Below are 57,450 nucleotides of genomic sequence, written 5' to 3' on the forward strand. Positions count from 1 at the left end.
TCACCGGCGTCCTGGTCTACCCGCACCGCGGCGGCGGCGACGGCATCCGCCAGCCCCGGCGACCGCACCCGGTGCGCGGCGGCGGGACGGCGGAGCTGCCGCTGCCCGACCCCGACGCCGGCCGCGTGCTGGCCTGCAGCGCCGAGCCGGCTGCGACACGGGGTGCGGCCGAGCCGGCCTAGCCGACCGGGCGCGCGCTGACGTCGTCCATCCGCAGGACCACCGGTGCATTGGTCGCGCCGCTGGACAGGTACGCGGTCAACCCCACCGAGCCGGCCGCCTGCAGTCCCGCCCCCGAGTCGGTGGTGACCAGCTGCCACGCCGTCGGCTCCGGCGCCGTGGCGGCCCAGACCTTGAGGCGCAGCGTCGTCGGGCCGGTGCCGGTGGCCTGCATCCGGACGTTGAGCACCGTCCCCGGCCCGTACGTCACGCCGGAGGCGCGGATCGCAGGGGCGACGACCCGGGTCGTCGAGCCGTTGAGCGCGTTGATGGCGATGTTCACCTGCCCGGACGACAGCAGGGTCAGCCGCGCCCGGTACTCGTTCGTCGCGTTCACCCGTCGCCCGGCCACGTCGAGGTAGAGGCTGCTGGTCGGGACCTTGTCGACCGACAGGCTCATCCGGAGGTCGGTGTCGGTCCGCGTCGTGGCGTTCAGCCAGGCGCCGATCGTCGTCCCGGCCGTGCGCAGGTTCAGCGCCGCACTGCCGGAGGAGACGGAGAAGTTGGACGACGTCCCCGACGTCGTCCAGGCGCCACCGACCTCCGCCGTCCCCAGGCCGTTGGACACCGTCCGGCCGAAGGTGTCCTGCACGAAGACCGTCGACGGCGGTGGCGCGGTGACGGTGACCTGCCCCGTCTCCTGGTCGGTGAGCCCGCCGCCGTCGGTGACGCTGAGCGTGACGTCGTAGGTGCCCGCGGCCGCGTAGGGGTGCTGCGGCTGGGCGCCGGTGCCGGTGGTGCCGTCCCCGAAGTCCCACGCGTACGAGCTGATCGGGCCGTCCGGGTCGCTCGACCCACGGGCGTCGAAGGTGGCCGTCAGCCCCGACGTCGTCGACGTGAAGGCAGCCGTGGGGGCGGCGTTCGGCGGCGGTGCCCCACGGGTGATCGTGAAGGCGTCGGCGAAGGTGCCGTTGGCGCGGACGAACGACGCCTGCAGCGCGTCGGCGGTGGCCCGCACGTCGAGGAACCCGTGCGACGGCGTCCGGTTGGCCCCCTGGTAGGCGGCGAAGTACCCCACCTCGCTGTCGGCCGCGTTGACGTCGCGCAGCGTCTGGCCGCCGGTCCCGACCGTCGCGAAGACGGTGCCCGCGCCCTGGCTCATCGCGGCGTCCCCGTCGGCCACGCAGTCGGGGTCGAAGGTGTTCGTCGGGACGGCCGTGCACCCCGTCCGGAGGCCGAGCTGGTGGGTGCGCTGGTAGAGGTGCTCGTGCCCGTTGAGGACGAGGTCGACCTTCTTGCTCATCACGAGCTGCATGAGGTCGGCGCCGATCTCGCAGGTGTACTGCCCGAGGGAGAGGCAGGGCTTGTGCATCCCCACGACGACCCAGGGGATGCTGAGCGACCGGGCGCCGTCGATGGCCGCCGCCGTCCACTCGTAGCGGGCGCTGCCGGCCGGGTAGTTCCACTGCCCGTCCGGGAACCCGAGGTTCGGCGAGATCATCACGAACCGGACCAGCGGGTCGACCTGGGGGACGTCGACGTAGTACTGGCGGCCGTAGGTGCCCACCAGCCCGGGCAGCTGGTTGGGCAGGCAGGCGGAGAAGTCGTTGATGTTGCCGTTGAGCCCGTTGCTCTCGTGGTTGCCCGCGAGCAGCTCGAACGGGAAGCCGGCCCCGACCTCGGAGGTCACCAGGTCGCACCACTGCTGCTCCGCGCCGGTGGCGCCGTAGGACAGGTCGCCGACCGTGACGGCCAGGTCGGGGTCCTGGTCGTCCATGGCGGAGAGCACGGCACGGGTGTTCGCCGACGCGCCGAAGTCACCGGCGGAGGTGAAGTGCACGACGCCGGGCTCGGCCGCCCCGTTCGCGCCGGTGCCCCCGGCGACGACGCCCAGGACCAGGCCCAGGACGGCGAGCGGTGCGATGCTGCGGATGCGCATGGCGGCTTCCTCACGGCGTGTGCCCGGGGCGCCGGGTCCGGGCGCCGCACTGCTGGGCCCCCTCAGTGCTGCGCGGACCGTAGTTCGCGGTCCCCGCGTTGGTAAGTCCCTCCCGCGCGGCTCACCCGGACGGACGCATCCCTCCGCCGCCCGCGGGAACTACCGTCGGCTCGTGGTCCTGGGGCTGATCGAGCTGGCGCTCCTCCTGCTCGTGCTCACGGCGATCGGCACGGTCGGCTGGGCGCTGTGGAACGCGCTGCGGAGCGGCACGGCGGGGGCCCTGCCCGCGCGGCAGCGCGCCGAGCTGTCGGCGGCCATCGCCGGGGCGCGGTGGCTGCCGGCGCACGACGAGGTGGACGGCGCCACCCGCGTGCTCGTGCAGAAGGTCTACACCGGCCTCGACGGGCGGCCGGTCGTGCTCGACGAGCGGGTGATCGAGTCCTTCCCCGCCCGGGACCCGGCCTGGGAGGCCCGCTTCACCGAGTCGATGTCCGCCGCGCGCTACCGCTGCGAGTACCTGAACGCCGAGGAGGCGCAGTAGGCCGCCGCCGCGCCGGGTCGGCGCGGAGGAGAGGATCACGGGCATGAGCCAGGTCGTCGCCACCGCCGAACGAGTCGTCCGTGCCCCCGCCGAGCAGGTGCGGGCCGCCCTCGCCGACTACGAGGGCGCCCGCCGCCGGGCGCTCCCGGAGCAGTTCAGCGACTACCGGGTCGAGGCCGGCGGCCAGGGCGCGGGCACCCGGGTGCACTGGCGGTTCGCGGCGACGTCGAAGCGGGTCCGCGACCAGCTGCTGGAGGTCACCGAGCCCACGGCCGACTCGTTGGTGGAATCCGACGCGAACTCCTCGATGGTCACCACGTGGACCGTGCTCCCGGCTGACGCCGGCGTCTCGACGGTCCGCGTGCGGACCACCTGGAACGGTGCGGGTGGCGTCGGGGGCTTCTTCGAGAGCACGTTCGCCCCGAAGGGGCTGCGCCGGGTGCACGAGCAGGTGCTGGAGCGCCTCGAGGCGGAGCTCGCCGGTCGCTGACCCGCGGCACGACGTGCGCCGGGAGGGGACGATGGCCGGGTGACCTCCGCACGTCTCGCCGACCCCCGCCCGGACGCGGGGGTCGACGCGCTCGCCGACCTCCTCGCCGACGGCGACGCCGTCGTGCTCTCCGGCGCGGGCCTGTCCACCGATTCCGGCATCCCCGACTACCGGGGAGCCACCGGCAGCCTCCGCCGGCACACGCCGATGACCTACCAGACCTTCACCCGCGACCCGCGGGGCCGGCACCGCTACTGGGCGCGCAGCTTCGTGGGCTGGCGGCAGATCCGTGCCGCGCTGCCCAACGACGGGCACCGGGCGGTCGGCGACCTGCAGGCGGCCGGGCTGGTCGGGGGCGTCATCACGCAGAACGTCGACGGGCTGCACCAGGCGGGCGGCGCACGTGACGTCGTCGAGCTGCACGGCGGCCTCGACCGGACCGTCTGCCTCGGCTGCGGCGACATCGCCGGTCGGGCCGAGCTGGACGAGCGGCTGCGGGCGGCCAACCCCGGCTTCGGTCCGCGCACCGACGAGATCAACCCCGACGGCGACGCCGAGCTGCCCGACGAGGTGCTCGACGGCTTCGTCATGGTCGGATGCCTGGCGTGCGGCGACGGACCGCTCAAGCCTGACGTCGTCTTCTTCGGCGAGACGGTGCCGCGCGACCGCGTCGAGCACTGCTTCGGCCTGGTCGAGGAGGCGGGCAGCCTCGTCGTCCTCGGCTCGTCGCTGACGGTGATGAGCGGCTACCGCTTCGTGCTGCGCGCCGCGAAGCTCGGCATCCCGGTCGCGATCGTCAACGTCGGGCCGACCCGCGGCGACGCGAAGGCCGACGTCCGGGTGGACGCCCCGCTGGGCGCCGTCCTGCCGGCGCTCGCCGAACGCCTCGGCGCGTGACCGGCGAGGTCGGGCGGACCGACGACGGCCGGTACGTCGTCGTCGACGGGAGGCGGTGGCGCACCGCGGACCCGGCGCTGCCCGACGGCGTGCGCGAGCGGCTGCTGCACCACCTGGGGGTCGCCCGGTCGGCGGTGCGGACGGCGGGACGCGCGGGCGACGAGCAGGCGGTGGCCGCAGCGCGGGAGCGGGTGCAGCTGGCCAAGACCGGGCTGGGGGAGCGTGGGCCGGCCTGGTGGGACCAGGACGACGCCGGGCGGCGGGCCCGCTGGGAGACCGCGCTGCGGGCGCTGGGCGACTGACCGAGACTGGCGACGGTGCAGACCTTCCTCCCCGTCGCCGACTTCACCGAGTCGGCCCGTCTCCTGGACAACCCCCGGCTCGGCAAGCAGCGGGTGGAGTGCCTGCAGGTGCTGCGCGCGCTCGAGCTCCCCGACTACGGCTGGGCCAACCACCCGGTCGTGACCATGTGGCGGGGGCACACGGCCGGGCTGGTCGTCTACTCCCTGGCGATGGTCCGCGTCTGGCGGGAACGCGGGTTCGCCGACACCACCGAGGCGCTGATCGCCGAGTTCGCCCCGGAGGCGGCGAGGATGACCCAGGCCGAGGCGGCGGCGGCCGGCCTGCTGCCGAGCTGGGTGGGCGACGAGGAGCTGCACCTGTCGCACCGGTCCAACCTGCTCGCCAAGGACCCGGGCTTCTACCGCTCGCGGTTCCCGGCCGATCCCGACGACCTCCCCTACACGTGGCCCGGTCCCGACGACGTGCCGCCCGTGCCGGCGCCCGAGGGCGTCGGCGTGTGGGTCGTGCGGCCGCGGGCCCACACCGAGCTCGGCGCCTGCCTGGCCGCCGGCGTGGTCGGGCTGGGCACCCAGTCGGGGATCGACGTCGACGCGACCGGCATGACGCCGACCGAGCTGCGGACGCTGTCCAAGGAGCTGTCGGGACGGCGCCCGGCCAAGGACCTGCGCCAGCTGTCGGCGTTCCTCGACGAGATGGAGCCCGGCGACCGCGTCGGCCTGCCGATCGAGCACGGCGCCGGGCTGCTCCTCGGGGAGGTGGTGGGGGACTACCTCTTCCAGGGCCGGGAGCTGCTCCCGCACCGCCGGCCGGCCCGGTGGGAGCGGGTGGTCCCGCGCTCGGCGGCGCTGCCGCCGGCGACCCTGCAGGACCCCCGCGCCCTGTTCCGCGTGGTGCTCGACCCGGCTGCCGTGGCCTAGCTCCCCGGCAGGGGCACGTTCTGCAGCCGCACCTGCCCGCGCGCGACGAGCTTGCCGTCCTCGGCGCGGGTGAGCTGCACCTGCCACAGCTGCTGGGTGCGGCCCTGCTGCACCGGCTCGGCGACGACCTCGACCCGGCCGGCCGTCATGCTGCGGATGAAGTCGGTGTTGTTGTTGACCCCGACGGCGAACTGCCCGTGCTCCCGCACGGCCGTGCTGGCCCCGATGCTCGCGGCGGACTCGACGACGGAGCAGTACACGCCGCCGTGGACGACGCCCCACGGGGTGTGCTGCTCGGGCCCCAGGTCGACGTGCCCCGTGACGCGCGAGCCCGTCGCCTCCGCGACGGCGAAGTTGATCGCCGCGACGAACGGGCTCGTGGCCGTGAGGTCGACCGAGGGCAGGTCGCTGCTCACGCGTCCCACACCAGGCAGAACGGGTGACCGACCGGGTCGGCGTAGACGCGGAAGTCCCCTCCGCCGCCCGGCAGCCGCCGGGCGCCGAGCGCCAGGACCTCCGGCTCGGCCTCGTCGACGTCGGCCACGCGGATGTCGAGGTGGAACTGCTGCGGGCGGTCCGGATCGGGCCAGTCCGGCGGCTGGAGGTCCGGCGCCTGCTGGAAGGCGATCCTGTAGCCGGCGCCGGTGACGACCACCCAGTCGTCGCCCGGCGAACCCTTCACCTCCATGCCGAGCAGCTGGGCGTAGAAGCCGGCGAGGGCGTGGGCGTCGGGTGCGTCGATCACGACGGAGTGCAGCTGACCGATCATGGCCCCATCCTGGCGGGGCGCCGTTCGGGACGACAGGCGGGATGCGGCCGTGAGCCGCCGGGATCCGGCCATCCGGGCGGTGTGGTCGCTGCCGGGGCCGTACCGGAGGATCGCACCGTGCCCTCTCCCCAGCTCGGCTCCCTGACCTGGCTCCCCGTGGCCGACCGGCCCGACCTCCTGGCCCCGCCGGTCGCCGCGGCGGTCCCGTTGCTCGGCGGAGCCGCCTGGGTCGCGGAGATCGACGACGAGCTGGCCGACACCGCCGCGTTCAGCGACGCGTACGGGGTGCCGCTGGAGGCCTCGGCGAACTGCGTGGTGGTCGCGGCCCGGCGCGCCGGCCAGACCACCCTCGCCGCGTGCGTCGTCCTCGCCACGACGCGCGCCGACGTCAACGGCGTCGTCCGCCGCCACCTGGACGCCCGGAAGGCGTCGTTCGCGCCCCAGGACGTCGCGGTCGCCGAGTCGGGGATGGCGTTCGGCGGGATCACCCCGGTCGGGCTGCCGGAGGGGTGGCCGGTCCTCGTGGACCCGGCGGTCGCCGCCGCGGACGTGGTGGTCATCGGCTCGGGGATCCGGGGCAGCAAGCTCGCCGTCCCGGGCGCGGCGCTTGCCGGGCTGCCGTCGGCCCACGTGCTCGACGGCCTCGGGCGGCCGATGGCCCCGGTCCCGGACGAGCCGGCTCCGGCGCCCGTGCGGCCCCTCCGGGCGCCGGACGACAGCGATGTCGGGTGGGGCGAGCGACCGACCGACCCCTCCGACGACGACCGCCGCTACCTCGAGGACCGGCCCCCGCACTGGGGGAGCGACTGACTACTCAGAGCTGACCGGGCAGGCTCGTCGTCCCGGGCCCGGAGGGGTCGCGCCCCGGCCCCTGTCCCTGCTGCGCCCGCAGCAGGTCGCGGATCTCGACCAGCAGCTCGACCTGCGTCGGTTCGGCCGGGCCTGCCTCCTCACCGCGCTTGCGCCGTTCCACGAGCGTCTTCATGGGCAGGACCACGACGAAGTAGACGACCGCGGCGGTCAGCACGAACGTGATGAGCTGGTTGACGAACGCGCCCCAGTCGAAGGTCTGGCCGTTGATCGTGAAGGTGCCGCCGTCGACGCCACCGCCTCCGACCAGACCGATCAGCGGCTCGAGGAAGGAGCTGGTGAACGATCCGACCAGCAGCGTGAACGCGGTCCCGATGACGACCGCGACGGCCAGGTCGACCACGTTGCCGCGGAGCAGGAAGTCCTTGAATCCCTTGATCATGGGTCCATCCACGCACACCGGCGGCCCGGGACGTACGAGGCGCGTCAGGGCGGCGGGAGGCTGATCGTCAGGGTCGCGGTGGTCGACGCGGCCGCGAGCCGGGCGGCCGTGCCGCCGTCGACGGCCAGCAGCAGCAGCCCGGTCGCGGCGTCGTCCCGGGCGGCCTCGCCCGGGACGGCGAGGACCAGGGCCCTGGCGGCGACGGTCTCCGCCGTACCGGCGTCGGGAGCGCTGGCCAGGACGTCGACGCGGTCGCCGGTGCGGACGAGGGCCGCCACGGCGAGGTCGGCGAGCCGGACCGGTGCGGCGACCTGCCCCTCCGGCAGGAGGGCGGTCAGGCCGGCGCCGACCAGGCGGGCGTCGGTGACCGGTTCCCGGGCGCGTACGGACCCGGCGAGCACACGCCCGACCAGGGTCGACGGCTCGGCGGCCACCCCGCCCGGCACAGCGCCCACCGGCAGCCGGGCGAGCGACAGATCGCTCCGGGTGAGCACCCTGCCCGGCGGCAGGTCGGTGGCGGCCACGGTCACCGGGGCGTCGGCGGGCCGGTCGACCGCGGGAGACGGCGGCTCGGGGCGCAGCGCGAGCACCAGCGCCAGCACGGCGAGCAGCACCGCCGCCGCCCGGCGGGCGGTGTGCAGCGGATGACGGGGACGGCGCAGGCGGATCACCGGCCCAGCCTGGGGCGGCCGACGGGCGTTCCGGACGTGCCCGGAGAGGTTGTGGAGAGAGCCGTCCGCTGTGGACGGCGCCTCAGCGGGTCAGTTCGCGGCCTTCGACGAGGAGCCGGACGAGGTGCTCGCGCTCGACGTGGACGACGAGCCCTCCTTCGACGACGACGACGACGACGACGTGGACGAGGAGGACGACGTCGAGGAGCCGTTCGACGAGGAGGTCTCCGACGACGAGGCCGACTTCCGGCTGTCGGTCCGGTAGAAACCGGAGCCCTTGAACACCACGCCGACGGAGCCGTAGACCTTGCGCACCGGTGCGCCGCACTCCGGGCACTCGCTCACCGGGGCGTCGCTGAAGGACTGCACGACCTCGAACTCGTGCTTCCCCTCGGGGTTGGTGCAGGCGTACTGGTACGTGGGCACGACGGGTCTCCCTGGTGGTGCGGAACGTTCGGGTCGGGGCTGGCACTCGCACCCGGCGACTGCCAATGATGCGCCATCGACGCGGCCGGCGTCCACGCACCGTGCAGAGCCTCACGCCCGGGTGGGAGCCGCCCCGGTCCAGCGCATCGCGAGGATCACCGTGTCGTCCTTCTTGCCGCCGTCCACCAGGCTGCTCATGAGGTCGTCGAGCATGGCCGGCAGCGGTCGGGCCGCGGCGGCCGCGGCGGCGGAGCGGAGCCGGTCCAGCCCGTCGTCGATCACCTCGCCGCTGCGCTCGACGGCGCCGTCGGTGAAGGCCAGGAGCGTGGCCGTCCCGGGCACGTCGACGGTCACCGCGGTCGGCGGGACGGGGCTGGGGACGCCGACCGGCGGGGAGACGGGGCAGTCGACCAGCCGGGCGCCGTCCCCGGTGACCAGCATCGGGCCGAAGTGCCCGGCCGACACCAGCCGGAGCCGCCCGGCGGAGGCGTCGAGCTGGCCGAGCAGGACCGTCGCGAACTGGTGCTCGGTGTCGATGTCGAGGAGGCAGCGCAGCTTGGCCAGCACCGTCTCGATGCAGTGGCCCTCGGCGAGGTAGGCGCGCACCGCGAAGCGCAGCGCCGCCATGGTCGTCGCCGCGGGGAGTCCCCGCCCGGAGACGTCGCCGACGACGAACACCACGCACCCCGGGCGGACCTCGATGACGTCGTACCAGTCGCCGCCGACCGCCAGCTCGTCGACGCCGGCCACGTACCGGGCGGCGGCCTCGAGGCCGGTCAGCTCGGGCAGGACGGGGAGGAGCGCGTGCTGCAGCGTGCCGGCGATGCCGCGCTGCTGGCGGTAGAGCCGGTCGTTCTCGGCGGCGAGGCCCTCGGCGAGCGCCCGGCGGCGGGACACGAACTCGACGACGGTCACGGCGCCGACCGCCAGCGCGCAGCCCACTCCCAGCACGATCCACGGCAGGGCCGCGGCCAGCGGACCGGACAGCGGGGCGTCGGAGGCTCCCACGACGGTCACCGTGGTGTTGCCGAACGGCACCGCGGTGCGCTGCGGATCGCCGTCGATCGGCGTGGGCGCGGTGGCCTGCAGGAGCTGGTCGGGGTCGGCCTGGGTGCCCAGGTACAGCGCCAGGTCGAGGCCGGCGAGGGGCGAGGCGTCGTCGACCGGCGCCGGCTCGCCGTCGGGCAGCGGCGACTCGGCGTAGACGAGGAGGTCGCCCGCGCCCTCGGCCGGCATGAGGCCGTAGGCCAGCCGGCGCGGCTCGCCCGGGAGGATCCCGAGGATCACCAGCTGCCCGTCCGGTTGCAGCGCGGTGAGGGCCTGAGAGCCGTTCCCGGGCAGGACCGGGTCCACGCCCTGCACGGCCAGCTGCTCCGCCCGGCCGTCGGTGACCCGCCACAGCGACAGCGACTGCCCGGTCTGCTCCAGCTGCGTCGCGCCGAAGCGGGCGAAGGAGCCCGGGTTGGCGTTGGTGTTGACGGCGACGGCACCGACGTCGGCCAGCTGCACCTGCAGCACCGCCGCCTGCGTGCTGAGCAGGGACCCGACCTGCGCGAGCTGGCGGTCGAGCAGCCGTTCCTCGCCGTGCGTGGTCACCCGCCAGGTGAGGAAGGCCAGGACGCCGGTGATCGCCAGCAGCAGGACCGCGACGACGATGCTCACCTTGCGTAGCCGGACGGTAACCATGTCGTCACGGAGATTAACCGTCACCAGGACGACACGCCCGGGTTCCGGAAAAGCGGATCCGGCCGGGCAGCCGACCTCCATTACGGTCTGCCCCGTGACCGATCGCTGGCTCGACGAGGAGCAGCAACGGACCTGGCGTGCATGGCTCACGGTGTCCGAGCTGGTGCCCCGGGCGCTGGACGCACAGCTCCAGCGCGACGCCGGGATCAGCCACGCGGCCTACGTCGTCCTCGCGATGCTGTCGGAGTCCCCGACGCGCAGCCGGCGGATGAGCGACCTCGCGCGCCGGGCCAACCAGTCGCAGAGCCGGCTGTCGCACACCGTGGCCCGGCTCGAGGAGCGCGGCTGGGTGCGCCGGGAACGAGCCGCGGACGACGGCCGGGGCAACCTCGCCGTCCTCACCGACACCGGGTGGGACGTCGTCGTCGCGGTCGCGCCGGGGCACGTCGACGCCGTCCGGGAGGCGGTGTTCGGCCCGCTGACCGCCGAGCAGACCCGGGTCCTCGGTGAGGCGCTCGAGGCCATCGCCGCCAAGCTCGACCCCGACCGCAGCCTCCGCGTCCAGGACGGCGCCGACCTCGCCTAGCGCCCCAGGTGCCGGTACCGGTGCAGCCGGCTCCGGTAGCGCTCGGTGTCGTCGCGGCCCAGCAGCCCGGCCAGCTCCTCGCCCAGCACCCGGCCCAGCCGCAGGCAGAACTCGTTCGGCTCGTCGGCGGCGTCCGGACGCTCGGGCACGACGCGGTCGACGATCCCCGCCCGCCAGAGGTCGGTGGCCCGGACCCCCTGGTGGGCGGCCATCTCGTCGGCCCGGTCGACGGTCCGGTGCACGATCGCCGACGCGCCCTCCGGCGGCAGCGGCCCCAGCCAGCCGTTGGCCGCGGCGAGCACCCGGTCGGCGGGGACCAGGGCCAGCGCGCCACCACCGGTGCCCTGGCCGAGCAGCACCGCGAGCGTCGGTGCCCTCAGCACCACCAGGTCGTGCAGGCAGCGGGCGATCTCCCCGGCCAGCCCGCCCTCCTCGGCCTCGCGGGAGAGCGCGGCGCCGGGGGTGTCGATGAGCGTGACCAGCGGCAGGCGCAGCTCCTCCGCCAGGTGCATGCCTCGGCGGGCCTCGCGCAGCGCGGCCGGTCCCAGCGGTGCCGACAGCGACTGACCCCGCCGGTCCTGGCCGAGCACCACGCACGGGGCGCCGCCGAACCGGGCCAGCGCCAGCAGCAGGCCGGGGTCCTTCTCGCCGGCCCCGGTGCCCGACAACCCGACGACGTCGGTGGCGGCGGTGCGCAGCAGCCGTCGCACGCCCGGCCGGTCCTTCCGCCGGGACGCCGTCACGACCTCCCACGCGCTGCGGTGGTCCTCCGGGTCGTCGGCGTCGGTGCCGTCCTCCGGCCCCGGCTTCTCGGCGCCGCTGACGTCGGTGTGCCAGGTCTGCCGGGCGGCCAGCACGCGCAGCGCCCGGTCGGCGAGGTCCGCGACCTCCTCGTGCGGGACGACGGCGTCGATCAGCCCGCGCTCGGCCATGTGCTCCGCGGTCTGGACGCCCTCGGGGAACGGCTCGCCGTACAGCGCCTCGTACACGCGGGCACCGAGGAAGCCGATCGCGGCACCGGGCTCCGCGATCGTGACGTGGCCCAGCGATCCCCAGGAGGCGAGCACCCCACCGAACGTCGGGTTGCGCAGGTAGACCAGGTAGGGGAGCCCCGCCTGCTTGTGCCGGGCGATCGCGGCGGTGATGCCCACCATCTGCAGGAACGCGACCGTGCCCTCCTGCATGCGGGTCCCGCCGGACACGGGGGCGGCGAGCAGGGGGAGGCCCTCGTCGGTGGCCCGCTCGACCGCCGCCATGAGCCGCTCGGCCGCTGCGACGCCGATGGACCCGGCCAGGAAGCCGAACTCCCCGGCGACGACGGCCACGCGACGCCCGCGCAGCCGCCCCTCGCCGGTGATGATCGACTCGTCCTGCCGCGACTTCTCGGCGGCGGTGCGCAGCTCGGCGGCGTAGGACTCGGGCACCTCGCGCTGGCGGACGGGCGCGTCCCACGACGTCCACGACCCGGGGTCGAGGACGAGGTCCCGCAGCGAGCGGGCGTCGAGACGGGCGGGCTTCCCGGTCACGACTGCAGCCAGGCGCGGATCGCGTCGCCGTCGGCACCGAGCACCGGGGGAGCGGTGTGGTCGCGCCGGGTCGTCTCGGTCTCGCCGTCCGGACCGGGGGCGAAGAACCGCAGCGGCGGGCCGGGCAGCTGCACCCGGCCCAGCGTCGCGTGGTCGACGTCGACGAGCAGGCCCTGGGACAGCGTCTGGTCCCACCCGTAGACCTCGTCGACCGTGCGCACCTTCCCGGCCGGGATGCCGGCCGCGGCGAGCCGGGCCAGCAGGTCCTCGGCGGGGATCCCAGCGAACGCCTCCTCGAGCAGCGCGATCACCCGCTGCCGGTTGTCCACGCGTTCGCCGTTGGTGGCCATGCCGGGCGCGTCGGGGTCGAACCCGAACTCCGCGCAGAGCTTGCGCCAGAGCCCCTCGGAGCCGCAGGACAGCTGCACGCTCCCGCCCTGGCAGTGGAACAGGCCGTAGGGCGCGATCGAGGGGTGGTGGTTGCCCTGCGCGTGGCCGACCTTGCCGGCCACCGTCCACGCCGTCCCCTGGAACGCGTGCACGCCGACGATCGCGGCCAGCAGCGAGGTGCGCACGACCTGGCCGCGGCCCGTCCGCTCGCGCTCCATCAGCGCGGCGAGCACGCCGTAGGCGCCGTACATGCCGGCCAGCAGGTCGCCGATCGGGACGCCGACCCGCTGCGGGTCGTCCGGACCGGACCCGGTGAGCGACATCAGGCCGCCCTCGCCCTGGGCGATCTGGTCGTACCCGGCGCGGCCGCCCTCGGGCCCGTCGTGCCCGAAGCCGCTGATCGCCAGGGTGACCAGCCGCGGGTTCAGCTCGGCGAGGACGTCGGTGCCGAAGCCGAGGCGCGCCAGCGTGCCCGGCCGGAAGTTCTCCATGAGCACGTCCGCGCGGCGCAGCAGCTCGGTCAGCACCTTCTTGTCGCCCTCGTCCTTGAGGTCGAGGGTGATCGACTCCTTGTTCTTGTTCGTCGACAGGAAGTAGGTCGACTCGCGGTCGCCGTTCTCGGGCTGGACGAACGGCGGGCCCCACCCGCGGGTGTCGTCCCCGCTGCCGGGGTTCTCCACCTTGATCACGCGGGCGCCGAGGTCACCGAGCATCATCGCGGCGTGCGGCCCGGCGAGGGCACGGGTCAGGTCGACGACGAGGATGCCGTCCAGTGGTCCGGTCATGGCCCGATCCTGTCCTACAGCCATCCGGGGACGGCGAACACCAGCCACGAGAGCAGCGGTCCGACCGCCACGACGATCGCGGCGTAGGCCAGGATCTGCTTGTAGAAGCGGTCCTTGTCGACGTCCTGCGCGTTGGCCAGGACCAGCGCGCCGTTCGTGGAGAACGGGCTCACGTCGACGATCGTGGAGGCCACCGACAGGGCGACCACCACGCCCACGGCGCTGATGTCCCCCGACTCGAGGAACGGCACCGCGAGCAGGATTGCGACGCCGATGATGGCGGTCGACGACGCGAAGGCCGACACCACTCCTCCGATGTAGCAGAGGAGGAGGGCGATGAGCAGCGGCATGCCCAGCCCGATGACCGCCTCGCCGACGTAGTCGATCGTGCCCGCCTCCTGCAGCACGAAGACGAAGGTGAGCACCCCGGCGATCAGCAGGATGGTCGACCAGCTGATCTGGGTGACCGCCCCCTTGTGCTGCTGCGCCGAGAACAGCGCCAGGACGACGGCCACGGAGATCGCGACGAAGCCGATGTCGAGGTCGAAGGCCAGCGCCAGCACCGCGACGACCAGCAGGCCGACGAGCGTGAGCACCTGCTCGAACCGCACCGGCTGGGGGACGTCCGGGTGGATGTGCTCGTCGTCGTCACCGCCGACCGCGGGACCGGGGGCGGCGCCGTGCCCGCGGACCGTCGTCCCGTGGGCGTGCTCGGTGTGCGCGAGCGGGGCCGCCTCGACCCTGCGGCCGAGCAGCTTGCGGCCGCCCAGGACGAAGAAGAGCACCAGGGCGATCGCGAGGTTGAAGAAGAGGCTGCCCAGGAAGACCGCGACCGGGCTGCTCGGCAGGCCCTCGTCCTCGACGATGGTGTTGACCGTGACGCCGTAGACGCTGATCGGGGAGAAGCCGCCGCCCTGGGCGCCGTGGATGACCATCATGCCCATCAGCAGCGGGCTGATCCCGTGCCGCGCGGCGAAGGTCAGCGCGATCGGCGCGATGATCGCGACGGCGGCGGGGGAGAGCGCGCCGATGGCGGTCAGCGCCGCGGTGACGAAGAACATGATCCAGGGGATGGCCGCGACGTGGCCGCCGACGAAGCGCACGGCGCCGCGGACCAGCAGGTCGACGGTGCCGTTGTTCTGCGCGATCGCGAAGAGGTAGGTGACCCCGATCAGGGTGAGCACCAGCTCGGCCGGGAAGCCGCCGAGGATCTCGTCGGTGCTCAGGTCGACCGAGAGGGTCCCGACGAGGAACGCCGCCACGAACGCCAGCGCGCCCATGTTGATGGGCAGGAACGTGGCGATCGCGAAGATGACGACGAGCGCGAGGATGGAGACGATCTCGGGGGACACGGTCCCTCCTCCGGGCGAGCGGGGATGCGGTCGGCCCAGTGCACCAACTACCGGCGGGTAGCGCCTGCCAGCCGTCGGGCGGCGGCGACCTCGGGCCGGAGGGGCGTCGCCGCGGGCTGGCTAGGCTGCCGCCATGTCCAGCCCCACCTCGCGTCCGGCGCGCAAGGCCGTCATCCCCGTCGCCGGGATGGGAACCCGCTTCCTGCCCGCGACCAAGGCGGTCCCCAAGGAGCTGTTGCCGGTGGTCGACCGGCCGGCGCTCCAGTACATCGTCGAGGAGGCGGCCCGCGCCGGGCTGCCCGAGGTGCTGATGGTCACCGGCCGCGGCAAGTCGGCCATCGAGGACTTCTTCGACCGGGTGCCGGAGCTGGAGACGGCGCTGGAGAAGAAGGGCGACGCCGACCGGCTCGCCTCGGTGCACGAGTCCACGGAGGTCGCGCAGGTGCACTTCGTCCGCCAGGGCGAGGCGCGGGGGCTCGGGCACGCGGTGCTGCAGGCCTCGGCGTTCGTCGGCGACGAGCCGTTCGCGGTGCTGCTCGGCGACGACCTCATCGACGCCCGCGACCACCTGCTCGAGCACATGCTCGCCGTCCAGGCGCAGCACGGCGGCTCCGTCATCGCGCTGCTCGACGTCGGCCGGGAGAACATCGACAAGTACGGCGCGGTGGCCGTCGAGCCCGGCACGCAGACCGCGCTCGAGGGCGACGAGGTCGTCACGGTGACCGGCCTGGTGGAGAAGCCGCCGGTCGACGAGGCGCCGAGCAGTCTGGCGATCATCGGCCGCTACGTGCTGTCGCCGGCGGTGTTCGACGTGCTGCGCGAGACCTCGCCGGGGCGGGGCGGGGAGATCCAGCTGACCGACGCGCTGGCCACCCTCGTCGAGCGCGGCGAGCCCGTCCACGGCGTGGTCTTCAGCGGCCGGCGGTACGACACCGGCGACCGGCTGGACTACCTCAAGGCGGTCATCCGGCTGGCCAGCGAGCGCGACGACCTCGGGCCGCCGCTGCGCGCCTGGCTGCACGACTTCGTGGCCGACCTGCCCGCCGAGGGCGCGTCGTCGTCCTGACCGGCCACGTCACGGGGCACCATCGGCGTGCGGAGCGGCCGCCGGTACGGCGGACGGCGCTCGGCACGGCGGAACGACGGTGGTGAGGATGAGCGGTCAGATCGACGGCGGGAACGGCACGGGCGGCGCGTACCGGGGGTACCGGGACACCGCGCAGGTCGACATGCCGATGGCACCGCCGCGGGCGAGCGGCCCGTCGACCCTGCCCGGCGCACGGCTCGTGACCCCCTCGCACGCCGCGGCGTCGGCCGACCGCCCGGTGCCTGGTCAGCGCACGGCCGCCTCCGGTCCGATCCCGCTCCCGCCGGCCGAGTCGGTGCCGCTGGCGCAGATCTGCACCGTGGAGCGGCACCTCGACGAGATCCTCGCCGCCGTGCCGCAGCCGCACCCGATCGAGCTCGCGGTCCTCGACGCCCAGGGCCTGCTCTGCGCCGAGGAGGTCGTCAGCCAGCGGGCGCTGCCCGCGTTCGACCAGGCGGCCCTCGACGGGTACGCGGCCCGGGCCGAGGACGTCGTGGGCGCGCTGCCGCACGCGCCGGTGGAGCTCGCGGTCGTGGGGGAGAGCGTCGCCGGCGCCGGCGCGCCGTCGTCCATCGGGCCGGGGCTCGCGCTCAAGGTGGCTGCCGGGGCGATGCTCCCGGCCGGCGCCGACGTCGTCGTCCCCGCGGTCTGGACCGACGGGGGCGCGGTGACCGTCGCGGTGCAGGCCGGCCCGCCGGCCGGCAGCTACGTCCGGCGCACCGGGGACGACGTCGCACCCGGCGACCCGGCCGTGCAGGTGGGCACGCCCATCGGCCCCGCGCAGATCAGCCTGCTGGCCGCCGTCGGCCGCGAGCGGGTCCTGGTGCGCCCGCGGCCGCGGATCGCCGTGCTCAGCGCCGGCAGCGAGCTCGTCGACATCGGGACCCCGCCCGCGCCCGGCCAGGTCGTCGACGTCAACAGCTACGCCCTGGCCGCCGCCGCCCGCGACGCCGGCGCGGAGGCCTACCGGTCGGGGATCCTCCCCAGCGACCCGCGTCGCCTCTCCGAGGTGCTGGAGAGCCAGCTGCTCCGGAGCGACCTGGTGCTGGTGGCGGGCACGTTCGCCAGCGGCGGGTTCGACATGGTGCAGGAGGCGCTGTCCGCGCTCGGGGACATGCGATTCCGCCAGGTGACGATGCACCCCGGGCCCGCCCAGGGCTTCGGACGCCTGGGGCGGGACGAGATCCCGGTCATCTGCATCCCCGGTGAGCCGGTGGCCGCGCTGGTCGCCTTCGAGGTGTTCGTCCGGCCGGCCATCCGCCTGATGCTCGGCAAGCGCCAGCTGTTCCGCCGCACCGTGCAGGCGATCGCCGGGCAGGCGCTGGTCTCCCCGCTGGGCTACCGCCAGTACCTGCACGGCACGGTCATGCGGCACCCGGACGGCGGCTACGTGGTCGAGCCGGTCGGCGACGGCACCGACGCGCTCCTGGCCCGCATGGCCCGGGCCAACTGCCTGATCGTGGTCGACGAGGACGTCACGGAGGTCGCGGCCGGCGGCCTGGTCACCGTGATGCCGCTGCTGCTCGGGGGCTGAGCTGGATCCCGTCGCGCACCCCGGCTGGCCGGCCCGGCTGACCTGGGGCCCGGTGGAGCTGCACCCGCTCCGCCGCCGGGACGCCGGTGAGTGGAGCCGGCTGCGCCTGGCCAACGAGGACTGGCTGCGCCGCTGGGAGCCGTCGAACGGGCTGCCGTGGCAGGAGCGGCACACGCCCGCCGCCTACCGGGCGATGCGCCGGGTCGTCACCCGCCGGGCCCGCCAGGGCACCTCCCTGCCGTTCGCGCTCCGCGTCGAGGGCCGGCTGGCCGGCCAGGTCACCCTGGACAACGTCGTCCGCGGGGCGCTGCGCTCGGGGAACCTCGGCTACTGGATCGACCGGTCGGTCGCCGGGCGGGGCATGGCCTCGCTGGCCGTCGCGCTGGTGTGCGACCACGCGTTCGGCGCCGTCGGGCTGCACCGGGTCGAGGCCGACATCCGGCCGGAGAACCTGCCCAGCCAGCGGCTGGTCGAGCGGCTGGGCTTCCAGCGGGAGGGGCTCCTGCGGCGCTACCTCGACATCGACGGCGACTGGCGCGACCACGTCTCCTTCGCGCTGCTGGCCGAGGACCTCCCCGGCGGGGTGCTCGCCCGCTGGCGCGACCGCATACCAGGCTGAGCCGACCCGCCGGTGGACGGCGACCGCGACACGCCCCTGTCGTCACACCGGCCACAGAAATCCACGCGCGACACACCGCGCGCCTCCCGGGCGCGGACCTCCGACCTGCATAACCTCGCCCCTGCGAGTGACTCATGTGACAGGTGGTGTTCGGATGGGATCGGGCGTGCTCTTGGCCGCTCTGGTCGTGCTGTGGTTCGTCGTGCTGGTGCCGATGGTGGTCACCCGCGGCGACGCGCAGACCGGCCCGGTGGGCCTGGCTGACTCCGGTCGGACGCTGCAGCGCCGTCGGACCGTGGACCCCGTCGTCCACGCCGACACCGAGCGCGTGTCGATCGACCGGGACCTGCTGCGCACCAGCGGTGAGCTGCAGGTGGACGTGCACGCCCTCCGGCGTCGCACCCTGGCGGGCCTGGTGGCCCTCGCCGTGCTGTCCCTGGTGGGTGCTCTGGTCTACAGCCCCTGGGTCTGGACGGCGCAGGTGCTGCTCGACCTCGCCGTCGTCGGCTACGTGCTGGTCCTGCGCAAGGTGGCCCGCCGCGAGCGGCTCGCCGCCCGCCGCGCCGCCCGTGCCGCCGCCCGTGCCGCGCTGCGTACCGAGGCCCGGCCGGTGCCGGTGCAGCGCGACGTCGAGGTGCACGAGACCGTCGCGCAGGCGGACCTGCCGTCGCTGCCGCACCCGAGCGTGCCGCTGGCGCCCGTGCACGCGTTCCCGATGGGTCGCGTCGTCGCCGCCCGCACGCCGGCCCCGGCCGGTTGGCAGAACAGCGCCGTCGTCGGTCTGGACGACGACGACATCGGGTTCGCCGACATCGACGAGTACCAGCCGCGGCGGGTCGCCAGCGGCTGAACGCCTCCCGGCTCCCCGACGACGGCCCCGGTGCTGGCGTCGGGGAGCCGAGGCGGTAAACTCACTCCTCGAAGGGGCTGTGGCGCAGTCCGGTAGCGCACCTCGTTCGCATCGAGGGGGTCAGGGGTTCAACTCCCCTCAGCTCCACACCTTCACAGCACGACCCAGCCGACGCCGTCGGGGCCTCCGCCCCGGCGGCGTTCGACGTCCGGAGGAGACGACGTGAGCGAGCCCGCCCCGGACGACACGCGCGCGGTGCGGCTGCGCTGGATCGCGCGGGCGGTGGTCGCCGCGATCGGGCTGTACTTCCTCGTCGACGGGCTGCGCGGCGTGTGGGCGGACGCGGACGCCGTCGGGCAGGTGCTGATCGTCGGCGCGGTCCTCGTCGTCCTGGGCGTGGTCGCCCTGGTCCTGCTGCGCCTGGACCGCCGCCGCTGAGCTCAGCGGGCGTTGCGGAAGTCGGGCACCCGCTTCTCGAGGAACGCCCGCACGCCCTCGCGTCCCTCGGGGTCGGCCGCGGACTCGGCGATCAGCTGCGCCTCGTCGTCCAGCTGCTCCTCGAGCGTGCGGGTGGCTGCGCGGCGCACCAGCGCGCGGGTGCGGACCATCGCCCGGACCGGGCCCTCGGCGATCTCCCGCGCCACCATCTCCGTCGTGGCGCGGAGGTCCTCGTCCTCGACCAGGCGGGCGACCAGCCCGGTGAGGTGCGCCTCGGCCGCCGTCAAGGAGCCGTTGGTGAGCATCAGGTCCAGCGCACGGGGCGCACCCAGCGACCGGGCCAGCGCCCACGAGGTGCCGCCGTCGGGGGAGAAACCGATCGCGCTGTAGGCGGGCCGGATCTTGGTGGTGCGCGCGCAGACGACGAGGTCGCAGGCGCCCACCAGCCCGACGCCGGCGCCGGCCACCGCACCCTGCACGCCGGCCACCACCGGGACGGGGCAGTACAGGAGCGCCTTGATGACCTCGTGCCAGTCGTGCGCCAGGCGGCCGACGAAGGTGCCGGGGTCGTCGGAGTCGGCGAAGGAGCGCACGTCCCCGCCCACGCAGAAGCGGGGGCCGTTGGCCAGGAGCAGGACGACGCGGCTGCCCTCGGGACGGGCCGCCAGGGCCGCGGCGAGCTCGGCGGCCATCTGCGGGGTGAGCGCGTTGCCGGTCTCGGGGCGGTCGAGGGTGATCCGCCAGACGTCGCCGTCGACCTCCGTGAGCACGGCGGGCCGGTCCTGGGTCATCGTCGTCCCCTTCGTCCTCGCTGGTCCCGTCACCGTAGGGGCTGGGCGCTCAGAACCAGGAGGGGAACCACATCCGCAGCAGCCACTCCGGGTGGGAGAGCGGCTGCCCCGTGAGCACGGGGTAGAAGAAGACGAAGGTGGCCGCGACCAGGGCCACGTACAGGCACACCGCGCCGAGGCGGATCTGCCGCCGCAGGGAGTCCCTCTCGCCGCGGCCCAGGACGTCCTGCAGCGCCAGCACCACGGCCAGGACGAAGAACGGCAGGGCCGGCGCCATGTAGAAGATGAACATGGTCCGCTCGGGGTTGAGGAACCAGGTCAGCCAGCCGGCGGCGATGGCCACGGCGACGGTGACGGCGGCCGGGTCGCGGCGGGCCACGATGCGCCAGAGCAGCCAGAGCAGGGCGGGCGCGAACGCGAACCACAGCGTCGGCGTCCCGACCATGAGGATGTAGCGGATCACCTGGTCGCCGGCGGAGTCCGTCAGGCCCTGCGGGTTCCAGAGCAGGATCGGCCGGCCGTCGACCAGCCACGACCAGGGGCCGGACTCCCACGGGTGCGGCGAGGACAGCTGGTTGTGGAACCCGAGCCACTGGGCGTGCTCGTGCCACAGGGAGCGGAGCGCGTCCGGGATCCAGGGGAACGCGGTGTCGGGGTTCTGCTGGGCCCACGCCTTGCCCTGCGAGGTCTCGCCGAGGAACCACCCGGTGAACGACGCCAGGTAGGTGAGCACCGGGACGGCGCCCAGCGCCCAGACCGCTCCCGGGAGGCCGCGGCGCAGCGTCGTCCGCGTGGGGCTGGGGACGCCGGCCTCCCGCCAGGCGGCGCGGTCCCAGAACAGGCTCAGGACCGCGAAGAACGCCAGGAACCAGATCCCGCTCCACTTGACGGCGCAGGCCGCGCCGAAGAGGACGCCGGCGGCGATCCGCCACCCGCGCGGACCGATCCGGGCCGGGACGTCCATCGCGCGGACGCGTGCCCGCACCGTGTCGCGGTCGACGACGAGGCAGGCGACCGCGGAGACGGCGAAGACCTGGAGGAAGACGTCGAGCAGGCCGATGCGGCCGAGGGTGAAGGAGAAGCCGTCGAGCGCCAGCAGCAGCCCGGCGATCAGGCCCAGGAACGTCGAGCCGGTGAGCCGCCTGGCCAGCCGGGCGAGGACGACGACGGCGATCGTGCCCGCGACCGCCGACGGGAACCGCCAGCCGAAGGAGTTGTAGCCGAACAGCTGCTCGCCGGACGCGATCAGCCACTTGCCCAGCGGCGGGTGGACGATGAACGAGTAGCCGCGGTTGTACTCGAAGCCCCAGGTCAGCAGTTCGTGCGCCTCGGGCGGGTAGTACGCCTCGTCGAAGAGCAGGTCCTTCGGGTAGGTGATGCCCCACAGGCGGACGGCGAGCGTGACGACGCCCAGGACCGCGGTGAGGATCCACGACAGCCGCGCGTCGTCGGGCAGCGGCGGGGTGGTGTCCCGGCGGCGGCGGGGCGGCGTCCAGCGGCGGGCCACCGGAGGTGGCTCGGGTGCCGTCTCCGCCCGCTCGGGTGCCAGCACCGCCATGGGGGCAGGGTATGTGGCCCGGCCGGGGGGCCGGCCGTGACAGGCTCGTGGACGTGAGCGGACGGCTGGTGCTGGGTGGGGCGCCCCTCGGGCAGCCGGGCGACGTGGGACCGCGGCTGCGCGACGTGATGGCCTCGGCCGACGTCCTCGCCGTCGAGGACACCCGCCGCCTGCACCGGCTCGCCACCGACCTCGGCGTCACCTTCACCGGCCGGGTGGTGACCTTCCACGAGTCGGTGGAGAAGGCGCGGCTGCCCGGGCTGCTGTCGGCGATGCAGGACGGCGCGACGGTGCTGCTGCTCACCGACGCGGGGATGCCGTCGGTGTCCGACCCCGGCTACACGCTGGTGCGGGCGGCCATCGAGGCCGGCGTCCCGGTGACCTCGGTGCCGGGGCCCTCCGCGGTGACCACGGCGCTGGCCGTCTCGGGGCTGCCCGTGGACCGCTTCTGCTTCGAGGGCTTCCTGCCGCGCAAGGGCGGGGAGCGGCGGTCGACGCTGGCGGGCCTGGCCGACGAGCGCCGCACGATGGTCTTCTTCGAGTCCCCGCACCGGCTGGCCGACGCCCTGGCCGACGCGGCCGCGGCGTTCGGCGACGCCCGGCCCGCCGCCGTCTGCCGCGAGCTGACCAAGACCTACGAGGAGATCCGGCGCGGGCCGCTGTCGGAACTCGCCGTGTGGGCCGCCGAGGGCGTGAAGGGCGAGATCACGCTGGTGGTCGCGGGGGCGAGCGCGGCGCCCGTGCCGATGGACGCCGACCAGCTGGCGGCCGCCGTGGCGTCGGAGGAAGCGGCCGGTGCCACCCGCAAGGACGCCATCCGCGCCGTCGTCGTCCGGACCGGGCTGCCCCGCCGGGTGGTCTACGACGCCGTCGTCGCCGCCAAGTCCCCCTCGGCGGCGTCCGGCCCGCCGACCTGATCTCCTCCCTCGCCGCGACGCCCGGCCGGTGACTGTGCGCGGACCCGCCCCACCGCGCGCCCGATGACGTGGATCAGCGCACGGACGGCGCGTCCAGCGAGGGGAGGGGTCAGAGCCAGCCGTTGCGCTTGAAGCCGCGGTACAGGAGCACGCACACGGCCGCGATGACCAGCAGCACCAGGAAGTAGCCGTACCGCCACCGGAGCTCCGGCATGTAGTCGAAGTTCATCCCGTAGATGCCGGCGATGGCGGTCGGCACGGCGATGATGCCGGCGTAGGCGGAGATCTTCCGCATGTCCTGGTTGTCGGCCATCGTCGACCGCGCGAGCGAGGCCTGGAGGATCGACGACAGCAGCTCGTCCAGCGCCGACACCTGGTCGCGGACGCGGATGGCGTGGTCCTGGACGTCGCGGAAGTACGAGCGCATCGCCTCGGGGACGACGTCGATCTGGCGCTCGGCCAGCTTCTGCAACGGCAGCTCCAACGGGGAGACCGCCTTGCGCAGCGACATCAGCTCCCGCTTGAGCTGGTAGAGCCGGCCGATGTCGTCGGTGCGCTGGGGGCTGAACACCGAGGACTCGAGCTCGTCCACGTCGTCGGTGACCGCCTCGGCGACCTCGACGAAGCTGTCGACGACGAGGTCCGCGACGGCGTAGAGGACGGCCGACGGGCCCAGGCACAGCAGGTCGCGCTGCTCCTCCAGGCGAGCGCGCAGGCTGGTCAGCCCGGAGTGGGTCCCGTGCCGCACGGTGATGACGTAGTGCGAGCCGAGGAAGACCATGACCTCGCCGGTGTCCACCACCTCGCTGGTCGCGGTGAGCTGCTCGTGCTCCACGTAGGTCGCCGTCTTGAGCACCATGAACAAGGCGTCGTCGTAGTGCTCCAGCTTGGGCCGTTGATGGGCGTAGACCGCGTCCTCGACCGCCAGGGGGTGGAGCCCGTACCGGTCGCCGATCGCGGTCAGCTCCTCGTCGGTGGGCTCGTAGAGGCCCAGCCACACGAAGCCGCCCTGGGCGACGGCCGCCTCCAGCGCCTCCTCGGGCGTGACGGGTGCCTGCCGCCGGCCGTCGACGTACACCGCGCAGTCGACGACGACGTCCTCGTCCGCCGTGCGGGCGCGGGTCGACTTCGGCGCGCCCGCCGGGCGCGGGCGCGGTGTGGGCGGCTGCAGCGGAGGCGGCCCCGCGGGCAGGTCGCGGGGCGTGTCGGTCGCGGCCATCGCCCACCTCTCCAGTTCGGCCCGGTGCGGTCCGGGAGCGAGTGCAGCGTAGGCAATGCGGGCCGCCGGCCCCCGTGCGACGCTGCCCGGCCGCCGCCTCTCGGGGGGCGGGGCCCGCGAGCGCGCCCCGCGCACGAGCCGACGTCGGCTCACCCGCTGGGGTGAGAGCCGCCCGGCGACCCTTCAGCGGGCCGCCCGGCGGGCCGAGCTGACCGGTATGGCGATCAGCGTCCTCGAGGCACCCCGCACGTTCGGGCCGCTCCCGGCGCGCGCGGCGGACACCGCCGTCGAGGAGATCGCCGCCACCCGGGAGGTCGCCTCCCGCCGCATCCCGCTGGCGGTCCTCGGCGCCGCGTCCGTCGGCGTCCTCCAGGCCGTCGCCCTGCTCGCCCTCGCCCTGGGGAGCCTGGACGGCGTCCTGTCCTCGGCCGGTCCCCCCGCGGGCTGGCTGGTGGCCGTGGCCCTCGTCGTGCTCGCCGGCTGGATCGTGCTGTGCGCGGGCAGCGCCGCCGCGATGGTGGACGGCACCGGGCGCTCGCTGTTCGTCGGAGTTGCCTACGGCGAGCTGGCCGCCCTGGCCGCGCTGCTCGTCGTCGCCACCGCCACCCCGGTCGCCAACCCCACCCCGCTGCCGCTGCCGGCCCTCGCGCTGCTCCTCCTCGCCGTCCCGGTCGGGAAGCTGCTGCTGGCCGGCACCCCGGCGACCCAGCAGTGGATCGCGCAGGGGCCCCGCGCCCGGGTGCGCCGTCCCGACCCGGTGCAGGCCCACCGGTTGCTCGCCACCGTGACGCTGGGCGTCATCGGCGCCTCGCTGTGCGCCGTCGCGGTGCTCGCGCCGGTCCCCGCCGGCGACGTCCAGGACCCGGCGTCCTCGGTGTTCACGCAGGACTGACGCGCAGCCGGGTGGACGGTGCTCCGTACTGTTGACCCGTGAGTGATCGGCACATCCTGACCGCAGTCGCCTGGCCCTACGCGAACGGGCCGCGGCACATCGGCCACGTCTCCGGCTTCGGCGTCCCCTCCGACGTGTTCAGCCGGTACCACCGCATGGCCGGGGACAAGGTCCTCATGGTCAGCGGCACCGACGAGCACGGCACCCCGATCACCGTCGCGGCCGACGCCGAGGGCATCACGCCGCGGCAGATCGCCGACCGGAACAACCGGATCATCGTCGGCGACCTGCAGTCGCTCGGGCTCAGCTACGACCTCTTCACCCGGACCACGACGGCCAACCACGCCGCCGTCAGCCAGGAGATCTTCCTGGGCCTGCTGAAGAACGGCTACGTGTTCCCGAAGACGACGCTGGGCGCGATCAGCCCGTCGACCGGGCGCACGCTGCCCGACCGCTACATCGAGGGCACCTGCCCGATCTGCGGCTACGACGGCGCCCGCGGCGACCAGTGCGACAACTGCGGCAACCAGCTCGACCCGACCGACCTGATCAACCCGGTCAGCCGGATCAACGGCGAGACGCCGAAGTTCGTGGAGAGCGAGCACTACTTCCTCGACCTGCCGGCGTTCACCCGCGCGCTGGGCGACTGGCTGGCCACCCGCAAGAGCTGGCGGCCCAACGTCCTGAACTTCAGCGTCAACCTGCTCGAGGACCTGAAGCCCCGCAGCTACACCCGCGACATCGACTGGGGCGTGCCCGTGCCGCTCGACGGCTGGCGGGACCGCAACGACAAGCGCATCTACGTCTGGTTCGACGCCGTCGTGGGCTACCTCTCGGCGTCCATCGAGTGGGCGCGCCGGTCGGGTGACCCCGAGGCGTGGCGGCAGTGGTGGCAGACACCGGACTCCGACGCCTACTACTTCATGGGCAAGGACAACATCGTCTTCCACTCCGAGATCTGGCCCGCCCAGCTGCTCGGCTACAACGGCGAGGGCGACAAGGGCGGCACGCCGGGTGACCTGGGCCGGCTGAACCTGCCGACCGAGGTGGTCTCCAGCGAGTTCCTGACGATGGAGGGCCGCAAGTTCTCCAGCAGCCGCAACGTCGTCATCTACGTGCGCGACTTCCTCTCCCGTTACGACGCCGACGCGCTGCGGTACTTCATCGCCGTCGCCGGGCCGGAGAACCAGGACACCGACTTCACCTGGTCGGAGTTCCTGCGCCGCAACAACGACGAGCTGGTGGCCGGCTGGGGCAACCTGGTCAACCGCACGGTGTCGATGGCGGCGAAGAACGTCGGCGCCGTCCCGACCGCGGGCGACCTCACCGACGCCGACCGGGCGCTGCTGGCGACGACGTCCGGAGCGTTCGGGCCGATCGGTGACCTGCTGACCCGCAACCGCCAGAAGGCGGCGGCCACCGAGGCGATGCGGGTGGTCGGCGAGGCGAACAAGTACCTGTCCGACCAGGCGCCGTGGAAGCTCAAGGAGGACCTGCCCCGCCGGGACACCGTCCTGCACACCGCGCTCCAGGCGATCAAGGACTGCAACGCCCTGCTGACGCCGTTCCTCCCGCACTCGGCGCAGAAGGTGCACGAGCTGCTGGGCGGCACCGGCGTCTGGTCGCCCGCGCCGCGGATCGAGGAGGTCACCGACCTCGACGACGGCTCGCCCTACCCGATCATCACCGGTCCCTACGACCAGGGGCAGGCGGTGTGGGCGTCCACCCCGCTCGCCGAGGCGGGCACCCCGCTGGCGCCGCCGACGCCCGTGTTCACCAAGCTCGACGACTCGATCGTCGAGGAGGAGCTGCGGCGGCTGGAAGAAGGCGAATGAGCCGCTCGGCGGCGTCGCGCGCGAACAAGCGCGGCGAGCCGCCGCCGTCCCCGGAGCCGCTGCCGGGTCCGGCGCTCGACAGCCACACGCACCTGGACATCGTCCTGGGGGAGCGGCCGGCCGGCGACGAGCACGGCGAGTGGGCGTCGGACGCCGCCGTCGACGCCGAGATCGCCGCCGCGGTCGCGGTGGGCGTGCCGCGGCTGGTCCAGGTCGGGGTCGACGTCGCGTCGTCGCGCTGGTCGGCGGCGTTGGCCGAACGGCACCCGAACGTCCTGGCCGCGGTCGCCCTGCACCCGAACGAGGCCGGCGCCGGGAAGGCGACCGACGACGCACTGGCCGAGATCGACCGGCTGGCCGGGCTGCCCCGGGTGCGGGCGGTGGGGGAGACCGGCCTGGACCGGTTCCGGACCGGCCCCGAGGGGTGGGCCGCGCAGGAGGCGTCGTTCCGGGCGCACATCGGCATCGCGAAGCGCCACGGGATCGCGCTGGTCATCCACGACCGGGACGCCCACGAGGAGATCCTCCGGGTCCTGGACGACGAGGGCGCGCCCGAGCACACCGTCTTCCACTGCTTCTCCGGTGACGCCGACTTCGCGCGCCGCTGCGTCGAGCGGGGCTTCGTCCTCTCCTTCGCCGGCACCGTCACCTTCGGCAACGCCGGCTACCTGCGGGAGGCGGCGGCGCTCACCCCGGTCGACCAGATGCTGGTCGAGACCGACGCGCCGTTCCTCACGCCGATGCCCCACCGCGGCCGCCCGAATGCCTCCCGCCTGGTGCCGCACACCGTGCGCGCGCTGGCCGAGGTGACCGGCGTCGACCCGGGGGAGCTGTGCGCGGGCCTGACCGCGACGGGCGAGCGGGTGTTCGGGTCCTGGTGATCCTGCGGCGGGGAGGCCGCCACGTCGCGGCAAACCGGGGGACACTGGCGTCGTGGGCCGTCTGATCGCCGTTCTGCTGTTCATCGCCGTGCTGGTGCCCGGCGTGCTCCTGGCGCGGGCGTGGTGGCTGGCGGTCGGCCGGCGAGCCGTCGCCGCCGGTGGTGTCGAGCTGGCCGAACCCACGCCCGAGGGCACCAGGGCGCTCCAGCGCCAGGCGCAGCACGGGCGGCGGATCCGCCTGCTCGGCCTGCTGCTCGGAGTCGCCGGGATCATCGGGAGCGTCGTCGCGCTCGCCGAGGCGTCGGTCTTCCTGTGGGTGCCGATCCTCGTCGTCGGTCTGCTGCTGGGGGTGCTGCTCGCCGAGGCGACCCGGCCCCGGCCGCGCTGGACCACCAGCGCCCCGCCCCGCCGCCCGCGCCTCGGCGACCTGATCTCCGGCTGGCTGCTCTGGACGATGCGGGTGGTGGCCGCCGCGCAGGTGGCCGTCACCGTCTCGCTGTGGAACGAGGGCGAGCTCCCCGACACGGTGGCCTGGGCGGCGCTGCTCGTGCCGCTCGTCGCGTGGCTGCTCGCCGAGGTGGCCCTGCTGCGCGTCCTGGTGCGCCCGCTGCCGGCGCGCGGAGCCGACGTGCCGGTGGACGAGGCCCTGCGGACGTGGACCGCGCACCTGGTCGCGGCCGCGACGACGGTCCTCGGCCTGCTGCCTCTCGGCACGCTGCTGCTGCGGGCGGGCATCGACCCGGAACGCGTCAGCGAGGGCTACGACTTCCTGCCGGTCGCGCTCGTCGCCGGCGGTTTCTCGGCGCTGACGGCGGGGGTCGCGGTGGCAGCCTTCCTGCTCGGCTGGCTGCGCCCGGTGCGGACCACGGCACGCGCCCTGGCCGGCTGAACGATCCGGCTCGAGAGGGCCCGCAACCTCCGGTTTCTGCCCCGCGACGGCGGGAACGACGCTGTGGCCTTGCTCACCGGTCACGGGGCGGTCACGTCGGCTCACCACCTGCACCTTCTGCCCGCCGTGTCACGGAGGGTGTCGGCGAGCCCACGCAGCGCAAGTGAATTCCTCTGCTGTACTTCCTGTGCAGCATTGCCACACAGTCAGTGTTCGTTATCGTGTCGTGACCGACAGCCGGGGTGGAGACCACCCGGGCGGCATCGACCGGCTGGGCGCCCCCGCGCTCCCGACCGGCTGCCGGCCCGGCCTCCTGCCCGGGTCTTGTGACCTCGTGGAAGTGTTCGTGCGCCGCTCTCTCCAGCTCAGCCTGTTCGCCGTCGTCCTCCTGGGACTGATCGGTGGCACGCTCGCCTACTTCGTCGCCCAGAAGTCCGTGACGCTCACCGTCGACGGGCAGCCCCGCACCGTCGGCACCTACGCCGGCACGGTCGCCGAGGTCCTCGACGAGGAGGGCCTGGAGGTCGCCGCACACGACGTCGTCCTGCCGGCTCCCGGCCAGGAGCTCGCCGACGGCGACGCGGTGGTCGTGAACCGCGCCCGGCCGCTGCAGCTGTCGATCGACGGGGTGGACCGCGAGGTCTACGTGACCGCCCTGAGCGTCGACGAGGCGCTCGAGCAGCTGGGTCTGCGCTCGGACGACCTCGTGCTCTCCGCCAGCCGCAGCGAGCGCCTCCCGCTCGACGGCATGCAGCTGACGATCACCACGCCCAAGCAGATCGTCCTGGTCAGCGACGGCCAGGAGCGCGTCGTCACGACGACGGCCGCCACCGCCGGTGACCTGCTCACCGAGCAGGGCATCGCGCTGAGCGCGACCGACCGGACCAGCCTCTACCTGGGTCAGGCGCTGCTGAACCGCATGCGCCTGCAGGTCTTCCGCGTGCAGGTGACCGAGACCCAGGTGGCCGCGGCCATCCCGCACGAGCGGGTCGAGACCGCCGACCCCGAGGCGCTCGAGGGCGACGAGAAGGTCACCCAGCAGGGCGTCGACGGCGAGCAGGTGTCCACCGTCCGCGTCACGGTCGTCGACGGCGTCGAGACCGCCCGCGAGGTCCTGAACACCAGCGTCACCCGCCAGCAGGTGCCCGAGCAGGTCACGGTCGGCACCAAGGCGCGCCCCGCCAACAGCCCGTCGGCCGACGGGCTGAACTGGGCGGCGCTGGCGCAGTGCGAGTCCGGCGGGCGCCCGAACGCGGTCAGCGCCAGCGGCAAGTACCACGGGCTCTACCAGTTCTCGGTCGCCACGTGGCAGGCCGTCGGTGGCACGGGCCTGCCGTCCCAGGCGACGCCCGACGAGCAGACCTACCGCGCCCAGCTGCTGTACCAGCGCTCCGGCGCCGGGCAGTGGCCGCACTGCGGCAAGAACCTCTGATCGGGCGTCGCTGAGCACTCCTCCCGAGCAGTCGGACGGGCTGCTGGGACCGGCCACCATCCGTGAGCTGGCCCAGCAGCTCGAGCTGCGTCCGACCAAGACGCTCGGGCAGAACTTCCTCCACGACGCCAACACCATCCGGCGGATCGTCCGGACGGCGGACCTCCGGCCGGACGACGTCGTCCTCGAGGTGGGCCCGGGGCTCGGGTCGCTGACCCTCGGCCTGCTGCCGGCGGCCGCGGCCGTGCTCGCCGTCGAGATCGACCCGCGCCTGGCCGGTCTCCTGCCGGGCACTGTCGCCGAGCGACGTCCCGATCTCGCCGACCGGCTCACCGTGGTCACCGCGGACGCCCTCCGCGTCCAGGAACTGCCCGGGCCGCCGCCGACGGCGCTGGTGGCGAACCTGCCCTACAACGTGGCCGTCCCCGTCCTCCTGCACCTGCTGGAGCTGCTGCCGACGCTGGACCGGGCGCTGATCCTGGTGCAGGCCGAGGTGGCCGAGCGGCTGGCGGCCGCTCCGGGCAGCTCCGCCTACGGGGTGCCCTCGGCCAAGGCCGCCTGGTACGGCGAGGTGCGCCGGGCAGGGGCCGTGGGCCGCAAGGTCTTCTGGCCCGAGCCCAACGTCGACTCCGGTCTGGTGGCGCTGGTCCGGCGCCCACCTCCGCCCGGCGACCGGCCGGCCACCTTCGCCGTGGTGGACGCCGCCTTCGCGATGCGCCGCAAGAGCCTGCGGGGCGCCCTGGCACGGTGGGCCGGCAGCCCCGCGGCGGCCGAGACGCGGCTGCGGGCCGCGGGCATCGACCCCGCCACGCGCGGGGAGCAGCTGTCGGTGGCCGACTTCGCACGGCTGGCGGCGACCGCACCGGTGGACCCGTGACCGCCGTCGTCGCCCGGGCGCCCGCGAAGGTCAACGTGCACCTGGGGGTCGGGCCGCTGCGCCCCGACGGGTTCCACGAGCTGCGCACCGTCTACCTCGCGGTGTCGCTGTTCGACAGCGTCACCGCTGCTCCGGGGGACGGCCTCGCGCTCACTGTCACCGGCGAGGGCACCGGCGGCCGCGGCGCGGACCTCGTGCCGACGGACTCCCGGAACCTCGTCTGGCGGGCCGCCGAGCTGCTGGCCGCGTCGGCCGGGGTGCCCGCCCACGCGACCCTGGCCGTCGACAAGGCGATCCCGGCCGCCGCCGGGCTGGCCGGCGGCAGCGCCGACGCCGCGGCCGCTCTGGTCGCGCTCGACGCCCTGTGGGGCACGCGGGCGAGCCGTGAGGACCTGCTCGGGCTGGCCGCGCAGCTGGGCAGCGACGTCCCCTTCAGCCTCGTGGGCGGGGTTGCGCTGGGCGCCGGCCGCGGCGAGCAGGTGACGCCGGTGCTGTCCCGCGGTCGCTGGGACTGGGTCCTGGGCATCGCGGGGGAGGGGCTGTCGACCCCCGCCGTCTACGGCGAGCTGGACCGGCTGCGCGACGCCGGCCGGCTGCCCACCGACTGGTCCGCCGACGCCGAGCCGGTGCTGGCTGCGCTGCGCAGCGGACCGCCGTCGGCGCTCGCAGCGGCGCTGGCCAACGACCTCCAGGCACCGGCGCTCGCCCTCCGGCCCGCGCTCGGGCGCGCCCTGCGGGCCGCGACGGAGGCGGGCGCCGCATCCGCGCTGGTGAGCGGCTCCGGCCCCACCGTCGCCGCACTCTGCCGCGACGAGCAGCACGCCCAGCGGCTGGCGGCCGAGCTGGCCGGCGAAGGCGTCTTCCGGACCGTCCGCGCCGTGCACGGCCCGGTACCGGGCGCCCGCGTGACCCGCTGAGGCCGGAGGCTCAGGAGGCGGTCCGCCCGCGCAGGGCCGGCGCCGCGTCGAGGTGCGCGAGGCCGTTGTAGGAGAGGTTCACCAGGTGGGCGGCCACCTGCTCCTTGCCCAGCGCCCGGTTGTCGAGCCACCACTGGCCGACGAGGGAGACCATCCCGACGAGTGCCTGGCTGTAGAGCTGCGCGAGCCGGGGGTCGTACCCCCGGCCACCGAACTCCCGGCCCAGGATGTGCTCGACCTTGCGGGCCACCTCGCCGATCAAGGAGGAGAACGAGGCACCACCGCTCTGCCCGGGGGCGTCGCGGGTCAGGACCCGGAAGCCGTCGGTCTCCTCCTCGATGTAGTCGAGGAGGACCAGCGCCGCGCTCTCCAGCATCTCCCGCGGCGGCCCCGGCACCGACAGGGCAGACGTGAAGCGATCGAGCAGCGCCTGCATCTCGCGGTCGACGACCGCGCCGTAGAGGCCCTCCTTGCCGCCGAAGTGCTCGTAGACCACGGGCTTGCTGACATCGGCGTGGGCGGCCAGCTCCTCGACCGAGGTGGCCTCGAAGCCCCGCTCGGCGAACAGCTCGCGGCCGATGTCGAGCAGCTGCCGACGGCGCTGCTCGCCGGTCATCCGGACCCGGGGGCGCGTCGTGCTGGTCATGGGGTGTCCTTCCCTCGACGACATCGTGCCCCGGCCCCGTTCAGAGGCTCGCCCCGAGCGTGCGAGGGGTGAGGGGAACGGGGTGTTTCGTCAGGCCGACGCCGGGGCGGGCGCCGGTGCCGCGTCGCGGCGCTTGGCGGCCAGCCGGACCGGGTCGGGCCACTTGACGTCGCGCGCCCACCCCAGCTTCTCGAAGAACCAGATGATCCGGGCGCTGATGTCGATCTGTCCGCGGAGCACCCCGTGGCGGGCGCACGTCGGGTCGGCGTGGTGCAGGTTGTGCCACGACTCGCCGCCGCTCAGGATCGCCAGCGGCCAGAAGTTCGTGGCGCGGTCGCGCGAGGCGAAGGGGCGGTTGCCCATGACGTGGCAGACCGAGTTGATCGACCACGTGACGTGGTGCAGCAGCGCGATCCGCACCAGGCCGGCCCAGAAGAACGCCGACCAGGCGCCGGCCCAGGTGCCGGTGACCAGGCCGCCGATGACCGCGGGGAGGAAGAGGCTCAGGGCCGCCCAGAGGACGAACAGCCGGCTCGTGGTCACCAGCGCGCCGTCCTTGAGCAGGTCGGGGGCGTAGCGCTCCGGGTTGGTCTTGCGGCGCTCGAACGTCCAGCCCAGGTGGGCGTGCCACATGCCCTTGAGCAGGGCCCGCAGGTCGGTCCCGTAGCGCCAGGGGGAGTGCGGGTCGCCCGCCCGGTCGGCGAAGGCGTGGTGCCGCCGGTGGTCGGCCACCCACTGGACGACCGGACCCTGGATAGCCATGGATCCGGCGGCCGCGAGCGCCAGCCGCAGCGGCCGCGTGGCCTTGAACGAGCCGTGGGTGAAGTGCCGGTGGTAGCCGACCGTGACGCCGAGCAGCGTCAGGTAGTAGAAGCCGACGGCGAGGCCGACGTCGAGCCAGGACATCCCCCAGCCCCAGACGACGGGGACGACGGCGATCAGGGCGAGGAACGGGACGGCCACGATCACCGACAGCGTGACGATCTCGAGGATGCTCTTGTGCCGGCCGATGGCGTTGGCGGGCAGTCCGGCGTGGGGGTCCGCGAGCGGGGGAGCCGTGGGCCGGGTGAGAGCGGGAGCGGACAAGGAGAACTCCAGGTGCGTGGTCAGGGGCCTCGCGCGGGGTCAGCGACCATCCGGCGCCGTGGCTACGTGGCCGTAACCTACGACACCGTAGGGCGGGCGGCGACCCGGCCTCCGTGCCCGGTGGGTGCCCTCGCCGTCCGGCGGCCCTAGGCTCGGTCCGGGTGCCGGGACCCCGGCACCCCCGTGGTCCCGGCCGACCGGGTCCGCGGGTGGGGGATGGGGTAATCGGCAGCCCGCCGGCCTTTGGAGCCGTGCAGTCTCGGTTCGAGTCCGAGTCCCCCAGCGAGAAGCCGGCCGCCCGTCCGAGGAGATCCGTGATCGCGCAGGAGTCGCCCGCCGCCCCGTCGACGTCCCCGGCGGTGGCCGCCGTCGTCGTCCTGGCCGCCGGCCAGGGCACGCGCATGCGTTCGACGACGCCCAAGGTGCTGCACACGCTGGGCGGGCGCAGCCTGCTGGGCCACGTGCTCGCCGCCGCCGAGCCCCTCCGCGCCGGGACGACGGTCGTCGTCGTCGGTGCCGGGCGCGACCAGGTCGAGGCCCACCTCGCCGAGATCGCCCCGGGCGCCCTGGCGGTCGTGCAGGAGGAGCAACGCGGCTCCGGGCACGCGGCCGCCGTCGCGCTGGACGCGGTCCCCGACATCGAGGGGCCGGTCCTGCTCGTCAACGGCGACGCCCCGCTGCTGCGCGCCACCACGGTCTCCGCGCTGGTCGAGGCGCACCGGGCGGCCGGCAGCGCGCTGACGGTCCTGACGGCGGAGGTCGACGACCCGACCGGTCTGGGCCGGATCGTGCGGGGTGCGGACGGGGGTGTGCGCGCGATCGTGGAGGAGCGCGACGCCACCCCCGAGCAGCGGGCTCTCCGCGAGATCAACGCCGGCGTCTACGTCGGCGACGCGGCGTCCATCCGGAGCGCGCTCGGCCGGATCAGCACGGATAACGACCAGGGCGAGCAGTACTTCACCGACGTCCTGGGTCTGCTGGTCGCCGACGGCGCCCCGGTCGGCGGGCACGTGGCCGAGGACCCCGACGACGTCCTGGGCTGCAACGACCGCCGGGAGCTGGCCTTCCGCCGCCGCACCCTCAACGACCGGGTCCTCGACGACCTCATGCGCAGCGGGGTCACCGTCGTCGACCCGCAGACCACGTGGGTCGACGTCACCTGCTCCGTCGGTGCCGACGCCGTCCTGGAGCCCGGTACCCAGCTGCAGGGGACGACGGCCGTCGGTGGCGGGGCCGTGGTCGGGCCGGACACCACGCTGGTCGACTGCGTCGTCGAGGACGGGGCCAGCGTCGTGCGGTCGCACTGCCTGGGCGCGCAGATCGGACCGGACGCCACCGTCGGCCCGTTCAGCTACCTGCGCCCGGGCACCCGCCTGGCGCGCGGCGCCAAGGTCGGCGCGTTCGTGGAGACGAAGAACGCGGAGGTCGGCGAGGGCTCGAAGGTGCCGCACCTGTCCTACGTGGGTGACGCGACGATCGGCCGGGGCGCCAACATCGGCGCGGCCACCGTCTTCGTGAACTACGACGGCGTCGCCAAGCACCGCACGACGATCGGCGACCAGGTCCGCGTGGGGTCCGACACCATGCTCGTGGCGCCGGTCACCGTGGGGGACGGCGCGTACACCGCGGCCGGCTCGGTGATCACCTCCGACGTCCCCCCGGGAGCCATGGCCGTCGCGCGGTCGCCCCAGCGGAATGTGGGAGGCTGGGTGCGCCGCCGCCGCTCCGGGACGCCCGCGGCCGAGGCCGCGGAGGCGGCCGAGCGCCGGGCGGCTGCGGCTGCCGAGGACCGGTCCGAGGCCACAGGTACGCACACCGACACGTAGGGAAGACGAAGCCGATGAGCGCGATCCGGCAGGCGAACAGCAAGAGCTTGATGCTCTTCTCAGGACGGGCCTACCCGGAGCTCGCCACCGAGATCGCCGGGCACCTCGGCGTCACCCCCACCCCGACGGCGTCGTACGAGTTCGCCAACGGCGAGCTGTTCGTCCGCTTCGAGGAGTCGGTGCGCGGCTGCGACGCCTTCGTCGTGCAGAGCCACACCGCGCCGATCAACACCTGGCTCATGGAGCAGCTGATCATGGTCGACGCGCTCAAGCGCGCCTCGGCCAAGCGGATCACCGTCGTCGCCCCGTTCTTCCCCTACGCCCGGCAGGACAAGAAGCACCGCGGTCGCGAGCCGATCTCCGCCCGCCTGGTCGCCGACATGTTCAAGACCGCGGGCGCCGACCGGCTGATGGCGGTGGACCTGCACACCGCCCAGATCCAGGGCTTCTTCGACGGGCCGGTGGACCACCTGTTCGCCCTGGACCTGCTCGTCGCGCACGTCTGCGAGAAGTGGGGCGACCGCGAGCTGACGGTCGTCTCGCCCGACTCCGGCCGCGTGCGGGTGTCCGAGCGCTGGAGCGACAAGCTCGGTGGCGTCCCGCTCGCCTTCATCCACAAGACCCGGGACCCGATGCGCCCCAACGAGGTCGTCGCCAACCGCGTCGTCGGCGAGGTCGAGGGCCGGGTCTGCATCCTGGTCGACGACATGATCGACACCGGCGGCACGATCGTGAAGGCCGCCGAGACGCTGTTCGACGCCGGCGCCGCCGACGTCATCGTGACCGCCACGCACGGCGTCCTGTCCGGTCCCGCCGTCGACCGGCTCAAGAACAGCCGGGTCAGCGAGGTCATCGTGACCAACACGCTGCCGATCGAGCCGGAGCGGCAGTTCGACAAGCTCACCGTCCTCTCGATCGCCCCGCTCCTCGCCCGCGCGATCACCGAGGTCTTCGAGGACGGCTCCGTCACCAGCCTTTTCGACGGCGCCTCGTAACACTGCGATCCTCCGGATCGCACCGCGGCCACGAGCCGTCCCCGGCTCCGGCTGAGCCGCTGCCCGTGTCCCGGCCGGGGACCCTCCGGGTCCCGCGACCGGTCCACCCGCTGCGCGTCTGCCGCGGTCTGGGAGCTCCTGGCCGCGGGTGCCCGGCGGACGCCGGGTACAGTGGACACAGCCCGGCGAGGGAGCTCCCGCTCCGTGATCGACGTGCGTCCGCCCCAGGGGTGTGCCGCGCTCGTGCGCCGGTCCGCAGACCGATCCACCTCCTGAGGAGCACATCCACCGTGGCTGACTTCCGCCTCGAAGCCGAGATCCGCACCGAGTTCGGCAAGGGCAGCGCCCGCCGCACCCGCCGTGCCGGTCGCGTCCCCGCCGTCCTCTACGGGCACGGCCAGGACGTCGTCCACCTGTCGCTGCCCGCCCGCGAGTTCGCCGCGGCGCTCCGTAACGGCGGCACCAACGCCCTCCTCACCGTCGTCCTCGACGGCAAGGAGCAGCTCGCCCTGACCAAGGCCGTGCAGCGCGACCCGATCAAGCGCGTGCACGAGCACGTCGACCTGGTCATCGTGCGTCGCGGCGAGAAGGTCACCGTCGACGTCCCGGTCGTCGTCGTCGGCGAGACCGGCCCCGACACCCTGGTGAGCATCGAGCTCAACACCGTGTCGGTCCAGGTCGCCGCCACCAGCATCCCCGAGTCGATCGAGGTCGACGTCGAGGGCCGCGGCGTCGGCGAGGGCTTCACCGCCGGTGACCTGACGCTGCCGAAGGGCGCCACCCTGCTCACCGACGCCGACGCGCTGGTGGTCAACCTGATGGCCGCCCCGACCGCCGAGGCCCTCGAGGCCGAGCTGGAGGAGGCCGAGGCCGAGGCCGGCATCGAGCGCGAGGAGTCCGCCGCCGCCGACGAGGGCGCCGGCCAGGGCGACGTCGTCCCCGAGCCGCAGGACCAGGGCAGCGGCGAGTCGATCGAGTCGACCGAGAACAGCTGAGGGATCCCCTGAGCGACAGCACGGGCAACGGGGGCGCCGGCACTGCCGGCGCCCCCGTCGCCGTGCCCTCCGAGGGCCCGTTCCTCGTCGTCGGGCTCGGCAACCCGGGGCCCGGCTACGCGGGCAACCGGCACAACGTCGGCGCCATGGTGCTCGACGAGCTGGCCTCCCGGGCCGACATCAAGCTCTCGCCCGGGAAGGGTGCGCGCTCGCGCGCCGTCTCCGGCGAGGGGCGGCTGGCCGGCCGCCGCGTCGTGCTGGCCCGGCCCCTGACCTACATGAACGAGTCCGGAGGGCCCGTCCGCGGGCTGCTCGACTACCACCACCTCCCGGCCGACGACCTCGTCGTGGTGCACGACGAGCTCGACCTGCCCTTCGCCTCCGTCCGGCTCAAGCGCGGCGGTGGCGAGGGCGGGCACAACGGCCTGCGGTCGATCTCCCGGTCGACGGGCACGAAGGACTACCTGCGGGTGCGCGTCGGCATCGGCCGCCCGCCCGGCCGCCAGGACCCCGCCGACTTCGTCCTCAAGGACTTCTCCGCCGTCGAGCGCAAGGAGCTCGACCTGCTCCTCGTCGAGGCCGCGGACGCGCTGGAGGCTCTCCTCGTCAAGGGTCTCGAGGCGGCGCAGAACGAGGTCCACGCGCGCACCTGAACCGTGCCCTCGTGACGCAGAGTATCTGCGGACAGTGGTCCCTCGGTTACCTAGAGCGATAATTCGGCCTTGATGGCGGCTTTTCGTCGCACTCGGTCATCAGGACGGGGGATCACGCCCGGAGTCCGTGACGCATAGTGTTCGTGGTCGTTGATCAACGATCACGTCGTCAGCGTCACCGACCACGGGGGAACCACACACATGTACGGACGCGTCGCGGCCTGGCCCAAGGTGGCCGTCGCAGGGCTGCTGAGCACCCTTCTCGCCATCGGGACCCTGGGGACCCTGCTCGCGGGCACGGCACAGGCCGACACCGCGCCGGCCGACCCGGCGAACCCGGCGACGCCGGCCACCGTCAGCGCCGACCCGCTGCCCACCGTCCAGATCGACGGCGTGGCGTGGTCTCAGGTCGTCGTGGGCAACACCGTCTACGTCGGCGGTGAGTTCACCACCGCCCGTCCGGCAGGCGCCGCCCCGGGCGTCAACACGGTGCCGCGGAACAACCTCCTCGCGTACGACATCCGCACCGGCGAGCTGATCACCTCGTTCGCCCCCAGCCTCAACGCGCAGGTGAAGACCGTCGCGGCCTCGCCCGACGGCACCCGGATCTACGTCGGTGGCAGCTTCACCGTCGCCGACGGTCAGCCCCGCTACCGCATCGCGGCCTACGACACCGCGACCGGCCAGCTCGCCACGGAGTTCACGCCGGGCTTCTCCCAGCAGGTCAAGGCGCTCGCCGTCACCAACGACGCCGTCTACGTCGGTGGCAACTTCACCTGGTCCGGCACCGAGACCCGCACCCGGCTGGCCGCGTACTCCCGCTCCAACGGCGCGCTCCTCCCGTGGGCGCCGGCGGCGGACGCGCAGGTGCAGACGCTGGCCGTCTCGCCGGACGCCAGCAAGGTCTACGCCGGCGGCTCGTTCACGAAGCTGACCTCGCCGACCGGCGCGAGCCAGACTGCCCGCGGTCTCGGCGCGATCGACGCCGTGACCGGTGAGCCGCTGCCCTTCACGGCCGGCACCGTCATCAACAACACCGGCTCCTCGGCGTCGGTCACCGGCATCTCCGTCGACGCCGACACCGTGTACGCGTCGGGCTACACCTACGGCCCCGGCACGCTCGAGGGCGTCGTGGCCGCCGACGTGAACACCGGCGCGGTCAAGTGGATCGACGACTGCCACGGCGACACGTACTCCGTCTGGGCCTCCGGTACCTCGGCCTACGTCGCGGGCCACCCGCACGTCTGCAGCAACATCGGCGGCTTCCCGCAGACCGAGCCGTGGTCCTTCTACCGCGGCATCGCGTTCAGCAAGGCCGCCGTCGGCAAGGTCGGCACCGAGACCGGCAACTTCGTCGGCCAGCCGGCCCCGCAGCTGCTGACCTGGTTCCCCGACATCAAGGCGGGCACCTACACCGGCCAGAGCCAGGGCCCCTGGAACGTGTCCGGCAACAGCCAGTACGTCGTCTACGGCGGCGAGTTCCCCGGCGTCGACGGCGTGGCCCAGCAGGGGCTGGTCCGCTTCGCGGTCCGCCCGCTGGCGCCGAACAAGGTGGGCCCGGACAACAACCCGGAGCTGCAGCCCGTGGTGCGGTCGGTCGTCGGCGGCACCGCCCGGGTCACCTGGCAGGCGACCCACGACCAGGACAACGAGATCCTGACCTACCGCGTCTACCGCGACGGCAACACGACCGTCCCGGTGTACGAGGTCACCCAGGCCTCGACGTTCTGGAAGCGCCCGACGCTGAGCTTCGTGGACGGCAACCTCACCGCCGGCAGCCACCGCTACCGCGTCACCGCGTCCGACCCGCTGGGCAACGTGGTGAGCACGCCGTGGACCACCGTGGAGGTGGGGGCGCCCGGCACCGGCGGCGTCTCGTACGCCGACAACGTGCTGCTCGACGGCGCGCAGAACCACTGGCGGCTCGGTGAGGCCTCCGGCACCGTCGCCGAGGACTCGGCCGGCACGTCCGACCTCGCCGTCCGCGGCAGCACCCTCACGCCCGGCCGGGCCGGCGCCATCTCCGGTGACCCGGACACGGCGATCCAGTTCTACGGGCAGAGCAACAACGGGACCCCCCGCGGCTTCCTCGCCACGACCACGGCGATCCCGGGCCCGAACGAGTTCACGATCGAGGCGTGGTTCCAGACCACGAGCCGGACCGGCGGCAAGATCATCGGCTTCGGCAACCGGACGACGGGCAACAGCACCGGCTACGACCGCCACGTCTACATGGATGCCTCGGGCCGCGTGCTCTTCGGCGTCTACCCGGGCCAGGAGCGGATCGTGAACAGCACGGCGACGTTCAACGACGGCAAGTGGCACCACGTCGCCGCGTCGCTGAGCCCGTCGGGCATGGCGCTCTACGTGGACGGCGTGCTGGTCGGCTCGCGCACCGACACGACGGTCGCCCAGGCCTACACCGGGTACTGGCGGGTCGGTGGCGACTCCAGCTGGTCGGGCAACGCGTACTTCACCGGTCTCATCGACGAGCCGGCGGTGTACCCCCAGGCCCTCCCTGCCGACCGGGTGCGGGCGCACTACACGCTGGGCACCACCGGCAAGCCGGCGAACATGGCCCCGACGGCGACCTTCACGTCGACGGTCACCGACCTGGCGGCCAGCTTCGACGCCGCCTCCTCGCTGGACACCGACGGCACCATCGCGTCCTACGCCTGGGACTTCGGGGACCAGACGTCGGGCACCGGTGCGACGGCGCAGCACACCTACGCGCAGGCCGGCACCTACACGGTCCGCCTGACCGTCACCGACGACAAGGGCGCGACCGGCACCACGACGCGCCAGGTGACGGCGACGGCTCCGCGGGTCAACGAGGCGCCGACGGCCGCCTTCACGACCGCCGTCACGGACCTCGCGGTGCGGGTCGACGGGTCGGGTTCGGCCGACACCGACGGCACCATCGCGTCCTACGCCTGGGACTTCGGGGACCAGGCGTCGGGCACCGGTGCGACGGCGCAGCACACCTACGCGCAGGCCGGCACCTACACGGTCCGCCTGACCGTCACCGACGACAAGGGCGCGACCGGCACCACGACGCGCCAGGTGACGGTCACCGACCCGCCGGCCGGTCCGCGCGCCGTGGCCCAGGACGCCTTCGAGCGCTCCGTGGCCTCCGGCCTGGGCACCGCCGATGCCGGTGGCGACTGGACGACGGGCGGCTGGACCGGGTCCGCGTCGGTGTCCGGTGGAGCCGGGCACGTCGCGGTGGCGAGGGCCGGTGGCCGCACCAACGGCACCCTGTCCGGCGTCTCGTCCACCGAGGTGGCGGTGCAGACGTCCCTGGCGCTGCCGCAGATGCCGACGGGTGGCGGGATCTTCTTCTCCGTCGACGGACGGCGCTCCGACGCCGGCTACTACCGCGCGACGGTGAAGGTGAACGCGACCGGATCGGTGAACCTGATCCTCACCCGCGGTGCGGGCGGTACGGAGACCGGGCTGCGCACCATCAAGGTCCCCGGCCTGGACTACACGCCCGGCACCGTGCTGAACGTGCGGTTCGACGTGAGCGGCGTCGGCACCTCGACGCTCGCGGCGAAGGTCTGGGCCAAGGGCACCCCGGAGCCGGCCGGCTGGCAGAACACCGTCACCGACACGACGGCGGCCCTCCAGGCCGCGGGCACCGTCGGGTACGAGCTCTACGTGTCGGGTTCGGCGACCGCGCTGCCGGTCGTCCTCGACCTCGACGACTTCTGGGCCGGCCCCGCCGGGACCACCCCGGCGGACACCGCGCCCCCGGTCGTCGAGCCCCCGGCCAACACCGCCCCGACCGCGGCCTTCGTGCCGACGGTGACCGGGATGGGCGTGGCCGTGGACGCCACCTCGTCCTCGGACGCGGACGGCACCATCGCCGCCTACGCCTGGGACTTCGGTGACCAGACGTCGGGGACGGGTGCGACGGCGCAGCACACCTACGCGCAGCCGGGCACGTACACGATCCGGCTCACCGTCACGGACGACGACGGCGCCACGGGCACGCGGACGCAGGAGGTCACCGTCGCCCAGCCGGGTCCCGCGCCCGAAGCCTTCGCGCTGGACGCCTTCGGGCGCTCGGTCGCGACGGGTCTGGGCACCGCCGACACCGGCGGCGACTGGACGACCGGCGGCTGGACCGGCTCGGCGTCGGTCTCCGACGGTGCGGCGCACATCGCGGTGGCGCGCGCCGGTGGCCGCTCGAACGGGTACCTGGACTCGGTCTCCGCCGACCAGGTCGCGGTGCAGCTGTCGATGCGCCTGCCGCAGATGCCCACCGGCGGCGGGATCTTCTTCTCGACGTCGGCGCGGCACACCGCTGCCGGGGAGTACCGGGCGACCACCAAGGTCACCGCGGCCGGCGGGGTCAACCTGATCCTCACCCGGGTCGTGGGCGGCGTCGAGACCAACCTCCGGTCGATCAAGGTCGGGAACCTGACCTACACGCCGGGCATGGTCCTCAACGTCCGGTTCGACGTCAGCGGCGTCGGGACCTCGACCCTGGGGGCCAAGGTCTGGGCCGACGGGACGGCCGAGCCGGCCGAGTGGCAGACGACGGCCACCGACGCCGCGCCCGAGCTCCAGGTGGCCGGTTCGGTCGGCTTCGAGCTCTACGTCTCGGGCTCGGCGACGGCGCTGCCGCTGGTGCTCGACCTCGACGACCTGTGGGTCGGCCGCGCCGGCACCGGGCCCGTCGAGGAGTGACTCTCCGGGAGGGGCGTGGTGACCTCGGTCACCACGCCCCTCCCGGACACGCGACGGCCGTCCTCACATCGGGGTGAACGGCCGCCGCTCGCATTGACGCCACGGTGACTCACTGTGAAGGTGAGTGCTCCTGACCGGCGAGGGCCCGACGAAGGGCCTGGTGGGCGTCGGAAAAGACAACCGCACGGTGACAAACCAGTCACAGACTGTCACGAAGTTCGGGGGAGTCATGCTGCTCGACCACAAGCAGCGGGATGCCGGACTGGCGCCCTCGACCGGCGTCGCGTCCGCCGGTCGCACCTCGCCCCAGCCCGACGTCCGCCGTTCCTCGCCGGCGTGGGTCCGCCGGTACGCACTCGTCCTGGTCGCGTTCGAGTCCCTCGCCGCGTCGGTGGCGGGCGCCGCGGTCCTGCTGACCCGGCCCGGCGGCATCAACACCTCGAGCAGCCTGTTCTGGGCGACGCTCGTCCTCGTCCCCCTCTGGCCGGCGCTGCTGGCCTTCACCGGCGCCCACTCCGAGCGGGTCTTCGGCACGGGCAGCGACGAGTACCGCCGGGTCGGCCGCGCCGGCCTCCTGGTGCTGGCCCTCGTCGGGTTCAGCAGCTACGCCCTGGCGCTCGACCTCAGCCGCGCGCTGGTCGTCCTCGCCCTGCCCGCCCTCACGGTCGTGACCCTGCTCGGCCGCTACGTGGCCCGGACCCAGCTGCGCCGGCTGCGCGCGGTCGGGCGCTGCACCAAGCGGGTGATCGTGGTCGGCCGCGGTGGAGCGGTGCTCGAGCTCGTCCGCCGCCTCCAGCGCGAGCACTACGCGGGCCTCGACGTCGTCGCCGCCTGCGTGACACCCGACGACCGGGCCCGGGTGGGGGAGCAGGCGGGTGTTCCCGTCGGCGGACTGGACGACGTCCTGTCCCTGGCGGCGGAGCTGAACGTCGACACCATCGCCGTCACGTCCGCCAGCGAGACCGCCGCCCAGTACCTGCGGCAGCTGTCCTGGCAGCTGGAGGGCACCGGCATCGAGCTCCTGGTGGCGCCCGGCCTGATCGAGGTCGCCGGCCCGCGGCTGCACATCCGCCCCTTCGAGGGGCTGCCCCTCCTCTCGGTCGAGCAGCCCTGCCTCGAGGGCTGGCGCCGGGTGGTCAAGGGCGGGGTGGACCGCTGCGCCGCCGCCCTGGCGGTGCTGGTCCTGGCGCCGGTCCTGGTCGTGCTCGCGCTCGCCGTCCGGTTCACCAGCACCGGGCCCGTCCTCTACCGGCAGGAGCGGGTGGGCCTCGGGGGCCGCACGTTCACCATGCTGAAGTTCCGGAGCATGGTGGCCGACGCCGACCAGCGCCTGGGCGACCTGCTGCCGGGCAACATCTCCGACGGGCTGCTGTTCAAGATGCGCGCCGACCCGCGGGTCACGCCGCTGGGCCGGTGGCTGCGCCGTCTGTCGCTCGACGAGCTGCCGCAGCTGTTCAACATCCTGGGCGGCTCGATGTCGCTGGTCGGTCCCCGGCCGCCGCTTCCCGGCGAGGTGGCGAAGTACGACACCTCGGTGAGCCGGCGGCTCCTGGTCAAGCCGGGCCTGACCGGCCTGTGGCAGATCTCCGGGCGCAGCGACCTCTCCTGGGAGGAGTCGGTCCGGCTGGACCTCCGCTACGTCGAGAACTGGTCGCTCGCCCTCGACCTGCTCATCCTCTGGAAGACCGCCCGCGCGGTCCTCTCCCGCTCCGGCGCCTACTGACCCGGAGCTGCTCACTCCCCGGAGGGGGAAGGGGCAGCGCGGAAGGACCCGCACCCCCTAGCGTCAGCGTCGACGCCGCGTCCCGCCCCGCCGGGACCAGCCCGCCCGAACGCCGACCGAACGGACCTCACGTGCAAGCCCTGAGCATCGCCATGGTCGGCACCCGCGGTGTCCCGGCCCGGTACGGGGGCTTCGAGACCGCGGTGGAGGAGGTCGGCCGCAGGCTGGCCGCCGCCGGGCACCGCGTGGTCGTCTACTGCCGGACGGCCGGCGACGACCGTCCCGAGCGGTACCTGGGCATGGAGCTCGTGCACCTCCCGGCCGCCCGCAAGCGCTCGCTGGAGACCCTGAGCCACTCGGCGCTCTCCGTGCTGCACCTGCTCCGGCACCGCACCGACGCCGCGTTCGTCTTCAACGCCGCCAACGCCCCGCTGCTGCCGCTCGTCCGCGCGGCCGGCATCCCGGTCGCCACCCACGTCGACGGCCTGGAGTGGCGCCGGGCCAAGTGGGGCGGCGCCGGGCGGCGCTACTACCGGGCCGCCGAGGCGCTGGCCGTGCGGTGGAGCGACGCGCTCATCGCCGACGCCCAGGGGATCGCCGACTACTACCGCCGCGAGTTCGACGCGCCCACGACGCTGCTCACGTACGGGGCGCCGCTCGTCGCGCCCGGCACCGAGCGGCTGGCCGAGCTCGGGCTCGAGCCGGGTGGCTACCACCTGGTCGTCGCGCGCTTCGAGCCGGAGAACCACGTCGACGTCATCGTCGACGGCTACCGCCGCAGCGGTGCGCGCAAGCCGCTCGTCGTGGTCGGCTCGGCTCCCTACGCCGACGAGTACACCGCGCGCGTGCACGGCCTCGCCGACGAGCGGGTGCGCTTCCTCGGCGGGGTCTGGGACCAGGTCCAGCTCGACGCGCTCTACGCCCACTCGGCCACGTACCTGCACGGGCACTCGGTCGGCGGCACCAATCCCTCGCTGCTGCGCGCCCTGGGCGCCGGGGCCGCGGTCCTCGCCTTCGACGTGGACTTCAACCGCGAGGTGGCCGGTGCGTCGGGCCGGTACTTCGCCGGCCCGGACGACGTCGCGGCCCTCGTGACCGCCGCCGAGGCCGACCCCGCGGGCACCGAGCAGGCCGGGCGGCTCGCCCGCCGGCTCGCGGCGAGCTACGACTGGGACGACGTCGCGGCCGGCTACGAGCGGCTGGCCGCCCGCCTGGCCGCCGGCGACGTCCCTGCCACCCGTCCGAGCGGTCGCCGCCGGGCCGCGGCCGGCGGCCCCGCCGCCGAGCTCGTACCCACCCCCGGCCCCGGAGGGCACCCATGAGCGCGACCCCCGACACCGATCCGCGGATCTCCCTGCCGACCCAGCGGGCCGACCGCGCGGGGGAGAACACGCCGCAGAGCCCGCCTCCGCGACCGGCACCGGAGTCCATCGGTGCCACGCTGCGGCGGCTCTCCTCGGCGCAGAAGGGTGCGAAGGGCGCCCCCGCGTACTCGCGCTTCGTCAACCGCAAGCTCGGCCGGGTGCTCGCGGCGCTGGCCTTCCACGCCGGCCTGACGCCGAACGCGGTGACCGCGATCAGCGCCGCCTCCACCTTCACCGGCATCGCGCTGCTGGCGCTCGTGAGCCCGTCCTGGGGACTCGGCATCGCCGTCACCGCCTGCCTGGTGCTCGGCTACGCGTTCGACGCGGCCGACGGCCAGCTGGCCCGCCTGCGCGGCGGCGGCAGCCCCGCGGGGGAGTGGCTGGACCACATGGTGGACGCGGTGAAGATCTCCAGCCTGCACCTCGCCCTGCTGGTCGGCGCCTACCGCTTCGAGCTCGTGGAGCGGGGGCCGTGGCTGCTCGTCCCGATGGGGTTCACCGTCGTGGCCGCCGTCCTGTTCTTCGGCACCATCCTCAACGAGGCGCTGCGCGAGCGGCACGGTGCCGCGACCCGCGCTCAGCCGACCGGTGAGCGACCCAGCGTGCTGCGCTCGCTGCTCGTCGCCCCCACCGACTACGGCCTGCTCTGCCTCGTGTTCCTCCTGCTCGGCGCGCCCGCCGTCTTCTACGGTGCGTACTCGTTCCTGTTCGCTGCCACCGCGGGCTACCTGGCACTGGCCTGCGTCAAGTGGTTCCGGGAGATCGGACGGTTGCCACGATGAGCCGCGAAGAGACCAGCACCGCCGACCCGTCCGCCGACGTCCCGGACGCGGGCGCCAGGCGCACGCGCCTGCGGCTGCTGCTGGCCGCCGCGGCGGCCGTCCTCGTGGCGGCCCTGGTCGTCGTGCTGCTGGTCGTCAACGGGGACGACGACGAGCCCGCGGACCCCGCTGCGTCGCGGATCCCGGTGCCCACCGCGGCCGTGCCCTCGAGCACGGCGGCCACCACCCCGGCCGTGCCGGCCCCGACCGGTCCGGTCGTGAACGCCGACGACCTCCCGCCGGCCCTCGACCCGGTGCCGCTGGACGGCACGGCGGACGCCGGCACCGGCATCACCGCCACGCTCCCGGCCATCGAGGCGATCGAGGGCACGGGGGTCGGGCCGGGCAACGTCGCCGGGCCGGCGCTGCGCGTCACCGTGCGCATCCGGAACGGTTCCGGCGAGCCCGTCGTCCTCGACGGCGTGGCCGTCAACCTCTACACCGGCGCCGACCTGACGCCGGCGTCCCCCCTCGACGACCCGTCGCAGGAGCTGTTCACCGGGCGGCTGGAGCCCGGCGAGTCCGCGGACGGTGTCTACGTGTTCACCGTCCCCACCGACCGGCGGGACGCGGTGACCGTCGAGGTGGGCTACGGCCCGGGCGTCCCGTTCATGCGCTGGACGGGCCCCGTCGGCTGACGCCTCCCGTGTGTTCCGCGCCACCCTGGCGGCCGGATATCACCGTGCGTGAGGGAAGGTTGCGAGACGGTCACGGAGAACCTCGCGTGATACCCGGTATCAGGCGCCCCAACCCCTGGTGGGCCGTTGCATGTAACGCTTAGTATCCGTCGCCCGGATCGGTCTGGTCCTCGGGCGCACGCGGAGAACAGCCGGGGGAACCACCATGACTGCACGGCGGATCGACATCCCGAGGCGGGTGCTCGGCCTCCTGCTCGGCCTGCTCCTCGTCGCCGGTTTCCTCGGGGTCGCCGCGCCCACCCCGGCCCGGGCGGACTCGGCGCCGCTGAACCCGGCCAACCCGACGACGCCGACCTCCGTGGCGGCCGACCGCCTCCCGACCGTCCAGATCAACGGCGTCGTGTGGCAGTCGGTCGTCGTCGGCGACACCGTCTACGTCGGTGGCAAGTTCACCCGGGCCCGGCCGGCCGGCGCCGCCCCCGGCGTCAACGAGGTCGTCCGCAACAACATGCTGGCGTTCGACATCAACACCGGCGAGCTCATCACCTCCTTCGCCCCCGACCTCAACGGCCAGGTGCTCGGGATGGCGGCGAGCCCCGACGGCTCGCGCATCTACGTCGGCGGCGACTTCACCACCGCCAACGGCCAGAGCCGCAACCGGGTGGCGGCGTACGACACCGCCACCGGAGCCCTGGTGAGCACCTTCCGCCCCAGCGTCAGCGGGCAGGTGCGGGCGATCGCCGCCACCAACAGCACCGTGTACCTCGGCGGCGCGTTCACCGCCGTCGGCGGGGTCGCCCGGAAGCGGCTGGCGGCGGTCACCGCTGCCTCGGGCGCGCTGGTCGAGGGCTGGGCGCCGTTCCCCGGCGAGGGCTCGACGGCCGGCAACCGCAACGGCGCGACCGGGACGAGCACCACCGTGATGGACCTGGTCATCGCCGGGGGGCAGGTCATCGCCGGTGGGCGCTTCGACAGCCTGAACGGCATCAAGAGCACCGGGGTGGGCGCCATCGACGCCTCGACCGGCGCCACCCTGCCGTTCGCGATCAACCAGCTGATCACCAACCAGGGCATCAACTCCGCGATCTACAGCCTGGCCACCGACGGCACGCTGGTCTTCGGGACCGGCTACGACTACTACGGGCCGGGCAACCTCGAGGGGTCCTTCTCCGCCGTCGCCGTCGGCGGTGCCGTCGTGTCCATCAACGACTGCCGCGGGGACACCTACGGGAGCTACTCGACGGGCGGCCTGCTGTACCTGGCCGGGCACCCGCACTTCTGCCAGAACATCGGCGGCTATCCCGAGTCGCCGTCCATGCGCGCGACCGCGGTGAGCATCGCCCCGTCCGGCGTGGTCGGCACGCAGACGCTGCGCAACTCGAACTTCGTCGGCCAGCCGGCGGCCAAGCTGCAGACCTTCTACCCGGTCCTCGACACCGGCACGTTCACCGGCCAGAGCCAGGCCGCCTGGAGCGTCGGCGGCAACGACGAGTACGTCGTCTACGGCGGCGAGTTCCCGTTCGTCAACGGCACCCGGCAGCAGGGCCTGGTGCGCTTCGCCGTCCCGTCGATCGCCCCGAACGACCGCGGGCCGGCGTCCTCGGGTCTGGTCGCGCCCACGGCGAGCACCCTCGTGCCCGGCACCGTCCGGCTCACCTGGACCACCACGAGCGACCAGGACAACGAGTACCTCACGTACCGCGTCTTCCGCGACGGCGGGGCGACCCCCGTCGGGGAGACGACGGTGTCCTCCGACTGGTACCGGAAGCCCAGCGCCGGGTTCACCGACGTCGGGGTGCCGGCCGGCACCCACCGGTACCGCGTGGTCGCCACCGACCCGTGGGGGAACGTGGCGAACTACCCCGAGGTCTCGATCGACGTCGCCGGTGGCGGCGCGACGACACGGCCCTACGCGCAGGCGGTCCGCAGCGCCGGAGCCCAGGACCACTGGCCGCTGACCGAGACCACCGGGGTCGCCCGCGACCAGGTCCAGAACCTCGACCTGACCGCGAGCTCCGGGGTGACGCGGGGCCAGGCGGGGGCGATCACGGGTGACTCCGACCCCTCCTACCGGTTCAGCGGCTCCAACGCGTTCCTCTCGACGCAGACCGCGATCCCGGCACCCACGACGTTCACCGTCGAGGCCTGGTTCCGGACGAACTCGACGGCAGGCGGCAAGATCATCGGCTTCGGCAACGCCCGCACCGGTAACAGCACCACGCACGACCGCAGCGTCTACGTCGACGAGTCCGGCCGGCTGGTGTTCGGCGTCTACGACGGGGCACGGCGCACGATCCAGAGCCCCGGCACGGTCGAGGACGGCGCCTGGCACCACGTCGCTGCGTCGCTGAGCTCGAGCGGAGCCGCGCTCTACCTCGACGGCGTGCTGGTGGGCTCGCTCTCCGGTGTCACCACGGCGCAGCCGAACACCGGCTACTGGCGGGTGGGTGGTGACACCTCCTGGTCGGGGGCGAACTACTTCAACGGCTGGATCGACGAGCCCGCGGTCTACCTCTCCGCGCTCTCGCCGCTCGAGGTGGCGGGGCACCACGCCCTGGGGGCCGGGACGACCGTTCCCAACGTGGCGCCGACGGCTGCGTTCACGTACACCGCGACGAACCTGAGCGTGGCGTTCGACGGGACGTCGTCGACCGATCCGGAGAACGGCGCGCTGACCTACGCGTGGAACTTCGGGGACGGCGGCACCTCGACCGAGGCGAAGCCGACGCACCCGTACGCGGCGGCCGGCGACTACCAGGTGACGCTGACGGTCACCGACCCGCAGAACGCCAGCGACCCGGAGACGAAGACCGTCACCGTCACCGCCCCGCCGAACCAGCCGCCGACGTCGGCGTTCACGTTCACGCCGAACGCCCTGAGCGTCGCGTTCGACGGCACGTCGTCGACCGATCCGGAGAACGGCGCGCTGACCTACGCGTGGGACTTCGGGGACGGCGGGACCTCGACCGAGGCGAAGCCGACGCACCCGTACTCCGCCGGGGGCACCTACCCGGTGACGCTCGTCGTGAAGGACCCGGCCGGGAACACCGGCAGCTCGACCCAGCAGGTGCAGGTCACCGACCCGGGCACCCCACCGCAGGGCATCGCCGTGGACTCGTTCGGCCGGACGGTCGGCAACGGGTGGGGCTCGGCCGACACGGGCGGGGCGTGGACCGTGCTGAACGGCCCGGGCGCGTCGTCGTCGGTGTCGGCCGGCGCCGGGCGCCTGCAGTTCGGCACCGCGGGTCACACCTCGTACTTCACCCTCGGGGGCGTCTCCGCCGGTGACGTCGCGGTGCAGGGCACGTTCACGCTCGACACGCCGCCGACCGGCGGCGGGGTGTTCGCCTCGCTCGTCGCCCGGCGGGTCGACGCCGCGAACATGTACCGCGCGATCGTCAAGTTCGTGAACGACGGCCGGGTCACGCTGACGATCGCCCGCATGGCAGGGGGGACGGAGACCACCCTCCGCGGGATCACCGTCCCCGGGCTCACCTACACCCCGGGCACGCCGCTGCTGGTGCGCTTCGACGTGAGCGGTGCGTCGACGATGGACCTGCGGGCGAAGGTGTGGGCGGCCGGCACGCCGGAGCCGACGGCCTGGCAGAACACCACCACCGACAGCACCGCCGCCCTGCGGGTGCCCGGGGCCATCGGCGGCACGGTCTACGTCTCCGGTTCGGCGACGGCACTGCCCGTGCGGTTCTCGGTCGACGACTGGTGGGCCGGCGCCTCCGGAACCGCACCGGGCACGACCCCGCCGGCGAACCAGCCGCCCACGGCAGCGTTCACGCACGTGGCGACCGGGCTGAGCGTGGCGTTCGACGGGACGTCGTCGACCGATCCGGAGAACGGCGCGCTGACCTACGCGTGGGACTTCGGGGACGGCGGGACCTCGACCGAGGCCAAGCCGACGCACCCGTACGCGGCGGCCGGCGACTACCAGGTGACCCTGACGGTCACCGACCCGCAGAACGCCAGCGACCCGGAGACGAAGACCGTCACCGTGACCGCCCCGCCGCCGCCGAACCAGGCGCCGACGGCTGCGTTCACGTACACCGCGACGAACCTGAGCGTGGCGTTCGACGGGACGTCGTCGACCGATCCGGAGAACGGCGCGCTGACCTACGCGTGGAGCTTCGGCGACGGGGGGACCTCGACCGAGGCGACGCCGACGCACCCGTACGCGGCGGCCGGCGACTACCAGGTGACGCTGACGGTCACCGACCCGCAGAGCGCCAGCGACCCGGAGACGAAGACCGTGTCGGTCAGCGCCGGTGGTCCGCCGCCGAACCAGGCGCCGACGGCCGCGTTCACGTACGCCGCCACGGGGCTGAGCGTGGCGTTCGACGGGACGTCGTCGACCGATCCGGAGAACGGCGCGCTGACCTACGCGTGGAACTTCGGGGACGGCGGGACCTCGACCGAGGCGACGCCGACGCACCCGTACGCGGCGGCGGGCGACTACCAGGTGACGCTCACGGTCACCGACCCGCAGAACGCCACCGACCCGGAGACCAAGCAGGTGACCGTCACCGCAGCGGCCACGCCGCCCATCGCGGCCGACGCCTTCGCCCGCACGGTCACCAGCGGGTGGGGGGACGCCGACACCGGTGGACCCTGGACGGTCTCCGTCCCGCTGGGTGCCGCATCGGTGTCGGGCGGCGCCGGGCACCTGGACGTGACCCGGACGGGCGGGACCTCCTCGGCCCTGCTCAACGGCGTCTCGGCGCGGGACCTGGCGCTGCAGGCGGCGGTCTCCCTCGACCGCCAGCCCGCGGGTGGCGCCAACCACGTCACGGTCTCCACGCGGCGGGTCAGCGCCTCGACCATGTACGAGACGATCCTGAAGTTCTCCCCGAGCGGGACGGTGAACCTCACGCTGTCGAGGAAGGTCGGCAACGTCAACACGACGCTGCAGGCGCTGACCATCCCCGGGCTCACCTACACGTCGGGGACCGTCCTCCAGCTCCGGCTCGAGGTGGTCGGGTCGGGCCCGACGACGTTGCGGGCGAAGCTGTGGGTCGACGGGACCGCCGAGCCCGCCGCGTGGCAGGTGAGCGCGACCGACGCGGCCTCCGAGCTGCAGGTCGCCGGGGCGGTCGGGACCACCCTCTACGTCTCGTCGGCGGCCACGACGATCCCGGGCCGGCTGAACCTGGACGACTGGTGGATCGGCCAGCCCGGAGCGGTCCGGCCCACTCCCTGACCGCGACGACCCCGGCCTGCTCACCCCTCCGGAGGGGTGAGCAGGTCAGGGGCTCGTCCCGCGCTCCCCGGCCTGGCACCCTGGGACCCGAGCCCGGGTGCGCCCGGATCGGGAGAGCCGGCCAGGACGAGGGTCCTCGGCCGACGTGGACACGGGGGTGGTGACGACGACGGGGACGACGGAAGCCCCGGCCGTCGCGTCGGCGGTCCCCCTGCGCACCACGCTCCTCGGTGCCGCCCGCAGCGGTGGCGTCCGGATGCTGGTGCTCCCGGTGAGCGCCCTGCTCGGCGTCGTGGTGACCCGCCTGATCGTGGAGAACTACGGGACCGCCTCCTACGCCCAGTACGGGCTCCTCGTGGCGATCGGCACGCTGCTGCCGTTCGCCGACCTCGGGGTCTCCGCCGCGGTGATGAACGCCGTCGGCGCATCGGACCACCCGTCGACCGACCCCCGCGTGCGCGGCGTGCTGATCACGTCCCTGCGGATCCTCGTCGGCGGTGCGACCGTCGTGTCGCTGGTCGCGGTGGCGATCACCGTGGCCGGGCTGTGGCCGAGCCTGCTCGGGCCGGGGCTGATGCCGGGGTCCGGGCCGCTCGTCGCGATGGCGTGCCTGATCCTCATCGCCGTCGCCATGCCGTTCGGTGTGGGGCAGCGGATCCTCGCCGGGCTGGGCAAGAACCACGTCTCGATCGCGGTCAACGGGTTCCAGACGCCGCTGGTCCTCACCGCGCTGGCGCTGCTGCTGTGGCTGGACGTCCCCGCCGGGCCCGCCGTCGCGGTGCTCGCCTACGGGGCGACGCTGCTCCTCGCCGCGGTCTGCCTGGTCCTGGCGGCGCGACGGATCCGGCCGATGCTGCGGGCGGCGGTCAGCGGCGCCCTCCGGGTGCGCACCGTGACCGGCGGGCGGGTCCTCGACGTCGCCTGGCCGATGCTCGTGCAGATGATCGCCCTCCCGATCGCGATGCAGACCGACCGCATCGTGCTCAGCCACCGGGCCGGGACCGACACGCTCGCCGAGTACAACCTCGCCGCCCAGATGTTCACGCCGATCTGGGCGGTCATCAGCGCCGCGGGCGTGACCCTCTGGCCGGTCTTCGCGAAGGCGCGGGCCCGCGGCTCGACCGACTCGCCGGCGTCGATGGCGCTGGTCTTCGGCGGGATGGCCGCGCTCATGGCGGTGGGCATCGCCCTGGCGTCGCCGTTCCTCGCCGACCTCGCCTCGGGCGGCCGCATCGAGCTCGGGCCGCTCCTGGTGGTCAGCTTCGTCGTCCTGATGGTGCTGCAGGGCCTGAAGTACCCGCTCGGCATGTTCATGACCGACGCCCGGGGGCTCCGTTTCCAGGCGCTGGTGATCGTCGCGATGCTGCCGCTCAACGTCGGCCTCTCGTGGTGGCTCGCCGGCCCGCTGGGCGCCGCCGGGCCGGTGATCGGGTCGGCCGTCGGCGTGCTCTGCTCGCAGGTCGTGGCCAACGCCCTCTACATCCGGCGGGAGCTCCGGCGGCGGGCCGCGGCCGGGGCCACGGCGTGACCGCCACGGGCCGCCGGGTGCTCGTGGCCCACCCGGGCGCGGAGCTGTACGGCTCCGACCGGATGCTGGCCGAGTCCGTCTCCGGGCTGGTCGAGGCCGGGCACCGGGTCGTGGTGGCGCTGCCGGGGTCCGGTCCGCTGGCCGGTGAGCTCCGCGCCCGCGGCGCCGAGGTGGTCACCTGCCGCATGCCGGTCCTGCGCAAGGCCGCGCTGCGCCCGGCCGGTCTGCTGGCCCTGGTGCGCGACGCGCTGCTGGGCCTCGCTCCGGCGGTGCGGCTGCTGCGCGCGGCCGGCCGCGACGGCGTCTACGTCAGCACCATCACCATCCCGTCGTGGGTGCTGCTCGGGCGCCTCCTCGGGCGCCGGGTCACCGTGCACGTGCACGAGGCGGAGCGGTCGGCCGCGCGGCTGGTCAAGGTGGTCCTCGCGCTGCCGGTGCTCGCCGCGCACGCGGTCGTGGTCAACAGCCGGTACAGCCGCGACGTCCTCCTCGACTCCCTGCCCCGCCTCGGCCGGCGGGCCACCGTCGTCTACAACGGCGTGGCAGGTCCCCGCACCGTCACGCCGCCGCGTGCCCGGCTCGACCGGCCCGTCCGCCTGGCGTTCGTGGGCCGGCTCTCGCCGCGCAAGGGCCCGCAGGTCGCCGTGGCGGCGCTCGCCGGCCTGGTGGAGCGCGGGGTGGACGCCCACCTCCAGCTGCTCGGCTCCGTCTTCCCGGGATACGAGTGGTTCGAGGCGGAGCTCCGCGACCAGGTCCGCGACGCCGGCCTGCAGCAGCGCGTCCACTTCGCGGGGTTCGTCCCCGACGTCTGGGCGCCGCTCGCCACCGCCGACGTCGTCCTGATCCCCTCGACGGTCGACGAGCCGTTCGGCAACACGGCCGTCGAGGCGGTCCTGGCCGCCCGGCCGCTGGTCGTCAGCGACACCAGCGGCCTCCGGGAGGCCGGCGCCGGCTACCCGTCCGCGCAGGCGGTCGAGCCCGGGGACGCGACGGCCTGGGCCGAAGCTGTGCAGCGGGTCGTCGACGAGTGGCCGCGGTACCGCGACCAGGCGGTGGCCGACGTCCGGGAAGCGGTACGGCGTCACGACCCGGCCCGGTACCGCGCCGAGATCGCCCGGCTGGTCACGGCACCCGGGGACGCGGCATGACGCACGTGACGATCGGCGTCCTGACGTTCCGGAGGCCCGACGACCTCGCCGCCGCGCTGCCGGCGCTGCTCGAGCAGGCCGCCGCTGCGGAGCGGCCGGACCGGCGGGTGGACGTGCTCGTGGTCGACAACGACCCGGCCGGCAGCGGGCGGGAGACGGCTGCCGCGTTCGATTCGCCGCGGCTGCGCTACGTCGTCGAGCCCACCCCCGGTATCGCGGCCGCGCGCAACCGGGCCCTGGAGGAGGCCGCGGACGCGACGTTCCTCGTCTTCGTCGACGACGACGAGCGCCCGCACGCCGGGTGGCTGGAGCACCTGCTGGGCACCCAGGAGCGGACCGGTGCCGCGGCCGTCGCCGGCGCGGTGGTCTCGGCGTTCCCGGGTGAGCTGGACCCGTGGGTCGCCGCCGGCCGCTTCTTCGACCGGCGCCGGCTGTCCACCGGCACCCCGATCGACGTCGCGGCCACCAACAACCTGCTCCTCGACATGGCCGTGGTCCGGGCGGCCGGCCTGCGCTTCGACGCGGCCTTCGGTCTCAGCGGCGGCAGCGACACCCTCTTCACCCGGCAGCTGACCGCCGGCGGCGCGCTCATGGTGTGGTGCGACGAGGCGGTGGTGACCGACGAGGTGCCGGCCGTCCGCGTCACCCCCGACTGGGTCCTGCGCCGGGCCTACCGGTCGGGCAACTCGGCGAGCCGCGTCGACGTGGTCCTCGCCGCCGGGGCGTGGCAGCGGGCGCGGGCGCGCACCCGGGCCCTGACCCGAGGCCTGCCCCGGTTGCTCGGCGGCGGGCTGCGGTGGTCGCTCGGCGTGCTCACCGCCCGGCCGGCCCACCGGGCCCGCGGCCTGCGCACGGCGGCCCGGGGCGCCGGCATGCTCACCGGCGCCTTCGGGCTGGTCTACCAGGAGTACCGGCGCGGTGCGGCTGCGTCAGGTCCGGCGTCCGTCAGGACGACGCGCGCGGGCTGACCGCCCGGCGCCGCCGCACGGCGACGGCGTCCCGGTAGGCGGCCAGGTGGGCGCTGCCGGCCTCGCGCCAGCCGCGGCGGGCGAGGTCGGGCCGGGCGTCGCGCGGCAGGGAGCCGGCCGAGCGCAGCGCCGACTCCAGCGCCCCGGCGTCCAGGGGGCCGGGGTAGCGCAGCACCCACTCGGGACCGACCTCGTCGGCGAGCCGCCCGGTCACCTCGTTGTCGGGCAGCAGCACCGGGCGGTCGAGCGACAGCGCCATGAGAGCCGCCCCGGAGTTGTGCATCTCCCGGTAGGGCAGCACGACGAGTGCGGAGCGGCTGACCTCGGTGACGAGGTCCTCGTCGCTGAGGTGCGCCAGCCGCAGCTCGACGCGCCGGTCGCCACCGGCGGTGGCGCGCACCCGGTCGGCCAGGTCGGCGTCGGCGGGGCGGCCGGCGACGGTGAGCGTGGCGCCGTCCAGCCCGGCGCCCCGGAAGACCCGCACCAGCTCCTCGACCCCCTTGTACGGCCGGACGAGGCCGACGAAGGCGAGGTGCCGCGGGTCGCGCTCGGTGCGGGGGAGCGCCTCGAACCAGTCGCGGTAGTGACCGTGCGGGACGGTGACCACCGGCGTGCCGGCCGCGACCGGGGTCTCGTCGTTCAGCCTGATCACCAGCGTCGTCCACCGGTCGGTCAGGGCCAGCAGCAGCCGGGTCGCGGGGTCGGCGGCCTCGTGCGGGCGCACGTTGTGGGCGGTGCGGACCAGCGCCGTCCCGGTGGCGCGCAGCCGCAGGAGCAGGACGAGGAACAGCAGCCGCCTCAGCCGGGCCCGCAGCGGGGTGCTGCCCTCGGCCAGGATCTCCGGCCAGTGCACGTGGAAGACGTCGTAGCGCCAGGTGAGCGCCCGCTTCCAGCTGAACGTCGCGACCTCGACGCCCGGTGTCGAGGCGAGGCTGCGGGCCAGCAGGACCACGTACGGGTTGGTGGTGGGGCGCGGGTCGGGGAACGACTGCAGCACGCGCAGCGGACGGGTCACGCGTCCGGACCCACGGGCACCGGGGCCCGGGCCCCCTCGGGCGCCCGTCCGGCCGGCGCGCGCACGGTGGCGGCGAAGGGCAGCAGCAGGCCGAGCGCGAAGGCGATGTCCATCATGTTGGACGTCGGGGTGCCGAACGCCAGGAACCAGAGGCTGCTGACGGCGATCAAGCACTCGAGCGCCGACGCCTCGCGGCGGCCGAGCCGGACGGCGAGCCCGCGGCTGATCAGCACCGCGATCGCCAGGCCGAGCGCGATCCCCACCGGACCGAGGTTCACCCACAGGTCGGCCAGCACCGAGTGCAGCTCGAAGTAGCCGTTGAGCATGAAGCGCTCGAGGTAGTTCTCCCCGCCGGCGATGTTGGCGACGGCGAAGCCGGTCTTCGCGACGGCGAGGTCGGCGCCGGTGGGCACGGCCCCGACGCCGAACCCGAGGGGGTTCTCCGCCATGAGCGCGAGGGTCGCCGACCACTCCGGCCGGCCACCGAGCAGCAGGTTCCCGCTGCGGGCGATCTGCTCGGCCGTGCGGGCCTGGACCTCCGACCCGAGCGCGCCGCTGACGAGCAGCTCGCTGATGACGAAGTAGAGGCCGACGACGACGGCGGCCAGTGCGGCCACCCCGGCCCACCCGTTGTACCGCACCTGCCCGCCGCCGGGCCGGGCCTGCCAGAGGACCAGCGACGCGGCGACCAGGCAGAACCCGAAGGCGCTGCGCG

51 protein-coding genes, 2 tRNA genes and 1 pseudogene (2 of these 54 running past the window's edge) are annotated in these 57,450 nt (G+C 74.3%); 37 read left to right on the forward strand and 17 right to left on the reverse strand.

Going from position 1 to position 57,450, the window contains the following annotated elements; genetic code table 11:
- Window positions 1-182: the 3' portion of a hypothetical protein gene (locus DCS98_RS02540; RefSeq protein WP_116449739.1), read on the forward strand. It extends 235 nt beyond the left edge of the window; only the last 182 of its 417 coding nucleotides appear in the window; its start codon lies beyond the left edge, outside the window; the stop codon is at window positions 180-182.
- Here the strand turns inward: DCS98_RS02540 and DCS98_RS02545 are convergent.
- Window positions 179-2,098, reverse strand: coding sequence for a PKD domain-containing protein (locus tag DCS98_RS02545; RefSeq protein WP_116449740.1), 1,920 nt, complete (start codon window positions 2,096-2,098; stop codon window positions 179-181). The two genes, DCS98_RS02540 and DCS98_RS02545, sit on opposite strands and share 4 nt — an antisense overlap.
- A gap of 172 nt (window positions 2,099-2,270) precedes the next feature.
- Between DCS98_RS02545 and DCS98_RS02550 the strand changes: the two genes are divergently transcribed.
- The 5 genes from DCS98_RS02550 to DCS98_RS02570 are packed head-to-tail and all read left to right on the forward strand — an operon-like array spanning window position 2,271 to window position 5,246.
- Window positions 2,271-2,639 (forward strand): hypothetical protein, encoded by a 369-nt coding sequence (locus DCS98_RS02550; RefSeq protein ID WP_116449741.1) that lies wholly within the window; start codon window positions 2,271-2,273, stop codon window positions 2,637-2,639.
- A 43-nt stretch (window positions 2,640-2,682) separates the two neighbouring features.
- Window positions 2,683-3,129: an SRPBCC family protein gene (locus DCS98_RS02555; protein ID WP_116449742.1), complete on the forward strand. Its 447-nt coding sequence runs from the start codon at window positions 2,683-2,685 to the stop codon at window positions 3,127-3,129.
- 39 nt (window positions 3,130-3,168) lie between these two features.
- Window positions 3,169-4,026, forward strand: coding sequence for an NAD-dependent protein deacetylase (locus tag DCS98_RS02560; protein ID WP_116449743.1), 858 nt, complete (start codon window positions 3,169-3,171; stop codon window positions 4,024-4,026).
- Window positions 4,023-4,328 (forward strand): biopolymer transporter Tol, encoded by a 306-nt coding sequence (locus DCS98_RS02565; protein WP_116449744.1) that lies wholly within the window; start codon window positions 4,023-4,025, stop codon window positions 4,326-4,328. Before DCS98_RS02560 ends, DCS98_RS02565 begins: the two co-directional genes overlap by 4 nt.
- Window positions 4,329-4,343: 15 nt before the next feature.
- Entirely contained in the window at window positions 4,344-5,246 is a 903-nt protein-coding gene (locus tag DCS98_RS02570; protein ID WP_116449745.1) for an MSMEG_6728 family protein, read from the forward strand.
- Here DCS98_RS02570 and DCS98_RS02575 read toward each other — a convergent pair.
- Both DCS98_RS02575 and DCS98_RS02580 read right to left on the reverse strand, forming a co-directional pair.
- On the reverse strand, window positions 5,243-5,662 hold the full coding sequence (locus DCS98_RS02575) for a PaaI family thioesterase (RefSeq protein ID WP_116450139.1): 420 nt from the start codon (window positions 5,660-5,662) through the stop codon (window positions 5,243-5,245). The two genes, DCS98_RS02570 and DCS98_RS02575, sit on opposite strands and share 4 nt — an antisense overlap.
- Window positions 5,659-6,015, reverse strand: a complete 357-nt coding sequence (locus DCS98_RS02580) for a VOC family protein (protein ID WP_116449746.1) — start codon at window positions 6,013-6,015, stop codon at window positions 5,659-5,661. The genes DCS98_RS02575 and DCS98_RS02580 overlap by 4 nt, the downstream gene beginning before the upstream one ends.
- Before the next feature lie 117 nt (window positions 6,016-6,132).
- Between DCS98_RS02580 and DCS98_RS02585 the strand changes: the two genes are divergently transcribed.
- Window positions 6,133-6,825: a YbaK/EbsC family protein gene (locus DCS98_RS02585; RefSeq protein WP_116449747.1), complete on the forward strand. Its 693-nt coding sequence runs from the start codon at window positions 6,133-6,135 to the stop codon at window positions 6,823-6,825.
- 4 nt (window positions 6,826-6,829) lie between these two features.
- Here the strand turns inward: DCS98_RS02585 and mscL are convergent, their stop codons facing one another.
- Both mscL and cpaB read right to left on the reverse strand, forming a co-directional pair.
- Entirely contained in the window at window positions 6,830-7,267 is a 438-nt protein-coding gene (gene mscL, locus DCS98_RS02590) for a large conductance mechanosensitive channel protein MscL (protein ID WP_116449748.1), read from the reverse strand.
- A 44-nt stretch (window positions 7,268-7,311) separates the two neighbouring features.
- The gene (gene cpaB, locus DCS98_RS02595) at window positions 7,312-7,938 is read right to left on the reverse strand and encodes a Flp pilus assembly protein CpaB (RefSeq protein WP_116449749.1); all 627 of its coding nucleotides are present in this window, start codon (window positions 7,936-7,938) and stop codon (window positions 7,312-7,314) included.
- A 70-nt stretch (window positions 7,939-8,008) separates the two neighbouring features.
- On the opposite strand from cpaB, the gene DCS98_RS23495 reads away from it, so the two are divergent.
- A complete protein-coding gene (locus DCS98_RS23495; RefSeq protein ID WP_241037167.1) occupies window positions 8,009-8,203 on the forward strand; it encodes a hypothetical protein in 195 nt (64 codons plus the stop codon).
- Window positions 8,204-8,217: 14 nt separating this feature from the next.
- On the opposite strand, the pseudogene DCS98_RS23990 reads toward DCS98_RS23495, so the two are convergent.
- Window positions 8,218-8,460, reverse strand: a pseudogene (locus DCS98_RS23990) (FmdB family zinc ribbon protein); the annotation flags it as partial.
- Window positions 8,461-8,475: 15 nt separating this feature from the next.
- Window positions 8,476-10,026, reverse strand: a complete 1,551-nt coding sequence (locus DCS98_RS02605) for a PP2C family protein-serine/threonine phosphatase (RefSeq protein ID WP_116449751.1) — start codon at window positions 10,024-10,026, stop codon at window positions 8,476-8,478.
- A gap of 118 nt (window positions 10,027-10,144) precedes the next feature.
- Here DCS98_RS02605 and DCS98_RS02610 point away from each other — a divergent pair, with 118 nt between their 5' ends.
- A complete protein-coding gene (locus tag DCS98_RS02610; RefSeq protein ID WP_116449752.1) occupies window positions 10,145-10,636 on the forward strand; it encodes a MarR family winged helix-turn-helix transcriptional regulator in 492 nt (163 codons plus the stop codon).
- Here the strand turns inward: DCS98_RS02610 and DCS98_RS02615 are convergent.
- From DCS98_RS02615 to DCS98_RS02625, 3 genes are read right to left on the reverse strand one after another with little or no spacing between them, the layout of a single operon-like run.
- On the reverse strand, window positions 10,633-12,162 hold the full coding sequence (locus tag DCS98_RS02615) for a carboxyl transferase domain-containing protein (protein WP_116449753.1): 1,530 nt from the start codon (window positions 12,160-12,162) through the stop codon (window positions 10,633-10,635). The genes DCS98_RS02610 and DCS98_RS02615 overlap by 4 nt on opposite strands.
- On the reverse strand, window positions 12,159-13,337 hold the full coding sequence (locus tag DCS98_RS02620; protein ID WP_116449754.1) for a CaiB/BaiF CoA transferase family protein: 1,179 nt from the start codon (window positions 13,335-13,337) through the stop codon (window positions 12,159-12,161). The genes DCS98_RS02615 and DCS98_RS02620 overlap by 4 nt, the downstream gene beginning before the upstream one ends.
- Before the next feature lie 14 nt (window positions 13,338-13,351).
- Window positions 13,352-14,689, reverse strand: coding sequence for an SLC13 family permease (locus tag DCS98_RS02625; RefSeq protein ID WP_116449755.1), 1,338 nt, complete (start codon window positions 14,687-14,689; stop codon window positions 13,352-13,354).
- A gap of 133 nt (window positions 14,690-14,822) precedes the next feature.
- Between DCS98_RS02625 and DCS98_RS02630 the strand changes: the two genes are divergently transcribed.
- From DCS98_RS02630 to DCS98_RS02655, 6 genes are all read left to right on the forward strand, one after another.
- Entirely contained in the window at window positions 14,823-15,755 is a 933-nt protein-coding gene (locus DCS98_RS02630; protein ID WP_116449756.1) for a UTP--glucose-1-phosphate uridylyltransferase, read from the forward strand.
- Between the two features lie 88 nt (window positions 15,756-15,843).
- Window positions 15,844-17,310: a molybdotransferase-like divisome protein Glp gene (glp, locus tag DCS98_RS02635; protein WP_206340062.1), complete on the forward strand. Its 1,467-nt coding sequence runs from the start codon at window positions 15,844-15,846 to the stop codon at window positions 17,308-17,310.
- A 52-nt stretch (window positions 17,311-17,362) separates the two neighbouring features.
- Window positions 17,363-17,929: a GNAT family N-acetyltransferase gene (locus tag DCS98_RS02640; protein WP_241037063.1), complete on the forward strand. Its 567-nt coding sequence runs from the start codon at window positions 17,363-17,365 to the stop codon at window positions 17,927-17,929.
- A 166-nt stretch (window positions 17,930-18,095) separates the two neighbouring features.
- Window positions 18,096-18,779, forward strand: a complete 684-nt coding sequence (locus DCS98_RS02645; protein ID WP_241037066.1) for a hypothetical protein — start codon at window positions 18,096-18,098, stop codon at window positions 18,777-18,779.
- Window positions 18,780-18,852: 73 nt separating this feature from the next.
- Window positions 18,853-18,926 (forward strand) — tRNA-Ala (locus DCS98_RS02650).
- A gap of 75 nt (window positions 18,927-19,001) precedes the next feature.
- On the forward strand, window positions 19,002-19,217 hold the full coding sequence (locus DCS98_RS02655) for a hypothetical protein (protein ID WP_116449759.1): 216 nt from the start codon (window positions 19,002-19,004) through the stop codon (window positions 19,215-19,217).
- A gap of 2 nt (window positions 19,218-19,219) precedes the next feature.
- Here the strand turns inward: DCS98_RS02655 and DCS98_RS02660 are convergent, their stop codons facing one another.
- Both DCS98_RS02660 and DCS98_RS02665 read right to left on the reverse strand, forming a co-directional pair.
- Complete coding sequence (locus tag DCS98_RS02660; protein ID WP_116449760.1) at window positions 19,220-20,008, reverse strand: enoyl-CoA hydratase/isomerase family protein; 789 nt, start codon at window positions 20,006-20,008, stop codon at window positions 19,220-19,222.
- A gap of 49 nt (window positions 20,009-20,057) precedes the next feature.
- Complete coding sequence (locus DCS98_RS02665; RefSeq protein ID WP_116449761.1) at window positions 20,058-21,566, reverse strand: dolichyl-phosphate-mannose--protein mannosyltransferase; 1,509 nt, start codon at window positions 21,564-21,566, stop codon at window positions 20,058-20,060.
- 53 nt (window positions 21,567-21,619) lie between these two features.
- On the opposite strand from DCS98_RS02665, the gene rsmI reads away from it, so the two are divergent.
- Entirely contained in the window at window positions 21,620-22,483 is an 864-nt protein-coding gene (gene rsmI, locus DCS98_RS02670) for a 16S rRNA (cytidine(1402)-2'-O)-methyltransferase (protein WP_116450141.1), read from the forward strand.
- Window positions 22,484-22,592: 109 nt separating this feature from the next.
- On the opposite strand, the gene corA is transcribed toward rsmI, so the two are convergent.
- Window positions 22,593-23,702, reverse strand: coding sequence for a magnesium/cobalt transporter CorA (gene corA / locus DCS98_RS02675; RefSeq protein ID WP_116449762.1), 1,110 nt, complete (start codon window positions 23,700-23,702; stop codon window positions 22,593-22,595).
- Between the two features lie 55 nt (window positions 23,703-23,757).
- Between corA and DCS98_RS02680 the strand changes: the two genes are divergently transcribed.
- The 7 genes from DCS98_RS02680 to DCS98_RS02710 all read left to right on the forward strand — a co-directional run bounded on the left by DCS98_RS02680 (window position 23,758) and on the right by DCS98_RS02710 (window position 31,425).
- Window positions 23,758-24,594, forward strand: coding sequence for a hypothetical protein (locus DCS98_RS02680; protein WP_164704338.1), 837 nt, complete (start codon window positions 23,758-23,760; stop codon window positions 24,592-24,594).
- Window positions 24,595-24,632: 38 nt separating this feature from the next.
- On the forward strand, window positions 24,633-26,429 hold the full coding sequence (gene metG / locus DCS98_RS02685; protein ID WP_116449764.1) for a methionine--tRNA ligase: 1,797 nt from the start codon (window positions 24,633-24,635) through the stop codon (window positions 26,427-26,429).
- Entirely contained in the window at window positions 26,426-27,310 is an 885-nt protein-coding gene (locus tag DCS98_RS02690) for a TatD family hydrolase (protein WP_116449765.1), read from the forward strand. Before metG ends, DCS98_RS02690 begins: the two co-directional genes overlap by 4 nt.
- A gap of 52 nt (window positions 27,311-27,362) precedes the next feature.
- Window positions 27,363-28,199, forward strand: a complete 837-nt coding sequence (locus DCS98_RS02695; protein ID WP_116449766.1) for a hypothetical protein — start codon at window positions 27,363-27,365, stop codon at window positions 28,197-28,199.
- 226 nt (window positions 28,200-28,425) lie between these two features.
- Window positions 28,426-29,631, forward strand: coding sequence for a resuscitation-promoting factor (locus DCS98_RS02700; RefSeq protein ID WP_241037068.1), 1,206 nt, complete (start codon window positions 28,426-28,428; stop codon window positions 29,629-29,631).
- Entirely contained in the window at window positions 29,519-30,508 is a 990-nt protein-coding gene (gene rsmA / locus DCS98_RS02705) for a 16S rRNA (adenine(1518)-N(6)/adenine(1519)-N(6))-dimethyltransferase RsmA (protein ID WP_241037071.1), read from the forward strand. The genes DCS98_RS02700 and rsmA overlap by 113 nt, the downstream gene beginning before the upstream one ends.
- Complete coding sequence (locus DCS98_RS02710; protein WP_116449767.1) at window positions 30,505-31,425, forward strand: 4-(cytidine 5'-diphospho)-2-C-methyl-D-erythritol kinase; 921 nt, start codon at window positions 30,505-30,507, stop codon at window positions 31,423-31,425. Before rsmA ends, DCS98_RS02710 begins: the two co-directional genes overlap by 4 nt.
- 10 nt (window positions 31,426-31,435) lie before the next feature.
- Here the strand turns inward: DCS98_RS02710 and DCS98_RS02715 are convergent, their stop codons facing one another.
- Together DCS98_RS02715 and DCS98_RS02720 are read right to left on the reverse strand one after the other, a co-directional pair.
- Entirely contained in the window at window positions 31,436-32,071 is a 636-nt protein-coding gene (locus DCS98_RS02715) for a TetR/AcrR family transcriptional regulator (protein ID WP_241037073.1), read from the reverse strand.
- A gap of 90 nt (window positions 32,072-32,161) precedes the next feature.
- The gene (locus DCS98_RS02720; RefSeq protein ID WP_116449768.1) at window positions 32,162-33,157 is read right to left on the reverse strand and encodes an acyl-CoA desaturase; all 996 of its coding nucleotides are present in this window, start codon (window positions 33,155-33,157) and stop codon (window positions 32,162-32,164) included.
- Between the two features lie 210 nt (window positions 33,158-33,367).
- On the opposite strand from DCS98_RS02720, the gene DCS98_RS02725 reads away from it, so the two are divergent.
- The 14 genes from DCS98_RS02725 to DCS98_RS02790 all read left to right on the forward strand — a co-directional run bounded on the left by DCS98_RS02725 (window position 33,368) and on the right by DCS98_RS02790 (window position 55,720).
- A tRNA-Gln gene (locus DCS98_RS02725) sits at window positions 33,368-33,440 on the forward strand.
- Between the two features lie 31 nt (window positions 33,441-33,471).
- A complete protein-coding gene (gene glmU, locus DCS98_RS02730) occupies window positions 33,472-34,983 on the forward strand; it encodes a bifunctional UDP-N-acetylglucosamine diphosphorylase/glucosamine-1-phosphate N-acetyltransferase GlmU (RefSeq protein WP_241037075.1) in 1,512 nt (503 codons plus the stop codon).
- A 14-nt stretch (window positions 34,984-34,997) separates the two neighbouring features.
- On the forward strand, window positions 34,998-35,978 hold the full coding sequence (locus tag DCS98_RS02735; RefSeq protein ID WP_116449769.1) for a ribose-phosphate diphosphokinase: 981 nt from the start codon (window positions 34,998-35,000) through the stop codon (window positions 35,976-35,978).
- A gap of 290 nt (window positions 35,979-36,268) precedes the next feature.
- Window positions 36,269-36,973, forward strand: a complete 705-nt coding sequence (locus DCS98_RS02740) for a 50S ribosomal protein L25/general stress protein Ctc (RefSeq protein ID WP_116449770.1) — start codon at window positions 36,269-36,271, stop codon at window positions 36,971-36,973.
- Between the two features lie 62 nt (window positions 36,974-37,035).
- Window positions 37,036-37,626, forward strand: coding sequence for an aminoacyl-tRNA hydrolase (gene pth, locus DCS98_RS02745; protein ID WP_116449771.1), 591 nt, complete (start codon window positions 37,036-37,038; stop codon window positions 37,624-37,626).
- Window positions 37,627-37,827: 201 nt separating this feature from the next.
- Complete coding sequence (locus DCS98_RS02750; RefSeq protein ID WP_116449772.1) at window positions 37,828-42,321, forward strand: PKD domain-containing protein; 4,494 nt, start codon at window positions 37,828-37,830, stop codon at window positions 42,319-42,321.
- 229 nt (window positions 42,322-42,550) lie between these two features.
- Window positions 42,551-44,044 (forward strand): sugar transferase, encoded by a 1,494-nt coding sequence (locus DCS98_RS02755; protein ID WP_116449773.1) that lies wholly within the window; start codon window positions 42,551-42,553, stop codon window positions 44,042-44,044.
- Window positions 44,045-44,175: 131 nt separating this feature from the next.
- Entirely contained in the window at window positions 44,176-45,366 is a 1,191-nt protein-coding gene (locus DCS98_RS02760; protein WP_241037079.1) for a DUF1972 domain-containing protein, read from the forward strand.
- Window positions 45,363-46,190 carry a CDP-alcohol phosphatidyltransferase family protein gene (locus tag DCS98_RS02765; protein ID WP_116449774.1) on the forward strand — a complete coding sequence of 276 codons (828 nt, stop codon included), beginning with the start codon at window positions 45,363-45,365 and terminating at the stop codon, window positions 46,188-46,190. Before DCS98_RS02760 ends, DCS98_RS02765 begins: the two co-directional genes overlap by 4 nt.
- Entirely contained in the window at window positions 46,187-46,867 is a 681-nt protein-coding gene (locus tag DCS98_RS02770) for a DUF4352 domain-containing protein (protein ID WP_116449775.1), read from the forward strand. The genes DCS98_RS02765 and DCS98_RS02770 overlap by 4 nt, the downstream gene beginning before the upstream one ends.
- A gap of 205 nt (window positions 46,868-47,072) precedes the next feature.
- Window positions 47,073-52,076 carry a PKD domain-containing protein gene (locus tag DCS98_RS02775; protein WP_116449776.1) on the forward strand — a complete coding sequence of 1,668 codons (5,004 nt, stop codon included), beginning with the start codon at window positions 47,073-47,075 and terminating at the stop codon, window positions 52,074-52,076.
- Window positions 52,077-52,221: 145 nt separating this feature from the next.
- Window positions 52,222-53,604, forward strand: coding sequence for an oligosaccharide flippase family protein (locus DCS98_RS02780; RefSeq protein WP_116449777.1), 1,383 nt, complete (start codon window positions 52,222-52,224; stop codon window positions 53,602-53,604).
- Window positions 53,601-54,752, forward strand: coding sequence for a glycosyltransferase family 4 protein (locus DCS98_RS02785; RefSeq protein ID WP_241037081.1), 1,152 nt, complete (start codon window positions 53,601-53,603; stop codon window positions 54,750-54,752). The genes DCS98_RS02780 and DCS98_RS02785 overlap by 4 nt, the downstream gene beginning before the upstream one ends.
- Complete coding sequence (locus tag DCS98_RS02790) at window positions 54,749-55,720, forward strand: glycosyltransferase family 2 protein (RefSeq protein WP_116449778.1); 972 nt, start codon at window positions 54,749-54,751, stop codon at window positions 55,718-55,720. The genes DCS98_RS02785 and DCS98_RS02790 overlap by 4 nt, the downstream gene beginning before the upstream one ends.
- Here DCS98_RS02790 and DCS98_RS02795 read toward each other — a convergent pair.
- Together DCS98_RS02795 and DCS98_RS02800 are read right to left on the reverse strand one after the other, a co-directional pair.
- Window positions 55,698-56,735, reverse strand: a complete 1,038-nt coding sequence (locus tag DCS98_RS02795; RefSeq protein ID WP_116449779.1) for a glycosyltransferase family protein — start codon at window positions 56,733-56,735, stop codon at window positions 55,698-55,700. The two genes, DCS98_RS02790 and DCS98_RS02795, sit on opposite strands and share 23 nt — an antisense overlap.
- Window positions 56,732-57,450: the 3' end of a YveK family protein gene (locus DCS98_RS02800; RefSeq protein ID WP_164704339.1), read on the reverse strand. The gene runs 1,717 nt beyond the window's last position; the window shows 719 of its 2,436 coding nt (coding positions 1,718-2,436); its start codon lies beyond the right edge, outside the window; the stop codon is at window positions 56,732-56,734. Before DCS98_RS02800 ends, DCS98_RS02795 begins: the two co-directional genes overlap by 4 nt.

The sequence above is a fragment of the Blastococcus litoris genome (genome assembly GCF_003075095.1).
Classification (GTDB): domain Bacteria; phylum Actinomycetota; class Actinomycetes; order Mycobacteriales; family Geodermatophilaceae; genus Blastococcus_B; species Blastococcus_B litoris.

Bases quoted from the DNA above. Each gene is read 5' to 3' on its own strand.
- DCS98_RS02545 (WP_116449740.1), bottom strand. From the start codon at position 2,098: ATGCGCATCCGCAGCATCGCACCGCTCGCCGTCCTGGGCCTGGTCCTG.
- DCS98_RS02555 (WP_116449742.1), top strand. From the start codon at position 2,683: ATGAGCCAGGTCGTCGCCACCGCCGAACGAGTCGTCCGTGCCCCCGCC.
- DCS98_RS02580 (WP_116449746.1), bottom strand. From the start codon at position 6,015: ATGATCGGTCAGCTGCACTCCGTCGTGATCGACGCACCCGACGCCCAC.
- mscL (WP_116449748.1), bottom strand. From the start codon at position 7,267: ATGATCAAGGGATTCAAGGACTTCCTGCTCCGCGGCAACGTGGTCGAC.
- DCS98_RS02620 (WP_116449754.1), bottom strand. From the start codon at position 13,337: ATGACCGGACCACTGGACGGCATCCTCGTCGTCGACCTGACCCGTGCC.
- DCS98_RS02630 (WP_116449756.1), top strand. From the start codon at position 14,823: ATGTCCAGCCCCACCTCGCGTCCGGCGCGCAAGGCCGTCATCCCCGTC.
- glp (WP_206340062.1), top strand. From the start codon at position 15,844: ATGAGCGGTCAGATCGACGGCGGGAACGGCACGGGCGGCGCGTACCGG.
- DCS98_RS02660 (WP_116449760.1), bottom strand. From the start codon at position 20,008: ATGACCCAGGACCGGCCCGCCGTGCTCACGGAGGTCGACGGCGACGTC.
- DCS98_RS02665 (WP_116449761.1), bottom strand. From the start codon at position 21,566: ATGGCGGTGCTGGCACCCGAGCGGGCGGAGACGGCACCCGAGCCACCT.
- corA (WP_116449762.1), bottom strand. From the start codon at position 23,702: ATGGCCGCGACCGACACGCCCCGCGACCTGCCCGCGGGGCCGCCTCCG.
- DCS98_RS02680 (WP_164704338.1), top strand. From the start codon at position 23,758: ATGCGGGCCGCCGGCCCCCGTGCGACGCTGCCCGGCCGCCGCCTCTCG.
- DCS98_RS02690 (WP_116449765.1), top strand. From the start codon at position 26,426: ATGAGCCGCTCGGCGGCGTCGCGCGCGAACAAGCGCGGCGAGCCGCCG.
- DCS98_RS02715 (WP_241037073.1), bottom strand. From the start codon at position 32,071: ATGACCAGCACGACGCGCCCCCGGGTCCGGATGACCGGCGAGCAGCGC.
- DCS98_RS02735 (WP_116449769.1), top strand. From the start codon at position 34,998: ATGAGCGCGATCCGGCAGGCGAACAGCAAGAGCTTGATGCTCTTCTCA.
- DCS98_RS02750 (WP_116449772.1), top strand. From the start codon at position 37,828: ATGTACGGACGCGTCGCGGCCTGGCCCAAGGTGGCCGTCGCAGGGCTG.
- DCS98_RS02755 (WP_116449773.1), top strand. From the start codon at position 42,551: ATGCTGCTCGACCACAAGCAGCGGGATGCCGGACTGGCGCCCTCGACC.
- DCS98_RS02765 (WP_116449774.1), top strand. From the start codon at position 45,363: ATGAGCGCGACCCCCGACACCGATCCGCGGATCTCCCTGCCGACCCAG.
- DCS98_RS02770 (WP_116449775.1), top strand. From the start codon at position 46,187: ATGAGCCGCGAAGAGACCAGCACCGCCGACCCGTCCGCCGACGTCCCG.
- DCS98_RS02775 (WP_116449776.1), top strand. From the start codon at position 47,073: ATGACTGCACGGCGGATCGACATCCCGAGGCGGGTGCTCGGCCTCCTG.
- DCS98_RS02790 (WP_116449778.1), top strand. From the start codon at position 54,749: ATGACGCACGTGACGATCGGCGTCCTGACGTTCCGGAGGCCCGACGAC.